56 protein-coding genes and 1 pseudogene (1 of these 57 running past the window's edge) are annotated in these 57185 nt (G+C 48.7%); 31 read left to right on the forward strand and 26 right to left on the reverse strand.

Going from position 1 to position 57185, the window contains the following annotated elements; genetic code table 11:
* Positions 1-231, reverse strand: a pseudogene (locus AC14M5_RS22085) (hypothetical protein); the annotation flags it as partial.
* 219 nt (positions 232-450) lie between these two features.
* Positions 451-1461 (reverse strand): LacI family DNA-binding transcriptional regulator, encoded by a 1011-nt coding sequence (locus tag AC14M5_RS22090; RefSeq protein WP_484031884.1) that lies wholly within the window; start codon positions 1459-1461, stop codon positions 451-453.
* Positions 1462-1700: 239 nt separating this feature from the next.
* Here AC14M5_RS22090 and AC14M5_RS22095 point away from each other — a divergent pair, with 239 nt between their 5' ends.
* The 4 genes from AC14M5_RS22095 to AC14M5_RS22110 all read left to right on the forward strand — a co-directional run bounded on the left by AC14M5_RS22095 (position 1701) and on the right by AC14M5_RS22110 (position 7308).
* Positions 1701-2786, forward strand: coding sequence for an imelysin family protein (locus AC14M5_RS22095; protein ID WP_484031885.1), 1086 nt, complete (start codon positions 1701-1703; stop codon positions 2784-2786).
* Positions 2787-2856: 70 nt separating this feature from the next.
* Complete coding sequence (locus tag AC14M5_RS22100; protein ID WP_484031886.1) at positions 2857-5202, forward strand: FTR1 family iron permease; 2346 nt, start codon at positions 2857-2859, stop codon at positions 5200-5202.
* Between the two features lie 182 nt (positions 5203-5384).
* Complete coding sequence (locus AC14M5_RS22105) at positions 5385-6689, forward strand: BCD family MFS transporter (protein ID WP_484031887.1); 1305 nt, start codon at positions 5385-5387, stop codon at positions 6687-6689.
* Position 6690: 1 nt separating this feature from the next.
* Positions 6691-7308: a MerR family transcriptional regulator gene (locus AC14M5_RS22110; RefSeq protein WP_484031888.1), complete on the forward strand. Its 618-nt coding sequence runs from the start codon at positions 6691-6693 to the stop codon at positions 7306-7308.
* Between the two features lie 192 nt (positions 7309-7500).
* Here the strand turns inward: AC14M5_RS22110 and AC14M5_RS22115 are convergent, their stop codons facing one another.
* Both AC14M5_RS22115 and AC14M5_RS22120 read right to left on the reverse strand, forming a co-directional pair.
* Positions 7501-8322 (reverse strand): hypothetical protein, encoded by an 822-nt coding sequence (locus AC14M5_RS22115; protein ID WP_484031889.1) that lies wholly within the window; start codon positions 8320-8322, stop codon positions 7501-7503.
* Positions 8323-8342: 20 nt separating this feature from the next.
* Positions 8343-8501, reverse strand: a complete 159-nt coding sequence (locus tag AC14M5_RS22120) for a hypothetical protein (RefSeq protein ID WP_484031890.1) — start codon at positions 8499-8501, stop codon at positions 8343-8345.
* Positions 8502-8938: 437 nt separating this feature from the next.
* Between AC14M5_RS22120 and AC14M5_RS22125 the strand changes: the two genes are divergently transcribed.
* The 5 genes from AC14M5_RS22125 to AC14M5_RS22145 all read left to right on the forward strand — a co-directional run bounded on the left by AC14M5_RS22125 (position 8939) and on the right by AC14M5_RS22145 (position 15633).
* Positions 8939-10369, forward strand: coding sequence for a serine/threonine protein kinase (locus tag AC14M5_RS22125; RefSeq protein WP_484031891.1), 1431 nt, complete (start codon positions 8939-8941; stop codon positions 10367-10369).
* 151 nt (positions 10370-10520) lie between these two features.
* Entirely contained in the window at positions 10521-11345 is an 825-nt protein-coding gene (rsmI, locus tag AC14M5_RS22130; protein WP_484031892.1) for a 16S rRNA (cytidine(1402)-2'-O)-methyltransferase, read from the forward strand.
* Positions 11346-11352: 7 nt separating this feature from the next.
* Complete coding sequence (locus AC14M5_RS22135; protein WP_484031893.1) at positions 11353-12966, forward strand: DUF4365 domain-containing protein; 1614 nt, start codon at positions 11353-11355, stop codon at positions 12964-12966.
* Between the two features lie 15 nt (positions 12967-12981).
* Positions 12982-14475: a S10 family peptidase gene (locus AC14M5_RS22140; RefSeq protein ID WP_484031894.1), complete on the forward strand. Its 1494-nt coding sequence runs from the start codon at positions 12982-12984 to the stop codon at positions 14473-14475.
* A gap of 93 nt (positions 14476-14568) precedes the next feature.
* A complete protein-coding gene (locus tag AC14M5_RS22145; protein WP_484031895.1) occupies positions 14569-15633 on the forward strand; it encodes a bifunctional phosphoglucose/phosphomannose isomerase in 1065 nt (354 codons plus the stop codon).
* Positions 15634-15956: 323 nt separating this feature from the next.
* Here the strand turns inward: AC14M5_RS22145 and AC14M5_RS22150 are convergent, their stop codons facing one another.
* Positions 15957-16649 (reverse strand): metal-dependent transcriptional regulator, encoded by a 693-nt coding sequence (locus AC14M5_RS22150; protein ID WP_484031896.1) that lies wholly within the window; start codon positions 16647-16649, stop codon positions 15957-15959.
* Positions 16650-16828: 179 nt separating this feature from the next.
* Here AC14M5_RS22150 and AC14M5_RS22155 point away from each other — a divergent pair, with 179 nt between their 5' ends.
* The 3 genes from AC14M5_RS22155 (at position 16829) to AC14M5_RS22165 (ending at position 20855) form a co-directional block, all read left to right on the forward strand.
* On the forward strand, positions 16829-17926 hold the full coding sequence (locus AC14M5_RS22155) for an extracellular solute-binding protein (RefSeq protein WP_484031897.1): 1098 nt from the start codon (positions 16829-16831) through the stop codon (positions 17924-17926).
* 236 nt (positions 17927-18162) lie between these two features.
* The gene (locus AC14M5_RS22160; RefSeq protein ID WP_484031898.1) at positions 18163-19797 is read left to right on the forward strand and encodes an ABC transporter permease; all 1635 of its coding nucleotides are present in this window, start codon (positions 18163-18165) and stop codon (positions 19795-19797) included.
* Entirely contained in the window at positions 19794-20855 is a 1062-nt protein-coding gene (locus AC14M5_RS22165) for an ABC transporter ATP-binding protein (protein WP_484031899.1), read from the forward strand. Before AC14M5_RS22160 ends, AC14M5_RS22165 begins: the two co-directional genes overlap by 4 nt.
* 34 nt (positions 20856-20889) lie before the next feature.
* Here AC14M5_RS22165 and AC14M5_RS22170 read toward each other — a convergent pair whose 3' ends face one another.
* A complete protein-coding gene (locus AC14M5_RS22170; protein ID WP_484031900.1) occupies positions 20890-21426 on the reverse strand; it encodes a hypothetical protein in 537 nt (178 codons plus the stop codon).
* Between the two features lie 99 nt (positions 21427-21525).
* Positions 21526-22098, reverse strand: a complete 573-nt coding sequence (locus AC14M5_RS22175) for a TetR family transcriptional regulator (protein WP_484031901.1) — start codon at positions 22096-22098, stop codon at positions 21526-21528.
* Positions 22099-22232: 134 nt separating this feature from the next.
* On the opposite strand from AC14M5_RS22175, the gene AC14M5_RS22180 reads away from it, so the two are divergent.
* Together AC14M5_RS22180 and AC14M5_RS22185 are read left to right on the forward strand one after the other, a co-directional pair.
* Positions 22233-22604: a DoxX family protein gene (locus AC14M5_RS22180; RefSeq protein ID WP_484031902.1), complete on the forward strand. Its 372-nt coding sequence runs from the start codon at positions 22233-22235 to the stop codon at positions 22602-22604.
* Between the two features lie 154 nt (positions 22605-22758).
* Positions 22759-23673, forward strand: coding sequence for a VOC family protein (locus AC14M5_RS22185; protein WP_484031903.1), 915 nt, complete (start codon positions 22759-22761; stop codon positions 23671-23673).
* A gap of 85 nt (positions 23674-23758) precedes the next feature.
* On the opposite strand, the gene AC14M5_RS22190 is transcribed toward AC14M5_RS22185, so the two are convergent.
* The 3 genes from AC14M5_RS22190 to AC14M5_RS22200 form a co-directional block, all read right to left on the reverse strand.
* Positions 23759-24181: a CoA-binding protein gene (locus AC14M5_RS22190; protein WP_484031904.1), complete on the reverse strand. Its 423-nt coding sequence runs from the start codon at positions 24179-24181 to the stop codon at positions 23759-23761.
* Positions 24182-24340: 159 nt separating this feature from the next.
* Positions 24341-25726, reverse strand: a complete 1386-nt coding sequence (locus tag AC14M5_RS22195; RefSeq protein ID WP_484031905.1) for an ATP-binding protein — start codon at positions 25724-25726, stop codon at positions 24341-24343.
* Positions 25727-25882: 156 nt separating this feature from the next.
* A complete protein-coding gene (locus AC14M5_RS22200; RefSeq protein WP_484031906.1) occupies positions 25883-27541 on the reverse strand; it encodes an FAD-dependent oxidoreductase in 1659 nt (552 codons plus the stop codon).
* 283 nt (positions 27542-27824) lie between these two features.
* Between AC14M5_RS22200 and surE the strand changes: the two genes are divergently transcribed.
* The 8 genes from surE (at position 27825) to AC14M5_RS22240 (ending at position 34983) form a co-directional block, all read left to right on the forward strand.
* Positions 27825-28589, forward strand: a complete 765-nt coding sequence (surE, locus tag AC14M5_RS22205) for a 5'/3'-nucleotidase SurE (protein ID WP_484031907.1) — start codon at positions 27825-27827, stop codon at positions 28587-28589.
* 187 nt (positions 28590-28776) lie between these two features.
* The gene (locus AC14M5_RS22210) at positions 28777-29061 is read left to right on the forward strand and encodes a hypothetical protein (protein ID WP_484031908.1); all 285 of its coding nucleotides are present in this window, start codon (positions 28777-28779) and stop codon (positions 29059-29061) included.
* 56 nt (positions 29062-29117) lie between these two features.
* Positions 29118-30155: a formylglycine-generating enzyme family protein gene (locus tag AC14M5_RS22215; RefSeq protein ID WP_484031909.1), complete on the forward strand. Its 1038-nt coding sequence runs from the start codon at positions 29118-29120 to the stop codon at positions 30153-30155.
* 39 nt (positions 30156-30194) lie between these two features.
* Complete coding sequence (locus AC14M5_RS22220; protein ID WP_484031910.1) at positions 30195-30890, forward strand: hypothetical protein; 696 nt, start codon at positions 30195-30197, stop codon at positions 30888-30890.
* A gap of 6 nt (positions 30891-30896) precedes the next feature.
* On the forward strand, positions 30897-32408 hold the full coding sequence (locus AC14M5_RS22225) for a hypothetical protein (RefSeq protein ID WP_484031911.1): 1512 nt from the start codon (positions 30897-30899) through the stop codon (positions 32406-32408).
* Between the two features lie 43 nt (positions 32409-32451).
* Positions 32452-34035, forward strand: a complete 1584-nt coding sequence (locus AC14M5_RS22230) for a hypothetical protein (RefSeq protein WP_484031912.1) — start codon at positions 32452-32454, stop codon at positions 34033-34035.
* 83 nt (positions 34036-34118) lie between these two features.
* Positions 34119-34511 (forward strand): MGMT family protein, encoded by a 393-nt coding sequence (locus AC14M5_RS22235; RefSeq protein ID WP_484031913.1) that lies wholly within the window; start codon positions 34119-34121, stop codon positions 34509-34511.
* A gap of 151 nt (positions 34512-34662) precedes the next feature.
* The gene (locus AC14M5_RS22240) at positions 34663-34983 is read left to right on the forward strand and encodes a putative quinol monooxygenase (RefSeq protein WP_484031914.1); all 321 of its coding nucleotides are present in this window, start codon (positions 34663-34665) and stop codon (positions 34981-34983) included.
* On the opposite strand, the gene holA is transcribed toward AC14M5_RS22240, so the two are convergent.
* Genes holA through AC14M5_RS22255 form a run of 3 tightly spaced genes read right to left on the reverse strand, consistent with a single transcriptional unit; the run spans position 34980 to position 37499 of the window.
* The gene (gene holA / locus AC14M5_RS22245; RefSeq protein WP_484031915.1) at positions 34980-35948 is read right to left on the reverse strand and encodes a DNA polymerase III subunit delta; all 969 of its coding nucleotides are present in this window, start codon (positions 35946-35948) and stop codon (positions 34980-34982) included. The two genes, AC14M5_RS22240 and holA, sit on opposite strands and share 4 nt — an antisense overlap.
* Before the next feature lie 59 nt (positions 35949-36007).
* Positions 36008-36496, reverse strand: coding sequence for a DUF6391 domain-containing protein (locus AC14M5_RS22250; RefSeq protein ID WP_484031916.1), 489 nt, complete (start codon positions 36494-36496; stop codon positions 36008-36010).
* A gap of 7 nt (positions 36497-36503) precedes the next feature.
* Positions 36504-37499 (reverse strand): tRNA dihydrouridine synthase, encoded by a 996-nt coding sequence (locus AC14M5_RS22255; RefSeq protein ID WP_484031917.1) that lies wholly within the window; start codon positions 37497-37499, stop codon positions 36504-36506.
* 216 nt (positions 37500-37715) lie between these two features.
* Between AC14M5_RS22255 and AC14M5_RS22260 the strand changes: the two genes are divergently transcribed.
* The gene (locus AC14M5_RS22260; protein WP_484031918.1) at positions 37716-38699 is read left to right on the forward strand and encodes a DUF7017 domain-containing protein; all 984 of its coding nucleotides are present in this window, start codon (positions 37716-37718) and stop codon (positions 38697-38699) included.
* A 35-nt stretch (positions 38700-38734) separates the two neighbouring features.
* On the opposite strand, the gene msrA is transcribed toward AC14M5_RS22260, so the two are convergent.
* The 13 genes from msrA to AC14M5_RS22325 form a co-directional block, all read right to left on the reverse strand.
* A complete protein-coding gene (gene msrA / locus AC14M5_RS22265) occupies positions 38735-39286 on the reverse strand; it encodes a peptide-methionine (S)-S-oxide reductase MsrA (protein ID WP_484031919.1) in 552 nt (183 codons plus the stop codon).
* A 265-nt stretch (positions 39287-39551) separates the two neighbouring features.
* Positions 39552-40604: a tetratricopeptide repeat protein gene (locus AC14M5_RS22270; protein ID WP_484031920.1), complete on the reverse strand. Its 1053-nt coding sequence runs from the start codon at positions 40602-40604 to the stop codon at positions 39552-39554.
* A 48-nt stretch (positions 40605-40652) separates the two neighbouring features.
* Positions 40653-41660: a tetratricopeptide repeat protein gene (locus AC14M5_RS22275; RefSeq protein WP_484031921.1), complete on the reverse strand. Its 1008-nt coding sequence runs from the start codon at positions 41658-41660 to the stop codon at positions 40653-40655.
* A gap of 65 nt (positions 41661-41725) precedes the next feature.
* Positions 41726-44224, reverse strand: coding sequence for an ATP-dependent Clp protease ATP-binding subunit (locus tag AC14M5_RS22280; RefSeq protein ID WP_484031922.1), 2499 nt, complete (start codon positions 44222-44224; stop codon positions 41726-41728).
* Between the two features lie 161 nt (positions 44225-44385).
* Positions 44386-44715, reverse strand: a complete 330-nt coding sequence (locus AC14M5_RS22285) for a nucleoside triphosphate pyrophosphohydrolase family protein (RefSeq protein WP_484031923.1) — start codon at positions 44713-44715, stop codon at positions 44386-44388.
* A gap of 13 nt (positions 44716-44728) precedes the next feature.
* Positions 44729-45439, reverse strand: a complete 711-nt coding sequence (locus tag AC14M5_RS22290; RefSeq protein WP_484031924.1) for a hypothetical protein — start codon at positions 45437-45439, stop codon at positions 44729-44731.
* A gap of 89 nt (positions 45440-45528) precedes the next feature.
* A complete protein-coding gene (locus AC14M5_RS22295) occupies positions 45529-45927 on the reverse strand; it encodes a helix-turn-helix domain-containing protein (RefSeq protein WP_484031925.1) in 399 nt (132 codons plus the stop codon).
* Positions 45911-46210, reverse strand: coding sequence for a type II toxin-antitoxin system HigB family toxin (locus tag AC14M5_RS22300; RefSeq protein WP_484031926.1), 300 nt, complete (start codon positions 46208-46210; stop codon positions 45911-45913). The genes AC14M5_RS22295 and AC14M5_RS22300 overlap by 17 nt, the downstream gene beginning before the upstream one ends.
* Before the next feature lie 61 nt (positions 46211-46271).
* Entirely contained in the window at positions 46272-47297 is a 1026-nt protein-coding gene (locus AC14M5_RS22305) for a TIGR03617 family F420-dependent LLM class oxidoreductase (RefSeq protein WP_484031927.1), read from the reverse strand.
* An 81-nt stretch (positions 47298-47378) separates the two neighbouring features.
* The gene (locus AC14M5_RS22310) at positions 47379-48425 is read right to left on the reverse strand and encodes a M42 family metallopeptidase (protein ID WP_484031928.1); all 1047 of its coding nucleotides are present in this window, start codon (positions 48423-48425) and stop codon (positions 47379-47381) included.
* Positions 48426-48583: 158 nt separating this feature from the next.
* A complete protein-coding gene (locus AC14M5_RS22315) occupies positions 48584-49003 on the reverse strand; it encodes an acyl-CoA thioesterase (RefSeq protein ID WP_484031929.1) in 420 nt (139 codons plus the stop codon).
* 81 nt (positions 49004-49084) lie between these two features.
* Positions 49085-49792 (reverse strand): Crp/Fnr family transcriptional regulator, encoded by a 708-nt coding sequence (locus AC14M5_RS22320; protein ID WP_484031930.1) that lies wholly within the window; start codon positions 49790-49792, stop codon positions 49085-49087.
* Complete coding sequence (locus tag AC14M5_RS22325) at positions 49776-50777, reverse strand: MBL fold metallo-hydrolase (RefSeq protein WP_484031931.1); 1002 nt, start codon at positions 50775-50777, stop codon at positions 49776-49778. Before AC14M5_RS22325 ends, AC14M5_RS22320 begins: the two co-directional genes overlap by 17 nt.
* Positions 50778-51027: 250 nt before the next feature.
* Between AC14M5_RS22325 and AC14M5_RS22330 the strand changes: the two genes are divergently transcribed.
* From AC14M5_RS22330 to AC14M5_RS22365, 8 genes are all read left to right on the forward strand, one after another.
* A complete protein-coding gene (locus AC14M5_RS22330) occupies positions 51028-51255 on the forward strand; it encodes a DUF951 domain-containing protein (RefSeq protein ID WP_484031932.1) in 228 nt (75 codons plus the stop codon).
* A 20-nt stretch (positions 51256-51275) separates the two neighbouring features.
* A complete protein-coding gene (locus AC14M5_RS22335) occupies positions 51276-52490 on the forward strand; it encodes a glycosyltransferase (RefSeq protein ID WP_484031933.1) in 1215 nt (404 codons plus the stop codon).
* A 150-nt stretch (positions 52491-52640) separates the two neighbouring features.
* The gene (gene tsaE / locus AC14M5_RS22340; RefSeq protein WP_484031934.1) at positions 52641-53138 is read left to right on the forward strand and encodes a tRNA (adenosine(37)-N6)-threonylcarbamoyltransferase complex ATPase subunit type 1 TsaE; all 498 of its coding nucleotides are present in this window, start codon (positions 52641-52643) and stop codon (positions 53136-53138) included.
* Positions 53138-53803 carry a tRNA (adenosine(37)-N6)-threonylcarbamoyltransferase complex dimerization subunit type 1 TsaB gene (gene tsaB, locus AC14M5_RS22345; RefSeq protein ID WP_484031935.1) on the forward strand — a complete coding sequence of 222 codons (666 nt, stop codon included), beginning with the start codon at positions 53138-53140 and terminating at the stop codon, positions 53801-53803. Before tsaE ends, tsaB begins: the two co-directional genes overlap by 1 nt.
* A gap of 50 nt (positions 53804-53853) precedes the next feature.
* Entirely contained in the window at positions 53854-54345 is a 492-nt protein-coding gene (gene rimI, locus AC14M5_RS22350) for a ribosomal protein S18-alanine N-acetyltransferase (protein WP_484031936.1), read from the forward strand.
* A gap of 22 nt (positions 54346-54367) precedes the next feature.
* Entirely contained in the window at positions 54368-55015 is a 648-nt protein-coding gene (locus AC14M5_RS22355; RefSeq protein ID WP_484031937.1) for a uracil-DNA glycosylase, read from the forward strand.
* A gap of 174 nt (positions 55016-55189) precedes the next feature.
* Complete coding sequence (locus AC14M5_RS22360) at positions 55190-56512, forward strand: nucleotide sugar dehydrogenase (protein ID WP_484031938.1); 1323 nt, start codon at positions 55190-55192, stop codon at positions 56510-56512.
* Positions 56513-56570: 58 nt separating this feature from the next.
* Positions 56571-57185 carry the 5' portion of an SDR family NAD(P)-dependent oxidoreductase gene (locus tag AC14M5_RS22365; protein ID WP_484031939.1) on the forward strand. The gene runs 357 nt beyond the window's last position, so only the first 615 of its 972 coding nucleotides appear in the window; the start codon lies at positions 56571-56573; its stop codon lies beyond the right edge, outside the window.

A 57185-nucleotide genomic window follows, 5' to 3' on the forward strand; every position in this document is an offset into this window, starting at 1 on the left:
GGTTCCTGAATATTCACCTTTGATGGCGGCTTCCAAAGCTCCACCGGGCGGGTAATCGAAACCAACTTCCGGCATGGCCGGAGCTTCGGTTGCAGCGGGGGCTTCAGTGGCGGCTGGCGCTTCGGTGACAACAGCCGGTGCTTCAGTGGCGGTGGCGGGCGCCCCACAGGCTGTTAATATCATAGCCGTAACAACGAATATGGCAATAGTTTGCCAGATAGTTTTTTTCATGCTTCTCTCCTTGGAAAAGTTAAATGATTTTATACAGATGGAAGATAGGGGGATTTGGTAATTTGTCGCGCACCTCCTCAATACGTAAGCGTAATTTGGATATAGATGGGACGAATTTGAAAGGGCTTTTCATGAAAGCACTTTCATTTCAGTATAGCATATCTCAGATGAAAGTCAATAATTAAATATTAGCGTTTTTTGGAGGCGAGGGTGTGTTGTTTAGGTAGTCAAACGTTCGATCAATTTTAAGGGGAGGTTGATGTGCTGAAGAGGACGGCTTGACTCACCGATGCGCGAAAGCAGGATTTCAGCCGCCAGCCTGCCAGATTCATCCAAATGCTGGCGAACAGTTGTCAGGTCCACGGCTTCTGCGACATCGATATCATCAAAGCCGACAATGGCAAGGTCATCCGGGATCTTAATATTTAATTGCCGCGCGACTTTCATCAGGCTCAAGGCTTGAACATCTGATGCAGCAAATACGGCAGTAGGCAGCTTTGGCATGCTGAGCAACTCAAGAGCAGCCTGCCTGCATTCCTTTTGCGTATACGGACATGAATAAATGTAGCTCTGAGATAATGACAACCCCGCATCTTCTATTGCCGCTTTGAAGCCGGCCAGGCGCGATTTAACAGGATGGATTGCAAACTTTTCGGGCGGTTCAATATCACCCATAAACCCAAAAGTTTTATGTCCCTTGCCAATAAGATGCTCCGCAACCAAGCGCCCACCCTGATGGTCGTCTATCACGATGTTGTTCAAATGCGGGTGTGAATATTCGATCAGGACGGTTTCCATACCATTCCGGGATAATCGCTCTGCATCCTGATCTCCAAGAGACAGTGACATGATGATCAGTCCGTCAATATTCCTCATTAATGGAATGGAAGAAATATATCCCTGCAAGTGATCCATTGAATCAACAGGGTAGATCAGCAATTCATAATTTGCTTTGGATAAAGCCGAAGCAACGCCTCTCAGCCTTTGCACAAAGGAGGGGGCAGTGAAAAATGGAGTCAAGACGCCGATGCGATCTGTGTTCTGTAATGCGCGGGCACGCGCATCTGCCCGTGGAATGAAGCCAAGCTTATCAATGGCATTCATCACACGCTTGTGAGTTTCTGAATTTACCTTGTCGGGGGCATTCAGCACGCGCGAAATCGTCGAAATGCTTACGCCAGATACTTTGGCTACATCATAAATGGTGGGGGACTTTTTCTGGGATGTCATAATTTTTCTGAAAGCACTTTCAGTTTAACATATCAAGTTGTAAAGCGTCAAACTGAAAAGAGTCTGCATAATTTATCAACCTGGTTGAAAACCGGTAACAACAGGGTATATCGCAGGTTTATGCCAGACATCTGGATTATTGCCACTGTTGAAGCTATAGTACGCGCCATTCGAGGCAGATAAATATCATCTTATTTATCTGCTTTGATAAATTACATCTTTTCTAAAAGGAAAAACAAATGGTTCGTAAGTCAAACTTTTTTATCTTTAGCCTCGTGTTGATATTGCTCATCAGTGCCTGCGCACCCGCCGCCTCCACCTCCACAGCAGAGGCAATTGAATCTCAGGCCGACCTGGGCGCTATCAAAACTTACTTGTTGAACAAGATCGGTGAGTTAAAGTCCAGCAGTGCCAATTTAAAATCAGCCAGTGACAAATACTATGAACTAGCCAAAGCCAGCGGATTTGATTACACCGCCCTATGGGCAACTAATTCTGCCGAAGCCTCACAAGCCTTGCTGGATGCAAAGTCCGCGTGGATGGCAGCCAGCCCGTTATATGAACAAGTGGAAGGCATTGTTGCAGGCGTGCCCAGCCTCGCGGAATATGATGTGATCCTCGATGCAGGCGGCTCAGGCGCAGATGACCCCGAAAGCGCGGTCCCCTTCGATATCAATCTGCCCGATGGACGTATGCTGCCCAAGCCCGGCAATTTGTTTGGCGTGCTGGAAACCACACTCTGGGGAACCAATGCTGATTACATGATCGCAGATGTAGATGCCGATCTTGATTCAAATGGCACTCTGGACTTTGGCGAAGTTCTGCCCGATGCCAATGTACTCAAAGGCGCGGCGGATTTACTTGATAGTTACGTCACCGAATTGGATACCGCGGCACAAACCTGGGAGCCAACTGAATCCGATGCGTTCACTGCTTTGGTCGTGATGGTGCCAACCATGAGCGAATACTTTGAATCGTGGAAGAACTCACGTTTCGTGGCCGGTGAAGCCTCCACTCAAAGTGACTTCGTTGCGATCTCCCGCCTCTCCGATATTCAAGATATTCTTTCCAGCTTGCAGGTGGTGTACACGGGTATCAGGCCGTTAATCGTTTCCTTAAATGCCAATCAAGCGGCACAAATTGAAAGTGACCTCGGCAGTTTAAAAGACTTTGTCGCCGATGTTTATGGACAGGAACAGGACGGCAAACAGTTCACTGCTGAAGAAGCCGATCAGCTTGGCGCAGAAGCACAAAACCGCGCCACTGCCATCGCAGGCCAAATCTCACAAGTGGCCGCATCCCTGGGAATTGCAATCGAAGAATAAAGATCGTTGATTTGATATTTTGAGGGCGGCGTTGCGCTGCCCTCCCATGCTATTAAAAAGAGAACACCAAATGAAAAATGTTTTGAGAAGCCTTTTCGTGTTGGCGCTGTTTATTTCGCTGACCAGTTATCAGGTCAGGGCTGAGGCGCTGCCGCCTTCACAGGTGGCGGAAAAGATTCGCACATCCCTGTTTGCGGCGCAGATGAAAGTTTCCTCCAATCCATCCACTGCACAGGAGGAATTGGGCCGCGCAGAATCCGCGTACTCTGGCGAATTCCAGCAAACGATCCTCAACACGAACGCCAAAACCGATAGATTGATTCGCGCAGGTTTCAAGCAAATGCAGGCTGCCATCACAAATAATTCCGCGCCTGATTTTGCGCTTGCGCGCGCGCAGACCTGGACGGCGATCCTGAATGGAAGTTATGTCATCGTTGAAAAGGCAATTCAAAACAATCAAACGGAGCTTGCGCAAAGTTGGCTGATGGTGCGCGAATATCGCACAGCCACGCGTTTTTCGCGCCCGAACGCCGATGCAACATTGGCGGTCAAAAATCTTTCAACGCAAAGCATCACAGCCGAAGAGGCAATTCAATTTCTTCACGCCGATCTTTTCGATACCTATCAGGCGCGTTTGAATGAAGCCCTGCGCGACCTAAGCGCCGCCGATCAAAATGATTTTTCGATTCGCCGCGCCGAGTTGGCCGGGCTGGCTTCTGGATATTTTCAAATCCTTGCGCCCGCCTATCTTGAACAGCGCGGAGAACAATCATTGGATGAAGTGCAGCGCCTCTTTCTTAATCTTCAAGCTGCCGCCGTTTCAGGGACATCGATTCAGCCCCTGCTTGATTCTGTCCACGCTTCGCTTGATGGATTCCGCGCCGCGCCGCTCAGCCCTGCGGAACAAAGCCGCCGCGCGGGCCAGGCACTGCGTTTCCTTTCGCTTGTGCCCGTGGAGTATGCCCGTGGCGTTGTGGATGGGCGCGTGACCAAAGACTTGGAGATTCAGGAAGCAACAATTTTCCACGAAGGCGCATACACAGCATTTTCCGACTTGAAGGATTTGCTGGCTGTACAAAATCACGATCAAACAGTTCAGGCAGAAGCGCTGTTCAAATCCATAGGCGAACAGCTTGCGGATGCTGGCATAGGCAAAACCGTTGCGAGCCCGGATGCCATTCAATCTCAAACCGATGAACTGACTGGCTTATTGAAAACATTGATTCCCGCAGAGTGGCTCAAGCAAAGTTCACAGGGCGACTTTGATGTAATTTCTTCCATGCTCGATCAAATGCAAGTAGCGGTGCGAAACGGCGAATATGAGCTTGCCGAATCCGCGCGCCTCGAAGCCTACGCCATGCTGGAAGTAGGCCCCGAAGCCAAGCTGATCGTCTTTGCGCCCGAATTGAAATTACAAATCGAAGAACTATTCTGGAATGGGCAAGGCGAACATGATGGCCTTGCATATCTCATCAAAGACGGCGCGCCATATTCCGAGATCAAATCCTCACGCCTTGAATTGGATGCGTCGTTGAAAGAAGCACAGACCATCCTCGGCAAGAATACCGCGCCCGCCGCGATTGCCACCAATGCAGGCATCATCGTCTTCCGTGAAGGGTTGGAAGCAGTGGTCATTCTGGCTTCGTTGATGAGCAGTTTGAAATCCGCAGAGGAACGTAAATACCGTCAACCTATGTGGGTCGGGACAATTCTCGCCATCCTTGTCACAGCGCTCACATGGTTACTGGCGCATGGAATTCTTCAGTCGCTGGCGCGTTATGGTGAAAAACTTGAGGCCGTGGTTTCTGTCATTGCCATCGGTGTTCTATTACTCATCATGAATTGGTTCTTCCACAAAACCTATTGGACGAGCTGGCTCACAAAATTCCATTCACGGAAACGCAGGTTGTTGAATCAGGAAACAGGTCTCTGGCTGGGGCTTGTCACACTTGGCTTTACCAGCGTCTACCGCGAAGGCTTTGAGATCGTTCTCTTTCTGCAGGCCCTCGTGCTGGAAGGCGGTGTGGGCGTAGTACTGCTAGGTGTATTGATCGCGCTCGCCGCGGTTGTCCTTGTCGGTGCCATCGTGTTCCGATTGCAGAAGAACCTTCCTTATATGAAGATACTTATCATCACAGGCATCATGATCGGCGCAGTCTTGTTGCAAATGGTCGGCAGCACGGTGCACATCATGCAAGTTGTCGGCTGGGTTCCCATCCACCCGATCTCGGGTGCTGCCTTTTCCTATTGGTTGGGCACGTGGTTTGGCGTGTTTGCCACATGGGAAGGAATCGCATTTCAACTCGCAGCACTGTTTTTTGTAGTTGGCAGTTACTACCTCGCCGAAGGATTGAGAAAGCAAAGAATCTTTTCACCCAAAAAGCAAGCAGTCCAATTGGAGTCCAAAGTCTCCTGACTTTGGACTGTGCAACGACTGGAGTCGTTGCACTCCGTGGGGCTGACCTGCTCATAAATTTCTAGTAAAATTCTACATAAATCTACATTGACCATTACGCCCTTAAAAGTAAAATTTGAATTACAGAGGCGAGGGCGTGAAAAACGCCCTTGCATTATTTAACAACCCAGCCAAAGGTAGCCATGTTCCTAAAACGTTTTCAACTCGGTCTCATTCATGTCGCAGTCGCAATGACCCTCGTTCCGATCAATAGCGCGCTTAACCGCGTGATGATCTTTGACCTCGGTATTTCCAAGACCCTGGTCTCGATCCTTGCGGTTCTTCCTTATCTGATCTCACCTATTCAAGTGGCTATCGGCGCATTTTCAGATCGCCATCCGATCATGGGTTATCGACGCACCCCCTACATTCTGACCGGCCTCATACTTTGTGTCGTGGGACTGGTCATTTCCCCTTATGTCGCATATCTGATCCACGATAATTTCGCGCTTGGCATTCTGGCCGGCTTACTTGCCTTTGGCGCATGGGGCATGGGCTACAACCTTTCCGCAGTCTGCTATCTATCATTAGCATCCGAACTCTCCGGCGAAAAAGAGCGTGGCAAGACCATCGCGACCATGTTCTTCATGATGGTGATCGGTTTAATTGCGACAGGGGTCGGACTCAGCCGCATGTTGACCACGTATTCACCAGAGACTCTTTCGAGTGCCTTTAACTTCGTCGGCGCTTCAGCCCTAACCTTGGGCCTGCTCGGCCTCATCAAGCTTGAGCCACGCTTTGGGCTCCCCGCCTCAACTGCCGCATCTGAATCCCATACTTTGAAACAGATGGCTTCTGCCATCACAGCCAACCCCATAGCAAAGATATTCTTTGTTTATCTGCTTCTGTTACTTGCCGCCATCCTGGGACAGGATGTTCTGCTTGAACCATTTGGCGCGCAAGCCTTTGGCATGTCAGTTGAAGCCACCACCCGTATCGTATCCATTAGTGGTACTTTCACATTGATCGCTTTTATACTGGCAGGTGCATTGGAAGGACGTGTGCCGAAGAAGACCGTTGCCCAGGCAGGTAACATCGGTGCGCTCGTCGGTTTCCTTCTAATCATCTTAAGCGGCTTGATGGGCAGCCTGAATGTTTTCTACATTGGCATTATGCTGCTTGGTTTCGGCACAGGCATATCAACTATTGCGAATCTATCCCTGATGTTTGACCTGACTGTCGCTGGAAAAGTCGGCTTATACATTGGAGCGTGGGGCTTCTCGAATGGCTTGTCCCGTTTGGTGGGCCTGCTGCTCGCCGGAGTCGTGGCCGATGTAGCGACGCAGGTTACAGGCGTTGCCCTGAGCGGATATATCCTCGTGTTCGGCATCGAAGCGTTAATGTTATTCGTCGCCGCGATCATGCTCACACGCATTGATGTCGCCGCTTTCAAGAAACAGGTCAACGAGCCAGCCTTCACCGAAAAAGTAGCAATGGCTTCCGATTAATATGACAGACGAATGGCTTTCCCTAAGTGACGCAGCCGAGGTGTTGGGTGTACATCCCAGCACCGTCAGGCTTTGGTCTGATAAAGGCGTATTGCCCGTGCATAAGACGCAGGGCGGACATCGACGTTATAAGCGTAGCGAAATTTCTCTTTGGGCAGAGACCAGTAAAAAGTCCCGCGAGATCGAACCTGAGAATATGATGCAGGAAGTCATCCGAAATGTGCGCATGCAAATTTCGGAAGGGAATCTGCAGGCTGAGTCCTGGTATCAAAAACTGGATGCGGATGCGCGCGCGCAGTATCGCCTGAGTGCCCGCTCGTTGTTTCACGGTTTGATGAATTATGTCTCCGCAAACGATGAAGAAGCCGCCTCTGAGGCCTATGCGATTGGCTATGAATACGCGTCTCGCGCGCATCGTTATAGTTTGAATTATGTGGATGCCACCAAAGCATTTCTGTTTTTCAGGGGCACAATGATCGAATCCGTAGTAAAGGTTTACAGCGAAGCGAATGTGCCCTCGGGGCAAACTGCGGAGATGTTCCAAAAAATACATACTTTTACAGATGAAATTTTGATCAGCCTCCTGAAGACATATCAGTCATTGAATGGCAATCGCTGACCCACTGGTAACAAAAAATGAGTCGTATTTTTCACGGCTCATTTTTTGTTTGCATTATTCAGTCATCTTGTGTAGTGTCATTCTGAGCGACAGCGAAGAATCTCTGAGATTATCGTAGAGACCCTTCGCTGTTCGCTCACATTGTCCCGATGTCCTTCGGGAGGGAATCACGATTTGCTGCATAAAAATTATTCAGTCCGCAGAAGCGGGAATTGATTCTTGTACAGCCACTTCATCCGGCTGCGGCTTTGCTGCGTAGAGGAAGCCAATGAACATCAGGATCGCAGCGGTCAGTTCTCCCAAATATAAATACTGACCATAACCCAGGCGGGTTAATGTGCTGGCAAACCCAATCGAAAGTGCGCCAGCCGCGATCAAAACATTGGCGATTACACGATTTGGCATGACGCGCTTGCGCCAGAAAAGATAGGCAGACCATATCGCTCCGCCCACAAGCGTGAACAGACCGTAGATGTTGAAGAAGGGGGTCGCCAGGCGGACAGAGGTTCCCAGTGGCAAAAGACCCCGAACCGCTGTTACTTCCCTCCCGCGATAAGTAGCAGTGATTGTTTGTGAATCAGCCGGGGCGGTTTCTCCTTCATCCAATGCCTTGGTTCCATATTGCTCGCTGATCGGCTTATCGGTTGTAAAAATAGCTGTGTCTAATTTTGGCATGGCTTGTAACATCAGGTAGGTTGCGAATAAACTTCCGACGATCAAGGCCAGGGTTACAACATGTACCCATTTCTTTTTTACCAACAGACTCAATGTGCCATGCCCAAGCCAGGCGGCATTCAATGCCGCGCCAAAAAGATACCAGGTGAAAAATACCCACTTGTTCCATGCCAGGGCCAGGTATGCTTCTGCAAAACTGCCCGCGCCGAACATTGCCAGCCCAATGCCCCAATACAGGAAGGCAAAGTTGCGGCGGACAAAGTAGCGTTGGAATACATAAACTGTAAACCCGAGCATGACCGCGGTTGAAATGAAAGGAAGGATTAGATTGATCGACATGATTTATTTCTCCTGTGAGATTAGAAATGCACGAACCCAAGCAGCACGCCTGCGGCAAACACGATCAACCCAAGCGTGATGATCCCCATCAGGATCAACAGTGCGGGAATGATCTTTTCGAATAAAAGAGAATTCGGCGGGATATGGGATTTATTATTTGTGCGGGTTTGTTTAGTCATGGAAACCTTTTTATCGCTTGTCTCATAATAAAGTAAACTTTTTGTTGGATATTGCGAGTAAGAAATGAACTTCCTGTTTACTAAATTATGCGATACTCTGTAATTCTTTCCGTATTTTTCCTGTGCATATTGTCCACTTTTTGATTGAAAGAACAATATGAGTTTACGTAGGTTTTGATTAAAACTTTTGTAGAACCATCGGAATCGGCATGATATACGTCATGCATTCGCAGGTACGATAATCATATAGTCATGGTACAAAACCCGCGGCGACATGAAGTTTAACCACGGCGGATCATCGGCCATCCCAAAAACAGGGTGTGATTATTCGCGGTCTTAACCATGTCTTCCTGTTGGTACAAAAGGGTGCGTTGGAAATCAGACAATGCCCCGCTTTTACTTGCGCCATGACATTAACCTGGTTTATACTTGCGCCCATGCCAATCCCTGAAAAAATCGGACGTTACATTATTAAATCTGAGCTTGGGCGCGGTGGTATGGCCACGGTTTATCGCGCCTTCGACCCCAGTTTTGATCGTGAGGTTGCGATCAAGGTCCTGCCGCGCGAGATGCTGCACGACCCGCAGTTCCGCTCCCGCTTTGAACGCGAGATCAAGATGGTCGCCGCGTTGGAGCATCCAGCCATTGTGCCGGTCTATGATGTGGGCGATGATGACGGCCAGCCATATTTTGTCATGCGTTACATGACCGGCGGCTCCCTCTCAGAATTGATTGAAAACGAAAAGTTCTCGATTCAGGACGTGGCGCGCATTATCGAGAAAATCGCAAAAGGACTTGCTTATTCCCACAGAAAAGGCATCATCCACCGCGATCTCAAACCAGATAATATCCTGTTCGATGACAATGGCGACCCCTTTATTTCAGATTTCGGTGTAGCCAAATTGACAGAAGCAAGCGGCGGGCTGACCGGAAGCGGTGTGATCGGCACGCCGGCTTACATGAGTCCCGAACAGGCACAAGGCAATGAAATCGATGCCCGCAGTGACGTCTACGGGTTGGGTGTGATCGTCTATCAAATGTTGAGCGGCCAGCAGCCTTACAGCGCAGATACACCGATGGGTGTAGTCGTAAAACATATCACCGAGCCTGTGCCGGAGATCCTGAAATTCGCACCCAGCCTGCCTGCTGAAGTGGATGGCGTTATCAAAACCGCCATGGCCAAGGATAAAACCAAGCGTTATTCCACCACCATCGACCTGGCCAAAGCCTTAAATCTGATTGCCTTTGGTGAGGAAGGCAATATCACATTTAATACAAACCCTGGCACGGGCACCAGTTTGAGGAACTCGACCATGCAATCTTCCCGCGGGCGCACTGGGTTGGTTGTGGTTGGCGCAGTCCTGGTTGTGGCCGTAATCGGGTTCTTCCTTTTACGAAATCAATTATTAGTACCGGAGCCGCCCGCTGCTACCGCCACCACCGTTCTTCCTACGTTGACTACTGTCCCGACTGATGCTTTGGTAACAGTCCCTGCATTTGCACCAGTCTGTTCTGCCGATGTTAACTTCCCTGTTCCTGATGGCAAGGTAACCGATAGCATTTGTGCTCAGAAAATTCCTTATTCATATGCTTCCATTCCTGAACCTGCCACATTTGAAGTTCTTAACCCTCAAGGCTCATGCAGGGTTGAAGCCGTAACCGGCGGGAGAAAAGTATTGTCCTGCACCGGGCCGGGTTTCCTTGTCATCGACTTAAAAATTTGCGCACCCCCCGTTCTCACCAATGTGGAGCTAAACAAATGCCCACGCGATGCAACCTTCGATACGCCACATCAATGTTGTGTGGCGGTGCCACCGCCAGAAGCAGGTTGTACTGTGATTCAGGTCAAATTAAAGGGTTGTCAATAATCAATCGGGCGCAAACAGCGCCCGATTTTCTTTATGAAGTTGTGTCACCCTGAGCAGAGCGACACATGCACCGCGTTGCGGATGCAGTGCGGTGAGGGTCCCTACCTTTAAAAACGAAGAATGACACTGTGTAGGGTGATAAAATAACCAAATGGGCACACTATATCTCGTAGCAACGCCGATTGGCAATCTGGAGGATATGAGTCCACGTGGCGTACGGATATTGCGTGAGTCCATTCTCATCGCCGCCGAAGATACACGCCACACCGGCACATTGCTCAAGCATTTCGATATCAAAACCCCGCTCACCAGTTACTTCGAACATAATAAACTTAATAAGCTGGATTACATCCTTGAGAAACTTTCACAAGGTGACGTGGCATTGGTCTCCGATGCAGGGACTCCTGCCATTAATGATCCCGGCTACGAACTGGTCCAAGCCGCCCTCGCCTCCAGTTTCGACGTTATACCTGTTCCCGGTCCCTCGGCCTCCATCGCCGCGTTGACCGTCTCCGGCCTGCCCACGGATTCATTTTTATACCTCGGCTATCTCCCCAACAAATCCAGTGAACGCCGCAAAACCGTAATGCAAATTGCCAATTTGCACTACACTTTGATCTTCCTTGAATCCCCTCATCGCATTGTGGACTCGCTCGAAAATATCCTCTCCGTTCTAGGTGACCGTCGCATCTGCGTCGCCCGTGAGATGACCAAACTGTACGAAGAATACTGGCGTGGACATGTCAGCGGCGCGATCGAACATTTCAAGTCGAAAGAACCGCGCGGCGAGTTTACATTGGTGATCGAAGGAAAGACGAAAGAAGAAAGAATTGTTTGGTCGGAAGGTGAATTGCTGAAAGCCATCAAGAAGGGATTGAAGGCAGGCAAATCTGCAAAGGAAATTTCCGCTGAATTGGCGGAAAAAAGCGGTTGGAATAAAAAAGAAGTGTATGCTTTAGTTAATGAACTGAAATAGAGGGAAAATGAAAAAACTGCCTCAAAGACCACGTTCTCACGTTTTAGAAACAGAGTCTCGAAGATTTGTCGAACAAATCCTACCAAATGAATGGTTAGTTAAAGAAGTGAAAAGTGATTATGGCATTGATTTAGAGGTAGAAATTGTTGACAACAGCAATGTTACAGGCGCACATTTCTCGATCCAATTAAAGTCAGCAGAAGATATAACTGTAAACAAAAAAGGTTATATCTCTCATTCATGCAAAACAAGTTCTCTTCAGTATTATCTTGAAAGATCAGAATTAGTAATTTATTTAGTTTACGACGCAAAATCTAAGGTTGGTTACTGGATTTGGATACAAGAGTTTCTAAACAACCAAACTTCACAAGGCTGGAAAAAACAGAAAGAGTTCACAGTTAAGATACCTAGCAGAAGTCTTTTTAACAAAGAAGCCATCGAAAAAATAAAAAAACGTGTTTTACGTTCACACAGACAAGGAAAAATAGTTAACACGATCCAAACTTTGAAACACCCTGGTATTGACTATGGGTTTGAAATTATAGGAAACACCACAACAGTAAGTGCTTCCTATAAATATCCAAATGCGGAAAAAGATTACCCTCTTACTTTTGGACTCACATTAAACTTCGACAATACTGAGGATGGAAAGAAGGCGCGAGAGGCATGGGAAAATGCCTTTAAAAAGGGAACCCATGCAAAAATAAATACACGATTCATTAAAGAATTTAAAACTCCTGCCGAGCTGGCAGTTTTAGATAGTTTATTAGTTGAAGAATTTAAACCTGATGAACTCATAATAATGCCATTAAGAAGGGATAAAGAGTTTGCTGCCAAAATTGAAGTTTTCAACCTTTCTAATGAACTCATTGCACAGATTTCTTACATTGACTTCAAAGAAATTCGTTACGGTACTGAAGAGTCTCTTTTCTCCAATAGTGAGCAGAGGTCTCCAACAGAATTCAATCTCTTAATTGGCTTTGAGAAGAGAGAGGCAACTCTCTCGTTCAAACTAAACTATGCCAACTTTAACGCTGCACAAGTAAAAGAAGTCTTAAGTCTTCAAAAGGCATTTGCCGCTGGGGGTAGAATCAAAATGTTTCACTTAGATACGGGTATCAAAATACTAGAACAAGATTTTCATGAAAATTTAACTGAAAAGCCATTAGATATTCACATTGAACTCGCCAATGGATTAACATTAATTCAACAGAAGACAAATACGATATTTTTATGGCCAGAAAAGATAGCCATGGAAGATTATCATGCTGTATTAAAAGCCGTCAATATACTTACAAAAGGCGAGACTTTTGAAGGCAGAAAGGTAAAATTTACCATTGATAAATCATCCGCAACAGATTTATATAAAAGATTTTCTACTACACCTAAAATGGCATTTATCTTTGATGGTATGGATCACATCATAAAGATTTTTGGACAAGAAATAAATTTTGGCAAAACCAGAGTGTTAACAGGCCCAGCCAGCCTGTCAAGAAAAACTATAAGAAGCTTTTCTTCTCTTGAAGAATTATCAGATGATGCAAAGGTTCGCATAGAACTAGAAGTTGATGAGTCAGGCATTACTGTTCAGTACTACAGCTGGCTTCCTGATAAAAAATAAAACTAGGAGAGTACCATGCCCGAAAAGATCGTAACCAAAACTGAAGAAACGAAAGAAGAAAAGAAGGAAGAGAAACCAACCCCAAAGGATAATCTAGTCGAGAGCAAGCACTCGGTCAGGATTGGTGGCAAGACCATCAAGTACACCGTCACCACCGGGACGATGGTGCTCAAGGAAGAGGTCAACGACAAGGAAAAAGATACCGAAATCGAAAAGCCTCGCGCACAGATATTCTTCATTGCCTACACCAAAGACGGTGTGAAAGATAAAGGTAAGCGTCCCATCACTTTTTCATTCAACGGCGGGCCAGGTTCCTCCTCGGTGTGGCTGCATTTGGGTGTGCTCGGCCCTCGCCGCGTAATCCTCACCGATAAAGGTGAGTTGCCTCCGCCTCCCTTTAAGTTAACCGATAATCAATATTCCATTCTTGATGAAACCGACCTTGTGTTTATCGACCCGATGAGCACAGGTTATAGCCGCCCGGTGGAAGGTGAAAAATCCAAGGAATGGCATACCTTCACCAAGGACATTGCTTCTGTCGGTGATTTCATCCGCTTGTACACTACCCGTTACAATCGCTGGCTTTCGCCAAAATTCCTGGCAGGTGAATCTTATGGAACCACACGTTCGGCGGGACTCTCAGGTTATTTGCAGGATCGTCACGGCATGTTGCTGAACGGACTCATGCTCATCTCTGCCGTGCTTGATTTCACCACCATTGATTTCAATCTCAACAACGACCTGCCTTACATCCTCTTCCTGCCTGCATATACAGCAACCGCCTGGTATCACGGCAAGTTGAGTTTCAAAGGTTCTTTGCAAACCATACTAAAAGCAGCAGAGCAGTTCGCAAAGGGTGAATATGCAGCAGCATTGCTCAAGGGTGCATCCATTACACCCGAAGAGCGCGCCAACATCGTTGAAAAACTTTCGCGCTATACCGGCATCTCACAGGAATTCATCCAACGTAGTGATTTGCGAATCCTTGACCGACATTATTTCAAGGAACTCCTGCGCGAGCGTGGAAAAACTGTCGGCCGTTTGGACAGCCGCTTCACGGGCATTGATCGAATCGGGGTCACCGAGACCTATGAATATGATCCGCTCTTCGCTCAGGTCTCTGGCCCATACACTGCGGCCTTCAATGATTACATCCGCACCGAACTGAAATTTGAAACTGACCTGCCCTATGAAATCCTCAGTGAAAAGGTGTGGATGAACTGGTCGTATAGTTATTTCCAGAATCAATATCTCAACGTCGCTGAAACTTTGCGCCAGGCCATGCACTTTAATAAATATCTCAAGGTCTTCGTTGCCAACGGATATTTCGATCTCGGCACGCCGTACTTCGCCACCGAATACACCTTCGATCATCTTGGCCTGGATGCCTCCCTGCGCAAGAACATCAGCATGGCCTATTATGACGCGGGCCACATGATGTACATCCACATGCCTTCGCTTAAATCGATGAAGAAAGATCTGACGAAATTTATTAAGAGCGCGAGCTAGCCAACTAGTGTCATCCTGAGCGTAGCGAAGGATCTCTACGATAATCTAAGAGACCCTTCGCTGTCGCTCAGGGATTCACATCAATAGGACACCATGAACCTAGACGACCTCGACTTCTTTAAAAAAACAGATAAACAAAATATGCTTGCCCAAATCGATGCCTTGCCCGATCAATTGGCGCAGGCATGGGACTTGGGACAGACTCAAACGCTGCCTGATTTCAAAGACATCCAAAACATTGTGATCCCTGCCATGGGAAACTCGGCGGTCTCTGCCGAACTGGTAGCTGCTTCCGTTTTCTCGAACATTCGCATCCCTGTCACAGTTCACCGCAACTATGGCCTGCCTCCGTTTGCAAACGCCAAGCAGACTTTGGTCATCTGCGTTTCACATTCAGGTAATTCCGAAGAGACGTTGGATGCTTTTGAAACTGCACTCGAGAATGATTGCAGCACGCTCGTCATTTCCACCGGCGGAGAATTGACCAAGCGCGCTTCCGAAAAAAATGTCCCCGTCTGGAAGTTCGATCATAAGGGCAAAGCCAATGCTGGCATCGCCTTTCCTTATGCTTTGCTACTCGCATTATTTACCCGCCTGGACTTAATCCCTGACCCTGCAAGCGATGTAGCTGAGGCCGTCGCCAGGATGAAAAGATCACAGCAGCATATCGTCGCGGATGTGATCGCCGCGAAGAATCCTGCCAAACGATACGCGGGTCAATTGGTAGGGCGCTGGGTCACTTTTGTGGGTACTGAAAATCTCGAGCCGATTGCCAGAAGATGGAAGACGCAGATCAACCAACTCGCGAAGGCCGGCGCGAATATTGAAGTCATCCCCGAAGCGAACCATAACACTCTGCTTGCCACCCTCAACCCGAACCAAACCCTCAACGCTCATACCATGACCCTGTTCATGCGCTCACCGAACGATCATCCGCGTAACCGATTGCGTTCAGATTTGATGCGCCAGGCATTCATGCTCGAAGCCTTGAACACAGATGTGATCGATGCGCGCGGTGAATCGCTCATCGCCCAATTGTGGAGCTTGATCATCTTCGGTGATTACATGGCTTATTACCTCGCCATGGCTTACGGTGTTGACCCATCCGAAGAGAACGCGATATCAAGCTTCAAGGATGCATTGAAAGGAAATCCGTAAGCCACACTTAAACATCACTCGCCCCGAAAGTAATCCTTCGTGGGCGAGTGCTAATATCGATACGGATACTACTGAATTTTGAATTAATAACTTCCGTCAATTACATGTCGTTGCGAGCGCACTTTGCGAAGCAATCTCCTGTTTACGAGAAATTTTACAGCTAGCTCAAACCTTGAGATTGCTTCGTCGGGACGAACGCCCTCCTTGCAACGACATAGAAAATGGAAATTAATTTTTCAAAGATCAATATGTAAACGCAGATACAAAAGAATCCGCGTTTTCTGCGTCTATCAGCGTCCCATATTTTTTGGACAACTATATTTTTATTTCTTCGGGGGAAGTTTGTTTCCGTCACCTTTTTTGACCATTTCCACCCACAGAGAAGAGGCGAGTTCGTAGCCGATCACATAGTCTTGCGGTTTTGCCTGCAAGCGCAGAGGCCCCTTAAACGGCGCACAGCTCAGCAAATGAAATGAGGTACCTGGCACCAGCCCGAGCTCACCGATATAGGTTAGTTCCTCGAGATCATGAGTGCGGACGCGGCTGATCACACAATCTGAGCCGGAGGGGACGTCAATCAGAGGCATGTCGTTCACAGGGGGCATGACCCCATCTTTGGAAGGGATCGGTTCACCATGCGGGCAGCGGGATGGATGACCTGCAAGCTCATCCATGCGGTCTTCGATCTTGTCGTTCACGCCGCGCTCGAAGGTATCAGCCAGTTCATGGGCGGTTGCCCAATCGTATTTCATCACCTTGACCAGAAAGACTTCCGTCAGACGGTGGCGGCGCAGGGAGGGCATGGCGATTCGTTCACCTGCGGGGGTAAGCGCCACACCACGATAGGGTTCATGTGCAAGGTAACCGTGTTTTTGCAGGCGTTTGACCATACTGGCGGTTGCCTGTGCCGATGCCTCGACAAAGGAACTTAATAGCGAAAGGGGGACCTGTTTATGATCCTGTTGCAGACGATAAATTTCAGCAGCGTATCGCTGCATTGTAGAACTGACATTCATTTGAAGGAAATACTCCGAAAATCTTCAACCAGGTTGAAAACTGTTCACTATTTGATATAGATAAAATTTAATACAAATATCTAGATTATTGAGGCAGCGGTGATTATACTACGCCCCTTCATAACAGACATATATACCCTTATTTGTCTGTTCAAATCAATTTCAAGGAGTTTTGTTCGATGCAAACCATTAAGAAGAATCTATTCACCCTGCTGATCGTCGCGTTGGTGCTGTCAGCTTGTGGCGCACCCTCGGCAACTGAACCAGCTTCCCCCGTAGTGACTGAAGCGCCTGTTGTCACCGAAGAAGCCACTGCCACAGAAGCCCCAGCCGCGGTTGTGGAAGGCGATCTGGTCATCTATTCGGGTCGTTCCGAAGCGCTCATCCAGCCGGTGTTGGATGCGTTCCAGGCAGAATATCCGAACGTGAATATTTTGCTCAAGTCCGGTAATAACAGTGAGCTTGCCAACGCGTTGATCGAAGAGCAGGCAAACCCGCAAGCGGATGTGTTTGTCACCACGGAAATTTTCACCGTGCAGAATATGTATCAACAGGGTATCTTTCAAGCGTATCATCCTGCCGCGGCAGATGAATTGCCGGCAGAGTTTGTTGGCCCTGATGATAGCTGGGTCGGCATCACCCGCCGCGCGCGCGTTATCATGTACAATACAGAACTTGTCAGCGCGGAGGAAGCGCCCACTTCTATTTTTGATCTGACCGACCCCAAATGGAAGGGACAGATCGCCGCAGCAGGTTCCACCAATGGTGGTATGCAGGCACAGATCGCCGCGATGATGCAGTTACTTGGCGAGCAAGCCACACAGGAATGGCTCACCGGAATGATCGCAAATGAAGTGACTTTCTTTGGCGGCCACACGGATGTTCGTAAGGCAGTTGGCGCAGGTGAGTTCAAGATCGGTTTGGTCAATCACTACTATTATTATTTGCAGGTTGCAGAGGGAAGCCCGGTTGGAGTCGTGTTCCCAGATCAGGGTGATGGTGAGATCGGTTTGATCACTAATGCTACTGCTGCTGGCATCGTTGAAGGCGCAAAGAACGTTACCGCTGCGCAGGCCTTCATTGACTTTTTGCTCTCGCCCGAGGGTCAGAAAATATTTGCGGAGTTGAATTATGAATATCCGCTTATCCCCGGTGTTGCCCTGCATTCTGAAGTGCAGCCTTTGGATGATTACCGCCTCGCGGATGTGAACGTGGCTGAAGCCGCTCTCAACCTCGATGCAACACTCAACCTGATAGAAACAGTAGGATTGCCCTAAATCAAGAGAAAGACTCTAAAGGTTTCCGTTGATAATAAATATGCAGTTAATCAGGAGATTTCCGTAAACCTTGTTGCTGATTTGCTGTAAAAAACCTTTAGAAATTGTCTGAAAAGTAGGGACACAGCGAGTCAATTCAAGATTTTGGCCGTAAATCGTTTCGCTGTGTCCCTACAAATCCATATCTAAAGTTGAGATTTCAGACAGTCTCTTAGGGTCTATGTGATAGATTTTCAATGATGCAGCGCTGGAAGAATTTCCTGCACATCCCCAAACACATTAACATCAGCCCCCGGCTTTTACTGGCCGCGGGGCTGGTGGCTTTGTTTGTGGCAATTCCGCTGGTTTATATTTTTTTCCGCGCCTTCACTGGCGGCCCGGAAGTGTGGATGCGCCTCCTGCAAACCCGCATTTGGAAGCTGCTCGCAAACACATTGCTGCTGACAGTTGCCGTCACAAGCGGAGCTGCGCTGGTGGGTGTGAGCATGGCATTCTTCACCGAACGAACCGACTTGCCCGGCCGACAGGTTTTTCGCTGGATGCTGGCTCTGCCGCTGACCATCCCAGCTTATATTGGCGGGATCGTTCATCTCACTTTGCTTCGCCCGCGTGGAGGGGTGATTCCGCAATTGTTGGAAGAGTGGTTCGGGCGGCCTGTGCCAACGCCAAGTCCGCTGGGGTTTTGGGGTGCGGCCTTCATTCTCACTTTGTTTACCTATCCTTATGTTTATTTATTAAGCGCTGCCGCTTTCCGTTCTTTGAATGCATCCATCGAAGAAGCCTCGCGTACTTTCGGGCGTAATAGTTGGCGCACATTTTGGGAAGTAACCCTGCCTGCCTTGCGCCCGGGCCTTACTGCGGGAGCATTGCTGGTCGCATTAGATATTCTGGCAGAATACGGTACAGTAGCATTACTGCGTTACGAAACATTTTCATCCGCCATCTTTGTGCAATTATCAGGCAGATATGATCGCTCCGCCGCTTCGATCCTAAGCGGAATCTTGATCACCATTGCCATTATTATTTTGTGGGGCGAATTGCGTTTGCAGGGAAGGGCACGCTACACACAAATGGATAGTCATTGGCGCCCGGCAGTCCTCCTCCCGTTACACCGTTGGAAGATTCCAGCCTTACTACTTGTGATGCTTGTTGTTTCATCCAGCCTGCTTGTGCCTGTATTCGTATTAAGTTTCTGGAGCGTCACAGCCTTGCTTGACCCTGAATCATTTTCCGCAATTATGCGTTCTGGCTCGCAGGGCTTTGGCGATTATGTTTGGAACAGTTTATGGAGTTCCGGTCTGGCCGCGTTTCTGGCAGTTGTACTTTCCCTGCCTGTAGCTTTACTGGCAGTGCGCTATCCCAGCCGGCTATCGCAGGCGATCTCGCGTTTTTCACAGATCGGATACGCCATTCCTGGCGTAGTGGTTGCCCTCAGTTTGGTATTGCTTGTCAACCAGTTTTTGCCTTTCCTTTATGCAACCCCGTTGATCGTGGTGATGGCATATGTGTTGCGTCACATGCCGCAGGCCATTCGCGCGAGCGAGGCTGCCTTGAATCAACTTTCCCCATCCATGGAGGAAGCCTCACGCACGCTTGGGCGAACCTCCATGCAGACGATTTTTCAAGTCATATTGCCGCTTATCCTGCCTGGTCTCATGGCAGGCGCGGCTTTGGTATTCCTCACTTCATTGAAAGAATTGCCTGCCACTTTATTGCTTCGCCCCGCTGGTTTTGATACACTCGCGGTACGCGTATGGATCTGGGCTGAAGAAGGTTTTTATACACAGGCTGCGCCAGCCGCTTTGCTGCTCGTGCTTGCATCCGCCTGGCCGCTTTATTTTCTGTTACGCCGGGAAAAAATATTCAAATGAATGCTCTCGAACTAAGCCATGTGACCAAAAAATTCACATCAGCCGGCACCCCGGCAGTGAATGATATTTCGCTCACGCTCCGCACTGGTGAGATTCTTGCGCTTGTCGGCCCCAGCGGATGCGGCAAGACGACCACCCTGAGGCTCATTGCCGGGTTGGAGAGACCTGATATGGGTTCGATCACCATTAAGGGACAGTTGGTTGCCAGCGATGGGAATTTTGTTCCGCCTGAAAAGCGCGGCGTGGGCATGATATTTCAGGATCATGCCTTGTTCCCCCATCTCACCGTATTTGAAAATGTAAAGTTCGGGTTGAAAGGTCAGCCTGCCGCAAAAGCACGTGAGACCACAACCAGCATGTTGAAGTTGGTCGGCCTTGAGAATTTTGGTGAACGTTACCCGCACCAACTCTCCGGTGGAGAACGTCAGCGGGTGGCATTGGCACGGGCGCTCGCTCCTCATCCCGTATTGGTGTTGATGGATGAACCGTTCAGCAGCCTCGATGCAGACTTGCGTCATGAAGTCCGCGAGCAGGTACGAGGCATTCTGAAAGCCATGAATGCCACCGCGGTATTCGTCACGCATGACCAGGAGGAAGCGCTTTACATGGGAGATCGGCTGGCTGTTTTTCAAAGCGGCCACCTTGAGCAAGTCGGTCTGCCAGAAGAAATCTTTCACGCCTCTACTACGCGCTTTGTGGCTGAGTTTATGGGTGACAGTGACTTCTTACCGGGAACTGTGCAAAAAGACGGAGTTCATACTGAGCTTGGCCTGATTCCCCAAAAGTTAAATCTCCCTGTTGATTCATCTGTTGAAGTTGCCTTGCGCGCCGATGATGTGGATTTTGATCAAAGCAATCATCCCAACGCACTGGTGCTGGCGCGTTTTTTCCGCGGCGCGTATTATCAGTATCGCCTGCGCCTTCCATCTGGCAAGTTGATCCATGCCTTCAAGCCGCATACCCAGTTAATTCACCCCGGCGCGTCGGTTCATGCCTTCATCAATGTAGAACATCACGTTACGATATTTCAAAATGGGATTGCAGTGGGGGATGAGTAGATTGGCAAGACTTGTGGGTATTTCTATAATGAAACTAGAAAATTTTCGTCTTTCGTAATTCACCAGTTTTTTCGTTTCTTTCAAAGTGCATTGATACAATCTCGTCTGTAATGACATCTTCAATAATTTCAATTGCTAAGCTGATTGGAAGTTGTATCAGGCTGTCCTTTTTCTCCCGATCAGAACTCAACAAAACTCCAGTAACTTTGCCATCATCCGAGAAATCCGAAAAGATTACGTAGGCATGAACAAATTGATGAGTGAGCATTTTTAATGTCAGTTTTTTCTCTACTCTCAAATCTAGATCAAATAATTCATCAATAAAATATTTTGTGTAGTCGTCTACAACTTTTCCTTTATTTGGGTAAGTTAGGAATTTGTACTCTTTGTGACTGATTCGATTAGTGAGTTTTCCCGCCTCTATCAATGCTCGAACACTAAAAAATGTCATCATTAGTTCTCGTTCAAATAAGACTATTGACCGATATGACCAGCGACGTTGATTTCGCCTTTTTCTCAAAGTGTTGAGACCTTGTTGTAATTTTTCTTTCCAAATCACAGAATCAATCATAGTTAATTATCCACAGCCTAGCGTGACTCATTCCCGAAAATGCTTGATGCGGGATTGAATTTCCGCAAGTGTAGCATAAAGTTTTGGTTAGCTACACCCCTATGCAAACTGTTCTAAATTGACTGCCACCAATGGAAGCGCTTCGTCCACGAATTTATCGAGGGCGGGGCGTTTTTTCATGTGGCTGTAATGAGCTGCCAACCCATAAATTGCCCAACTGGCAACTGTTGCGGGAATCTCAGTTGAGATTTTTATATTGGATTGTTTCAACCAATAGGATAATAGTTCAAATAGTTGTTTTTTGATTTGTCCTTCCACCAGCGACTCGAATTGTTGATGTGGTTGGGCGCATTCGCTGTGTACATTGGAAAGAAATTCACACACTGCGAGAATCAAGCTCCTCAAATTATCGGGGGTGTAATGACAGGCGTTCAACATGCGCTTTTCGATCTCCTGCATAAACATCTGGCTGATCGAGTAATCGAGCAGGGCGTATTTATCCTGAAAGTGCGCGTAAAAGGTGGCGCGGTTGATTTGCGCTTTATCCGTCACATCCTGCACGGAGATGCTCTCGAAGTTTTTTTCAGCGAGGAGACCCTCAAAGGATCGCAGGATCAGGCCGCGGGTCCGTTTGACGCGGGGGTCGAGTTTTTCGTCGGGGTTAGGCAACATTTTGTCTCCAGTGTTGCTTAGTCAACAGATCACAGGTTTTGTTGGTTGACTTGAAAAGGTTGTCTTGGTAAATTAACAACACTCGTTGTTTAAGCAACGGTTGTATATTATCAAACAAACCAAGGAGAGTCAAGATGAATATTGCTTTATGGATCGCACAGGTACTGCTGGCTGGCATGTACGGCATGGCTGGCTCGATGAAAACAATGCAAGTTGCGAAGGTGCGCGAAATGATGCCGTGGTCGAAAGGCCGCAGTGATGGCTTTGTGCGTTTCGTTGGAACCTCTGAATTGCTGGGCGCATTGGGAATGATACTCCCCATTCTGACCGGTATTTTGGCATGGCTTACGCCTGTTGCGGCGATTGGCCTTTCCATCATTCAATTGCTGGCGATCTTCCAGGAACATTTGCCAAAGAAGGAATACAACGTGATTCCGATGAACATCGTTTTGCTTGCGCTTTCGATCTTCGTGGCCATTGGCCGTTGGGCATTGATCGCTAATTAATCACTCATCATGACACCATATGTTCTCACCGCCATCCTGAGCGGTGAGAACATATTATCGGGCAACGAAATTAAAACGAGATCGGTGTAGTCTAAAGAAGAAAGACGGTGATGTTCCAAGTCTTTTGATTTCTCATCGTCGAGTAAGGAGAATAATGAATCAAACACAAACTTCAGATAAAACCGAATTTTCGATTCATCCCGCCACGCTGATTGGTCACGTCTCGTTGACCGTTGCCAGTCTGGAGAATCAGATCGCGTTCTATCAGCAGGTGCTGGGATTCCAATTGCACTGGCGCGAAGGCAACAAGGCAGGGCTTGGTGCAGGCGGCGCAGACTTGTTGCGCCTCACCGAAGAACCCAACCTGAAAAAATATCGCGGTGTAACAGGGCTGTATCACTTCGCAGTTTTATTCCCAAATCGCCGTGAATTGGCGCGCGCCGTGGGACGATTGTTTGCCTTGAAATATCGCAATGCCCCCACTGACCACATCATGACCAAGACCACCTACCTTGATGACCCAGAAGGTAATGGCATTGAACTGTATTGTGAGTCACCCGAAGACGGCTCGTGGACGATAAAAGATGGCAAATATGAAACCCGCCGCGCCGATGGTTCATGGAGCGACGGGCGTGAGGCATTGGATGTGGATGCGTTGCTAAAGCACTTGAAGGAAGATGATAAATTGGATGAACCCATCCCGCCTGAAACCCGCATGGGACATATCCATTTGCATGTGCGGAATATTCAAGAAGCTGTCGACTTTTATCACGGCATCCTTGGCTTTGACTTGATGGGCAGCGCCACCCAATTTCAAATGGCGTTCGTCTCTGCCGGCGGCTATCATCATCATATCGGGTTGAACACCTGGCAGGGCGTGGGCGCGCCACCACCTCCTGCTGATGCAGTGGGCCTACGCTACTTCACGGTTGACTTGCCAAATCAAAAGGCATTGGATGATATAATTTCAAGAGTCAATGCTGCGGGCATCGCCTCAAATCAAACTGACGATGGCTTGCTCCTCCATGACCCATCGCAAAATGGCATACTGCTAACTCTTGCAAAATAGGTCCCCCGCGCAAGCACTTGTGGAAAAATTAAACAGCCAAAGCAACTTATTTGCTTTGGCTGTTTTTTAATTCACTTTTATGATCTTATACTCTCATCGGCTTTGGCCCGATCAAGGTTCGATGTGTCACGCGCATACAGGCATCCATCACAACCTGTAGACCCGCATCCCGCGCAGATTGGGCGGCTTCTTCATTAACAATACCCACCTGCATCCATACAACTTTCGCGCCGATCTTGATAGCCTCCTCCACGATGGGCGGAACATCTTCTGACTTCCGAAAGAGTTGCACCACATCCACTTTATCGGGAATCGAAGATAGATCGGGATATGACTTTTCACCCATTATTTCTGGTGTAGTTGGGTTCACAGGGATGATCCGATAGCCCTGTTCCTTCAGGTAAGCGGCAATCGAATAACTATCTTTTTCCAGGTTTGAAGACAAGCCAACAGCGGCTATGGTCTTTGTGGATAATAGTATTTCCTTTAATACTTTGGGGTCATTCATGTTGTTTTCTCCTTGAGGTTACACTACGTATTAAAATTCATAAAAATATAATTTCCATCAGTTCGTCATTGCGAGCTGTACTTTCGCGAAGCAATCTCCCTCACAGTACAAGAGATTGCTTCATCGGGAAGTACACCCTCCTCGCAATGACGAAAGTTATTAAGATGGAGCCATCTTGAGCGGCAGGCTGGCTTTGAATGTCGTCTCGCCAGGTTTTGACTCAACCAATAACTGTCCATGATGGCGGTTGACAATGATGTTATGTGAAATATGCAGCCCTAGCCCGGTCCCAGACCCTGGAGGCTTCGTAGTAAAGAATGGCTCGAAAACACGCTCACGAATTTCTTGAGGAATGCCGGGCCCGTTATCCGTGATCTCAACCACCACGCAATCATTCTTTACGTATGTCCGCAAAGTTATTTCACCTCTGCCATTCATCGCATCCACGGCGTTATCGATGATATTCGTCCACACCTGATTCAATTCACTGGCATAAGCTTCGATGCGCGGCAGGTTGGGAGAGTATTCGCGTTTGATGGTGACACCCTGTTTCAGCTTGTGCTGCATGATGATCAGCGTATTTTCCAGCCCCTCATGGACATCCACTTCAAGCAACGGCGCCTGGTCGAGATAAGTATATGATTTCATCGCGCGCACGATCTGCGCGATCCGCTCGGTTGCATGTAAAACTTCCGAAAGCAAATCCATCGTCAGGCAGGCTACGCCCAGCCATTGGATCGACAAGCCAAACAAAGCGCTGCCCTTCAGCTTTTCAAGCGAGCCCACGTCCCATCCGAAATTGACCATGGCGGGTGCAAGCTCCCATGCGGAGTCGACTCCGTTCGCCTCCAACCAAGCCTGAAGCTGATCTACCAAGTCGATCTTTTCCAACGCCTCAAGTTTGAGCGGCGATTCAAAGCGACTCGCGGCTTCCTGCATAAAATCATGCAGCCACTCTACCTGGCCTTCTTTAACCGCCAGCGCTTCGATTTCCTGCGTCAACTTGATGTATTTCGGTTGAGATTCTTTCAACAGCGATCCGCTTCTTTGCACAGCTGCGGCGGGGTTATTCAACTCATGCGCCAGCCCCGCGCTCATGGTTCCCAATGCGGCCATCTTCTCTTGTTGGTGCAGCAGGGCATCGTTCTGGTTCAAGCGCGCCATCACCCAGTGCAATACAGCTAACGCCGCGGTTGAACTGGATGACAGGAGTTTTACGAATGCTTCCTGTGGAATACGTAAGGCCTCGCTGTCGGTCTTGGATATGATCGTGGCAGAACGCGGCGTGCGCGAGAGCAAAGCCATCTCACCAACAACATCCCCCACATTGCGGATATCAATTTTTATCAATGATTGCCCGGATTGTTTCTGTACTTCAAATTCTCCGCCCAGTATCACGTAGGCTGCATCGCCCAGATCGCCTTGTTTGATCAACGTCTCGTCTGCGTGCAATGAGACAGGCTCGCCCATATCCACGAGTTGCTGTAACTCCTCGTCAGACAGGCCTTGAAATAGCGGAGATTTGCGCAGGTTTTGGAGGTTCATTTTATTCATACATCGGTGGTTGAGTAGCCCTGCATGCTCTTTGCAGGGCGTATCGAAACCACCAAGTTTTCAAATTATCTTTCATTTGCTTGTAACTCGTTGGTCTCGATATACTCCTCGCTAGCGCTCGGAGTTACTCGACCAACAGTATAGCGCTCACAACATCTTCAAATATTCCTTCATCAACGCAAAAGCAACGGCGCCTTCACCGGCTGCGGAGGCAACGCGATGATTGGTTCCAAAGCGCACATCACCTGCCGCGAAAATGCCGGGGACGCTGGTCTCTAACGGAAACGGGACCCGCTCCAGGGTCCAGCCCTGAGGCAGTTTTTTATCCAGCATTAGGTCGAGGCCTGTAAAAATATATCCCTTGTCACTGTGCATCACGAGATCCGAAACAAGCTGGCTTTGCGGGCGAACACCGATGAACACGAACAAGGCGGAGGCATCAAGAGTTTGGACTTCTCCGCTTTTTGTATCTTTAACGATGATCTGTTCCAGCGTGTTCGTGCCTTTGACCTCGATCAGATCGGTGTTTAATAGCAACTCAATTTTTTCGTTATCGTTCAGCGCATCCACCAGATATTTCGATGCGGTCGGTTCAGGCCCGCGTATCAAAACCGTAACCTTGCGTGCGAAGCGGCTCAGATACATTGCGCCCTGCGCCGCGGAGTTTGCACCGCCGACGACGAACACATCCTTATCTTTGTAGTTCATGGCTTCGGTATATGCCGCGCCGTAATAAATTCCCGCACCCGTCAATGTATCTGCGCCTGGGCATTTCAATACGTGGAACGACGCGCCGGTTGCGATCAATACGGCGTGGCAGGATATTTCTGTGTCGTCGGATAATTTGACAATGCGATACGCATCTTTGACGAAGACCTGAGTTGCCTCCTGTGCTGACAATATTTCCACGCCGAATCTTTTTGCCTGCGAAACCGCGCGGCGGGCAAGGTCGTCACCGGATATGCCCGCAGGGAAGCCAAGATAATTTTCTATCTTCGGGCTGCTGCCTGCCTGGCCACCTGGCGCGGCCTTCTCGATCACGAGACAGCGATAACCTTCCGAGCCTCCATAGACAGCGGCTGCCAGCCCGGCAGGGCCGCTGCCAATAATTACGATGTCATAAAAGGGAAGCGCGGCGTTGGTTTGCAGGCCGACTTTATCAGCCAGTTCCTTCAGACCCGGTTCGATCAATGTATTTCCATCTGGGAAAAACACAACAGGGAGTTTGGTTGGGGAATCTGGTGATGCACTGTCAACTAATTCGCGCGTGCTTGAATCTTTTTCAATATCCAGCCATTGATAAGGGATTTGATATCTTGTGAGAAAATCTTTCACTTGATGGCTCGATAAAGACCACTGCGTTCCCGCGACTCGAATCCCATCATAAGGCAAACGGACGCGAATCTTCCAGTCTTCTAAAAGTTCATCCAGTATCGGGTACAGCCGTTCCTCGGGCGGATGCCAGGGCTTCATCAGGTAATAATCCAAGCCGACTGCATTGATAGAGTCGATGGCGGCTTGTGAATCTGCATAGGCGGTCAACAAAACCCTCTTTGCCTGTGGATAAGTCTTTATGGCTTCTGCGAGGAATTCCGTTCCGCTCATGGCGGGCATGCGTTGGTCAACTAAAAACAACGCGACAGTCTCATTGCGTTGTTGCAATTTGACTAAATAATCCAACGCGGCTCTGCCTGAGTTGATCGGCAGGATGCGATAGTCTTGTCCATAACGACCGCGCAAGTCGCGGTCTACGGAGTTTAAGACGGCAGGGTCATCATCGATTGTAAAGATAATAGGTTTTGGCATGGGTCTTATCCCTAATCTGGATGGAAGATGTCGTTATTCTAACATCATGTGAATGATGAGTGAGAGTTTTCGTTCCAACGTGAAAAAAGCCTGGTTGGACTGGGGCAGGTTCAAGTGCGGTGAGAAGCGTGAGATTGTCCAGAGGGTTATAATCAATCGAAAACTTGTGTTGAGCTTGTCGAAACATCCAAAACCGTGGTCTCGGTATGTGCCTCGAAAAACACTCGGCACTACTCGGCCACCATACAAATCGTCAATCAAAAATCGTAAATCGGAAATCACTATGCATATATTGGTAACAAATGATGATGGCGTGCAAGCGCCCGGCCTTCTGGCTCTCGCGCAGGAAATGCGCAAACTTGGCAAAGTGACTGTCTTTGCGCCCGATAAGAATTGGTCTGCATCGGGACATGTCAAGACTTTGGATCGTCCGCTGCGGGTGCGTGAAACACTGCTTGCGGATGGGACACCTGCATTCAGTTCGGATGGCGCGCCTTCGGATTGTGTGGCTTTGCCTTTGCTGGGATTGCTCGAAGATCAAATTGATCTGGTCGTTTCAGGGATCAACCCCAATGCGAATTTTGGACATGACGTCACGTATTCGGGCACCGTTACTGCTGCGATGGAAGCTGTCATCACCGGTGTGAAAGGGATCGCGATCTCGCTTGATTCACCTGAAGGACATGGGGGCGCTTTGGATTATTCATGTGCAGCCTCGATTGCGCGCCGCATTGTTGAAAAAGTAATCGCGGATGGATTGCCCGAAGGTGTAGTAATTAATGTCAACGTGCCGTATTTGAAAGAGAGTGAACTCAAGGGCTTCATGGTCACACGTCAGGGATTGCGTGTCTATCGTGATGCGCTGGATGTCCGCGCAGACCCGCGCGGCAAAGCCTATTACTGGATCGGCGGCGAAACGCCCACAGGTGTGATCGAAGAGGGCACGGATTATGGCGCATTCGCACAGGGCTATGTATCCATTACTCCGCTACAATTGGACTTGACCCATTACAAGGCAATGGATGTGTTGAAGAAGTGGAAGTTTTAGGGAAAATCCGTTGGTCGAGTAAGACGAGCGTTTTTCTCGTCTATATCGAGACCAACAGGTTATAGAAATACTTTCATTTATTTGTGGTCTCGATATGCTCTCACCCGCACTGCACCAAACGCAGTGCGGTGCAAGTGTCGCGATGAACACTCAGAGCTACTCGACCACCGGATAAGGGAATAAAACCATGAACTTCCTCCAAAAACTCTTCGGCGGTTCCTCCGCCAAACCTGAAAAACGCTATTACAGCTTCACGGTCAAATGCCTGCGCTGCGGCGAGTTGATCGAAGGCCGCGTGGACTTGGATAACGATCCCAGCGTGGAATATGAAGAGGGCGGCGATGTGTACTTTGCCCGCAAAGTATTAATGGGAGATGGCCTGTGCTTTCAACGTGTGGAGACCACTTTCAAATTCACCCCAGCCCGCACCCTGATTGAGCGACAGATTATGGGCGGGGAGTTCGTTGCATAAAGGATTTGTACCTGGCGCGGTCATAAAAAATATTTATTATTTCAGGATGACATCATATGACAAAAGGCAACCACCCTGCTTCAAAAAATAAGCGTACAGTCAGGAAGCATAAAGAAGGAGAAGATAAAGAAGATAATAAACTTAGCCCTCAGATCGCGGTTGCGATTATTGGTGGTATCGTAACAATTGTTATCACCCTTTTCTCATTTCCTCCCTTTCTTCGTTTATTTGAATCAAAGGAAACACCGTCAGTTGCCACCCCTCCAACATTGGATGTGCCTGTGTCCCAGTCTTCAACTCCTGCAAATTTTGAAACCCCCACTTATACAACGCTGCCTCTTGTCGTAAATAACGATAATAACCAGGAAATGATCTTGATTCCTGCTGGTGAATTTATCATGGGTAGTGATAATGGAGACCCTAATGAAAGCCCCAGCCATGTCGTTTACCTGGATTCGTATTATATAGATAAGACAGAAGTTACAAATGTGGAATATAAACTCTGTGTGCGGGATGGGATTTGTCAGCAACCCATAGAAATAACATCCAGGACTCGTACTCAATATTATGGTGACAGTCAATTTGATAATTATCCCGTAGTGTATGTAGACTGGGGAATGGCGAAAGCATTTTGTGAATGGCGGGATGCACGCCTGCCGACCGAGGCGGAATGGGAGAAAGCGGCGCGTGGCGGAAGCGGATTTATCTATCCCTGGGGCGATACTTTTTCCTGTCATAAAGGCAATTTCGACGACGAAGAACAAATAGATAGTTATTTCGTTCCCGGAGGCCCAAACTGCGATGGACATGTGGATACTGCACCGGTAGGTTCGTATCCAGCTGGAGCTAGTGGCTACGGAGTTATGGATATGGCAGGTAATGTTTGGGAATGGGTCAGTAGTTTGTCCAGCCCTTATCCTTACAACAAAGATGACGGGCGTGAGAGCCCAAATTCATCAGGTATGCGTGCCATTAAAGGCGGGGCATTCACCGCAAATAATTATTATTCCCGTTCCTCAAATCGCAGCGAGGACACCCCAGTGATCAGCGATGATACAACTGGATTTCGTTGCGCCAGTTCTGTAGCGCCATAAATATTTCTCGCCTCAGTATATCTGCCAGAAAGGAATCCTATGAAACGTATCACACCATTCATTGTTATCCTCAGTATCACACTTGTAGTCACAGCCTGCATTCCAGATATCGTTGGTGGAAGTCCATCAGTAAGTTCAGAGCCCGCTCTAACCCCTCAGCCTGTGGAAAAGATACTTTCCTCATTCAATGCCGTTCAAGGTACGAATATTATGATGGCTGGGGTAGTCGCTGCGCCTGTTGCGCGTGATAGCAGCTTTAATCCGCTGGAGTGGATCAACAACAGTAGCAGTTACTCCTCTTATTCATCAGGTACATATAACTATGTCTTCTTCAACCTGGTCACGGAAAACCATAAACGCCTTCTGCCTACCAATGAATACACCATCTACCAGACTGCGGGTTTCCCAACCTTGCAATATGATCCCGCTAACCCAGACCAGCCCACTCCGCCCATAAAATGGTGGGTCTATGGCATTATTAAAAATGACACAAACAAGGATGGTTATTTCAGCTACGAAGATAAAATGACCATCAGCCTCTCCGATGTGGGCGGCAACGGTTATACAGAACTGATCGAAAACGTGGATGCAGTCCTCGGCCAGATTTACAAGTCTGATTACGCAATGTTCATCTTGTACAACACCGATGACAAGAATTACATCGCGAAGATAAATCCATCCGCGCGTGAAGTCCTAAGCACCACTGAAATGGATCTTGGCGAAGACGTAAAATAAAACATCATGCGGCGTCTCACCATCGTCATCCTCATTCTGCTCGCCGCGTTTCTCATCGCACAAGCCGTGTTCTCTTTGCAATGGCCCATCGCGCACGACGAAGCGCCGCTCTTCTATGAAGCCTTCCTCATGCAAAGCGAAGGCCGCGTCCCCTATCGTGACATCTTCGACTTTCAAATGCCAGGCAGTTATATTGCCTATTATGCTCTTGGCAGCCTTGCTAGTTTCAACGCCTTCCGCATCCGCATTCTCGACATCCTTCTGCTCGCTGCGCTGATCTTCATCACATGGCAATTCATGCAGCGCTTTGGCAAGACCTCTGCAATCGTGGCGGGCCTTCTCTTTGGTCTCAAATATCTTGAAGGCGGCCCATCCCTTTCACTTCAACGCGAATATCTATTATTGATCTTCATCGCATCATCTCTCTTAATAGGAATGCGTGACTCTCTGACTCTCAAGCATAGACTCAGCCTCGGCCTTCTCTTCGGTCTATCGGCAGTCATCAAACCCCACGCCGCGCTCGGACTCCTCCCCTTCCTGCTCTTTGACATGATTGACCTGATCAAACGCCTCAAGTTGACTCCGCTCAATGCCGCCGCAACAAGCATCCTCCCAATGGCAATTGGCTTCCTGATTCCCGTTTCACTCGTCACTGTCTGGCTTGCGTTGACAGGTGCATTGACTCCCTTCCTCAATATTGCCACAAACTATTGGCCGTTATATGCGCAGATCAACGGTCAAATGGAGATCACACCTTCAGCGGAGCGAATCTCCTTTTTGCTGAATCAAATTTGGCGTCTCGGCGGAAGCGGACTATGGTTAATTCCCGCCGCATTTGGAATTTATCTCGATCAAAATAAACAAACATATTTGCTCGTAGCCCTCGCCTTATGTTATGCAATTTACCCCGCCCTCTCAGGTCAATTCTTTCCGTATCACTACATCCCCTTTGTTTACATCATCATCCTTTTAGCATCTCTATCCATCCCAACCATCAACCATCAACCATCAACCATCAACCGTTCACCATTTACCATTCACCATCTTTCCTCTTTCATCTTTCTTGCAATCATCCTAATTAACATCCGCCCCTCACAAACATTTATCCGCCAACTCAAAAGCAGGCAAATTGCAACATCATCTGACCGCGCCGTGGAGATCAGGGACTTCCTTGAAAAAAATCTTGAAGAAGGCGACACCGTTCAACCATTGGATTGGACGGGCGGCACCCTGCTAGCCATGCTTGAAGCCCGCACACACCTTGCTACATCCTATGTCTTCGACTTTTATTTCTACCATCATGTTTCAAACCCATACATCCAATCTCTGCGCGCGGATTTTATAAATGAATTGCAAGAATCATCCCCACGTTTTATTATCGAAGTCACCGCAATAGATAAGCCCTGGATCTCAGGCGAAGATACCTCCCGCGAATTCCCCGAACTGCGCGCGTACTTGGAAACCAATTATTCCATTACAATCCAAAAAGATGATTACGTTATCTACGAGCGACGATAGACCATGGACCGCCGACTATCGTCCATCGTCCATGGTCAATTTCATGAAACATCTCCATCGCATCTCCTTCCTCTACCTCATCATTCCCTTCATTATCTTCCTCTTCGGTTGGCTGCGATTAACCGTTGCCCTTCCTGTTGTTGTTATTATTATTTGGGCAATTTGGCAGTTGCTTAAGCAAGCCCCATTCAACCAATTCCCAATTCCCAATTCCCGTACCACTTTTTACTTATTGCTCATCTCTGGCCTCTGGGTCTTCCTCTCCGGTGTCGGCGGGTACGCCTTCCAAAACTGGGACCATCATTGGCGTAACGCAGTTTTCCATGATCTCATTAATTATGATTGGCCCGTTTTTTATTCCACGCCTGAAACTGGCCCTATCAAAATGCTGGTCTATTACGTGGGCTATTGGCTTCCCGTTGCGCTGGCAGGCAAACTCCTCGGCTGGAAATTTGCAAACTTCATCCTCTTCCTATGGACATGGCTTGGCGTTTATCTCGTCACATTGCATCTCAGCCTCAAACTAAAAATATCACCTCTCAAGACGATTCTTCTCATTATCTTCTTCAGCGGCCTGGATGCTCTCGGCACGCTGATCCTCTCGCCAGAGTATCCAACGCTTTTCCCACCCATTCAACATTTGGAAATCTGGCCAAGCGATATCCAATATTCGTCCTTCACCACTCAATTGTTTTGGGTCTTCAATCAGGCTATCCCTGCATGGTTGTGTCTGGCATTGTTTGTCATTCTGAGTGACCCGTTCGTTGGGGACCGAAGAATCTCACACATCGACAACGAGACTCTTCGGTCGCAAGATACGCTCCCTCACATCGTCCCGATGCCTGTCTGGGAGAGCGACACACGTGGAAAGCTCATTTTCATCTGGTCCCTCTGTTTCTTCTTCGCCCCCCTCGCTGCCATTGGACTTCTCCCTTACCTGCTGATCGAAATCTTCAAGCAGACAGATTTCAAATCCCCGTTCAAGAATATAGACCTTGGCCTGCTCCTCGCCGCTGGAGTTATCTTTCTTGTTTCCTCTTTCTTTTTTTCCTCCAACACCGCCGCTCAGGAACGCGGATTTCAATTCATCGCACTCAAAGATATCTTTTTATTCTTTTTGCTCGAAGGTGGAATTCTCTGGCTTTTGCTTGCGCCCCTCAAATGGCGTGATCCCCGTTGGGCTATTACAGGCCCGCTCCTCTTCCTGATCCCCTTCATCCAACTCGGCAGCGGACGTGATTTCGTCATGCGCGCATCCATTGCTCCATTGTTTTATTTGATGATCATGGTTGGAGAAACCCTTTTTCAGAAAACAGCACCTCATGTTTTACGCATTACGCTTTACGCATTACTCCTCCTCGGCGCAATAACTCCCCTCTACGAAATCAACCGCTCGATCTATAGAACTTATGAATATTATTTTGTTTTAGATGAAGATCAGCGTCTCACGACTCCGCCCGTGCCTGCTACTCATCTTGAACAGGCAGGTGCGCTCGAATATGAACATCCCAACTCACTGGTTGCGGATGAGATCCTCACCCTGCAATTCATGGATGACAAACTCTCGAAAAACTTTATTGCCAATGTCAGGCAGTCGTTGTATTATCGGTATCTATCGCCTCGTTAAGACCCTAAAGGTCTTTCCCCAAAACAATCAATCCAACAAGTAAGACCTTTAGGGTCTCTTCACTACAAGACAAGGAAAATCTTATGCCTCGATTTACATCTCCTCCAAATCCACAAGCTTTTAACGCCCAAGTCTGGGAAATCGTCCGCCAAATTCCGCGTGGAAAAGTCGCCTCGTATGGGCAGATCGCAAAGATGCTCCCGCCGCCTCCCGGTGTGGAAATTGAAACCTACGTTGCCTTTGGTCCGCTTTGGGTGGGCGGTGCGATGGCAGCCTGCCCGGATGGCGTCCCCTGGCAGCGTGTGATCAACTCAAAGGGTGAGATCAGCGAGCGGGACGGAGCAGGTGCGCGCAGGCAGCGTCTCCTGCTGGAAGAGGAGGGAGTATTTTTCAATCCCCGGGGTCGAATTGATTTCAAAAAATACGGTTGGAGCGGCAAGAAAGACGAAGGCACGCAGCAACAGTCGCTTTTTTAAGGAATAAACACCCCCACCTGATGACCTAAAGAAGTAGCACCGGTGGGGGGTGCTTGGTCATCCTGTCAATATTTGCAATGGAATTGCTTTATTGTCTTTTTACAGCTGGCACTATACTAAAAATCACCAGCTTAAGACAAAGGAGCTTTCCGTGTATATTTTTCAAGTCCATCATTATATAAGACCCGATTTAATAGAGGTATATAAAGCGGCTACGTTGGAGAATGCACGCAAGACTATCCTAGAGCCGGGTGTCGTCCGTTTTGACGTTTTCCAGGATGCCACCAACCCCGCACACTTCAGTGTGTTTGAAGTGTATCGTGATATGGCGGCGCGCGATGCACATTTGGAAACCGAGCATTTCAAAATGTGGCGCGATGTTTATTTGCATACCCAGGATTACAAAGGTGTTGGAGATGAATTCTATGCCCTTTTCCCCGATGAAAACTCATGGGTAAGAGAATCGGTCTAATTGGTTAATTCAACGATCAGAGTATCCAGAGCCAGGTCCAAAGTGATCTGGCTCGTTTTGACTCTTTCATCGATGTTCAATAGCTGATGGTAAATATCTTCAAGTGCCCCAATCGAAAAACGATTTGCCTGTCCTGTTGTTTTTTCGGCCACAAAGGGATGCACGCCCAACGCGCGCGCAACATCATCCTTATTTCCGCGGCCATCCAGAATTTCACGCGTCTGGATCAATAACCTGAATTGCCTCACGACCATGCCCCACAAAGAAAATGGATCTTCACTTTCAAGAAGGCGGTGCAAAAGTTTCTGTGCGGTTTTTCCATTGCCCTGCGATAGAGCATCAACGAAGTCAAACACGCTTTGCTGGGATGTGACAATACAAACCGCTTCCACATCCGACCCGCGAACTGGTCGCTCCCAATTGACATAGGCCAGCAACTTGGCAATTTCCATCCCTGCCTGACGGGTATCCACACCCACCATTTCAGCTAGTTTGGCAGCAGCGGCGGGGTCGATCTTGCCGTTTTGATTCTTTGCTTCATTGATGATCCAGCCTGGCATATCCCTCAGTTTGGGCAGCAGGAATGCCTGCGTTTTTATCAGCGACGAATTCTTCCCCGCCCATTTCACCAGCCAGTGTTTTTCAATTTCTCTCGGCTCGATCAATTCATGGATGATAAGCCTGGCCGTATCGGGCGTGGCGCTGATGAATTCCTCAAATTTTTTGCGAGTGGCAGGATTGTTATATTTTGCGGATGGATTTGAAAGAACGACGAGTCTCTTCGGCGCGAGGAAGGGCATGGCATTGACCGCATTGTTCAAGTCATTCTCTGTCATCGTACGCGCTTCGAGACGGGCGGTGTTCATGCCTGCCGTGGTCGGGTCGCTGAAATCAGACTCGAAATCTTTGATCTTGCGATTGATCGCAAATTCGTCGTTGCCGTGCAGGAAGATGATGTTGGGCATGATTCTTGGTAGGGGCGAGGTCTTCTCGCCCAGGGCGGGATAACCCCGCCCCTACGGATTTATTTCGTGATGACCCTGTGAACACTCTTGTTGACGGGGACGATATCCACAATTCGCAAGTTGCCAAGATCGGCTTCGGTGGTGACGTATTTTTGAAGCCAGGGGCCGAGCGGACGGCTGAGGCTGTATCCCATGAATGCAAATAACAATGCTAGCGGAATCAGCAGGAGTCGCCACAGAGTGGACTTGGTCCCTCGAAGCGGGAGCCAGGCAAAGGTCCCGGAAAGAAGCGCGGTGGTTGCGAAGTTGGTTCCGCATCCAGGGTGGACTGCGAGTCCGCTTTCACCGGAGTTTAATCGCGTATGTGCTTCTGTTGCGGCTGTACAGATATCCTGTGTTTGTAGATCGCCAAATACATAAAAGCCGGTCGGGTTGGAATGCCCCGCCAGGCGTTGGCCGGGAAGTTTGCGTGAGAGCAGGTGAATAGTGGCATGCTCGAGCGCGTGATTGCGCCGTGTTTCGAGAATGAGGGGAAGGTCGAGGATCATGGTTTGATTATCCGTATGTCGTTACCGCGTACACTTGTTCGAGCATATGCAGGAATTCACCTGATGGACGCGGTTTGAGAATTTCCTTGCGGGTATCGCGGGTGAGGGTTTGCATGAGCAGGTATTGCACAGCGTATTTGCGGAAGAGGCGCGAGCCGTCTTCGTCGCCGTAGAATTCAACACTGCGCGCAAGGTGCTTGCGGACAGTTTCCTGCACCTGTTGCGGCGTGACTTGTTCACGATCAAGGCGTGAAAATATCCAGGGGTTGGCAAGCGCGCCGCGCCCGATCATGACCGCATCGCAATTTGTATACTGTTTCATGCGTTCAATATCTGCAACCATTTTTACGTCACCGCTGCCGATAACGGGAATCTTGACTGTGGATTTTACTTCGGCAATCGCATCCCAATCAGCTTCGCCGGCGTAACGCTGTTCTTTGGTGCGTCCGTGAATGGCGATGAGGGAGCCGCCGTTTTCTTCAACGATGCGCGCGATGAGTTTGTAGTTTTTGTTCTTATCCCAGCCCAGGCGAATTTTGCCTGTGACTGGAACTCTAAGCGCGGAGGTTAACTTCTTAAATGTTCGCGCGATCTTCAACGGTGAAGGCATCATACCAACGCCAGCGCCGCGGTCTGCAATGGTCTTAGCAGGGCAGCCCATGTTGAGGTCGATGACGTCAGGGTTTAATTCCTGCACTTTCAAGGCAGCTTTCAAAATGAGATCGGGGTCATCGCCGTAGATTTGAAATGTGATGGGGCGTTCCTCTGCTTTGAAGAAGAGTCTCTTGGCAGGTTCTTTCGAGCGGCTAAGAATTTTTTCTACTTTGACGAATTCGGTGTAGCTCATGGCTGAGCCCAACTCACGGCAAAGCGAGCGGAAGGGCCAGTCGGAATAGCCGTCCATGGGGGCGAGGATAGCGTCACCATAGATGGGCACGTCGTGGATATGGAAAGCGATGCCCTGAGGCTCTCGAAGGGTAGGGGATTTGGTTTCGTTCGTCATAATAAGCTGATATGAGTATAACAAAGATTCTTTTTCTAATAGCGCTTACGCAAAACCCTAAAAATCTGCTAATCTTTCCTGTCTCTAAGCTGTAGGTCGGATTGCCAATCCGACCTACATTTGCGAGAGTATCACGGCGATTCCTAATGCGCCAAAGTTCGCCCTGCCTAAGTCCTGTTTGATTAAAGTATAATCACCTCAAATTAGGAGGAACTCATGATAGACAACCGACTGGAAAATGCGAATCGATTGTTGAAAGCAGGGAAAATCAATGAAGCTCGCGAGATACTGGAAGGCTTCCTCAAAGAGGATCGTAATCAAATTTATGCGTGGTCGTTATATGCAGAAACATATCGAAAAGTTGAAGATAAGAAACGGGTGTGGGAATATTGCCTGCGCTTCAACCCTGAAAACTTTGAGGTAAGGCGGGCCTTATCCGCACTTATGGATAAGGCTGATACGCGGTCACGTGGCAACGATAAACATACCTGGAAAAGAAAGACCAGCCCTGTATTTATAGCATTTGCAGGATTCGCAGGACTATTGATCCTTGCTGTCATTGTGGGGACGGTTATGTTTCTTGCGGCCCAGCCAGATGACCCAGCCTCATATCGTCATGCACAACCTGTTGAATATTATCTATATGTGCCTGAGGATTATTCGGCTGATGATACGTGGCCGTTATTTGTGGGTCTTCACGGCTCAGGCGGCTCTGGTTTGGATTGCTGGAACATGTGGCAAGGCTATGCTGAAAAAGAGGGCTTTATTCTCTTGTGCCCAAGCATTCCTGGTGATGGCGGTGGATATTATCAGGATGTGGGGGAAAATACAGTTTGGAGTGCCGTTAATGATGTTCAGAAGAGCTATCGCGTCAATTCACGAATGTTCCTGGCAGGCTTCTCGGCAGGGGCATATTTCATTCAAGGCTTTGCCTATCATTATCCCAACGCGGTGAGTGCGCTTGCAATCCTTTCAAGCGGATACTACGTGCCAGGGTTTCAAACTCGTGTACCGATTCTCATGGTGATTGGCGGCTTGGATAATTCAGATTCCATTAAGGCCAACGACCAGTTGTTTAGCTATTTGAGTCAGAATAATTTCGACGTTCAATACTATATTCTGCCCGGGGTCGGTCATTGGCCCGCGAGCAAAGCCAAACAGTTGACTATTGAACTTTTTAGGAAGTCGATTGGGAAATAAAACAAGAGCGCAGAGGCTACCTCTGCGCTCTTGTTTTATGCAGGTTGTCTCTTCAACAACTCCAGATAGTGCTTTCTGAACTTGGCAACCTTCGGGGCGACCACGGCCTGACAATAGGGCTGGTTTTGATTGCGCGCAAAATATTCCTGATGATAATCTTCGGCGATGAAGAAATTCTTAACCGCCTCCACTTCTGTGACGATGGGGCTGTTCCAGATTTTCTGGGCATTCAACTCGCTGATGAGTTTCTCGGCGGTTTCCTTTTGCTCGGGTGTGTGATAGTAGATACCGGAACGATACTGAGATCCGACATCCGCACCCTGACGGTTGAGGGTCGTGGGATCGTGGATCGCGAAGAAGACATTGAGAATGTCGCGAAAAGCGATGACACCTGGATCAAAGGTGATGCGCACCACTTCCGCGTGGCCCGTATTCCCATTACACACATCACGATAGGACGGGTTGGCTACATGTCCGTTGGAATAACCTGAGTCAACGGAAATCACACCTTTCATTTCATCATAAACGGCCTCCAGACACCAGAAGCACCCCCCGGCCAGTGTGACGGTTTCATAATTTGTGTTCATAAGAAAGCTCCTTTTTCTAAAATCGTGAATAAAGTATTGACGGGCCTGTCTGCTCCATAAGACGCAGCGTGAAAGGGAAATATTCTTAAGAAAAGATTACAGTTTTATGTTTGTGTAGGAATGGCGGTTCGCCGTTATCAATCAGAAATTTGAAGGGTAAAAATTAGCCACAGATTTCACGAATGGTCACGGATTTTTTAGTCATCCGTGAAATCTGTGTAATCTGTGGCAGACTTTAATTTGAGATTGTTTGGGCTTAAGTTCTCTATCTCATTCCTGATACCGTGATCAGTCCATTTGTTACATTGATATTCATCAACTCCAACCCGGGGACTTGTGAGTTGATCTGCTCCACAATCATTTGGTTTAACCAGGATTCCACTTGGGAGAGCAGCAAGTCGGGGATTGTCTGCTGCCCGATCTGCAGCGATTCTATTTCAAAATAAGGCTGTTTATTGTTGTCGATTTTTATCATGCCAACGACCAGCGCCGAGGTGGAATTTTCATTTCCATTCACCATGCCCCACACTTGGATCTTTCCGTCACGCAAATAGACTTGAACCTCGCTTAGAGGCAGGTCGGGGCTGTCCTTCATTTCCATGGCGAGCCACGAGGTGATCTGCTGTTCGGTGATGGTTGCTGATGATAACGAACCGGGCTGAGGGAGCGCCTTTTCCAGTTCTGTCTTCGCTTCCAGCCCCGCCTTATCAGAGACGATGATCTCAGCGCCTGGTCGTTCGGCTGCACCTTCCATGCCGCTTTCAACATTTTGAATGGCAAAGTTAATCAACGCATCCACCAGTGGAGCATACTGTGGATAGGTCGCGCTGACTTGTGCGCGGGTTTGCGGCGCAATATCGTCTGCAAGGAATGTGTCGCCGTACAATGTGGGCGTGGCAACCGCCAGAATTTTCGCAAGTTTTGATTCGGGATAGGTGCGCGCCACAACAAGTGTGGTTGTGCCGAATAAAAATGTCACGATCACAACCGCTAGTATTGCGCGCAGGGTGTTTTTATATGGTGTGGGAGATTGCCAGACGTTGACGTTGTTTTGCCCCCGCCTGGGTAATGTGGGGCTGGTGGTACTTAGGCGGGCAAGCCCAATCCTAGCTTCCTTATTGTTACTGTTGATCTTCAGAACGCGCTCGTAACATTTTATTTTGTTCTCTTTTGCATCCTCGATGCGCGCCATCAACATCCACCCGGCTTCATCGTTGGGGTAGGCTGAGAGAAAATCAGACAAATATTTTTTTGCCAGTTTGCCGTTCCCGCGTTGAAAGGTGTAATCGGCTTGCTTGAGAAGTTCCTGCTTATTCATGTTTAATTTGTATCCTGAGTTTTTCTAACGAGGTCATTTTTTCAAAACTTAGCGTGTAACAGTAGCGGTTACAAAACCGCCATTGACACTGATACTGGTGACCCTCAACCCCGGGGCTTGCGCATTGATCTCGTGAATTATTGTTTGATCGACCATGGCCTGTGTCTGGGCTAGTAAAACACCCGACAGGTTTTCCTGGCCTGCTTGTGCCGAGTCGATTTTGAACGACGGCGTACCGTTTGCGTCAACTTGAATACGCCCGGTAAGCAGCGCAGAAGTGTAGTTGTTTTCTCCATCTACGATGCACCATATTAGGATTTGCCCATTGCGAAAATAAACCTGCACATTACGCGCTGGCAATTCGGGCATCTCTTGTAACATCAGCGCAGCCATGGAAGTGGCTTGATACTCGGTCACCGTGACAGATGAAGAAGTACCCGACTGGGGTATGGCATTCTCCAACATTGTGAAGGTTTCGCTTCCCACGCTCATCGAAGGGGATATGCCGAAGCCGGGCTGTGCGGGCGCGCCATCCATGCCATTTTTTGCGGCATCTTTCGCAAATTGGATCAGCGCATCTTCGGGAGAATCATATTGCAAGGGATTGAACTTTGCGAGGTTGATCGGAGCAATGGAAGGCAGCATCTGCGCCAACTGTGACTCGGGGTTATTTTTTGCGTACACAAAGCTAACGCTGACAAGAGCCAGAAGGACGCTTATGAATGCCAGTAACGAGCGTGTGAATAAATTGAAGCGCCTCGCAAGTCCTTTGGGCGTCTCGGACACAATGCCGCGCTGCAGGTCGAATGTATGGCCGGGGAATTCCAGTCGCACCAATTCCTTTTTTGCTTCCAGGTTTTTTGGGTTTATTTTTATGGCGCGTTCATAACAATCCATCTTTTGCTTTTTTGTTTCCACCACTTGCGCCATTAGCATCCATGCCGCTTCGCTTTCAGGATGCTGCATTAAAAACTCAGCCAGTTGTTTTTTAGCAAGAGCACGCTCGCCTCGTTGAAGAGACTCCCGCGCAGGTTGAAGCAGACTATTATCGGTCATTTTGCTTTTCTGAGTTGCATAAATCAGGCAGGCTACGTGTCAACGTAGCCTGCCTGATCATACTATTACAGACTCGGCTCAGGCAATATCTCTTCGGTTTTTTCTCTTTCGGCTTTGGTCAGCAACATTTCGCCATCCTCGCCGATCTCTACTTTGATCGAATCGCCGTCTACAAATTCACCGGCCAGCACGCGGTCTGATAGCGGGTCTTCCACTTTTTGCTGAATGACGCGGCGTAATGGACGTGCTCCAAACTCGGCATCGAAGCCCTGATCTGCCAGCGAGGCTAATGCCTCAGGTGTGGCAGTCAGCACAAGGTTATGGTCCTTGAGGCGTTCTGTAACTTTATCCAATTCCAAAGAAACGATCTGTTGAATATCTTCCTTGTTGAGCGAACGGAAGATGACAACGGAATCCAGACGGTTGATGAACTCGGGGCGAAAAGCGCGCTTGAGGGATTCGCTCAACTTCTTGCGCATGTCTTCGTAGGAGAGTCTTTCCTCGGTCACTTCATCGCGCTTCAAGGCAAAGCCGAGAGAGGTTTGCCTCTTGATCACATCTGCACCGATATTGGAGGTCATCACCAGAATGGCGTTGCGGAAATCGACCTTGCGGCCTTTCGCATCGCTCAAGTGACCTTCTTCCATAATTTGCAACAACATGTTGTGAACTTCAGGATGAGCCTTTTCGATCTCATCAAAGACGACGATTGAATACGGTCTGCGGCGCAGGGCTTCGGTGAGTTGGCCGGCATCTTCATAGCCGACATATCCAGGAGGCGCACCCACCAAACGGGCAGCGGTGTGACGTTCCATGAATTCAGACATGTCAAGTTGGATGGCGGCTTCTTCACTGCCAAACATAAACTTGGCAAGTGCCTTGGTCAATTGAGTCTTGCCTACGCCTGTGGGGCCGAGGAACATGAAGGAACCGATTGGGCGTTTGGGGTCTTTCAGGCCGGCACGTGCGCGGCGGACTGCGCGGGAGATGGCGACAATCGCATCATCCTGCCCGATAATGCCTTTGCGCAGTTCATCTTCCATCTTGAGCAGGCGTTGTGATTCGGCTTCAGCCAGTTGCATAAGTGGCACACCGGTCCACATCGAAACGACTTCGGCAATATCTTCCGCTGAAACAACGGGGCTGGTGGTACGGTCCCAGCCGGTGCGCAAACGTTCAATTTGCTGGCCGAGATCCATTTCGCGTTCTTCCCATTCCTTGATGTCTTCGTTGTTGCCCTCTTCCAATGCGAGGGTGCGGTTTTGGCGTGCCTGCCGTAATTGACCGAATAGATCCTTGGCGTGTTTCGCGGCGGAACTCTTATACATACGCACACGTGAAGATGATTCGTCGATCAGGTCTATGGCCTTGTCCGGTAAAAATCTTTCAGTAACATAACGTGAGGATAAATGTGCGGCGGCTTCGAGCGCTTCATCCGAAATGACCAGGTGATGGTGTTCCTCGTAAGCCGAGCGGATGCCTTTGAGTATCTCAATGGTTTCCTCTTCGGATGGTTCATCCACCTGCACGGGTTGGAAGCGGCGTTCAAGCGCGGCATCGGATTCGATGTGCTTGCGGTATTCATCCAATGTTGTGGCACCGATGACTTGTAACTCACCACGCGATAGGGCGGGCTTGAGGATATTTGCTGCATCAACGGAGGAACCTGCGGCCCCTGCCCCGACCAGCATGTGGACCTCGTCAATAAACAGGATCGCCCCTGCTTGTTTTAACTCATCAATGATGCGTTTGAGTCTTTCCTCGAACTGACCACGATACATGGTGCCAGCCACGAGGGAGCCCACATCCAGTTGAAGCACGCGCTTGTTCATGAGCGGCGCAGGCACGTCACCTTCGACGATGCGTTGGGCGAGCCCTTCCACGATGGCAGTCTTGCCGACGCCAGGTTCGCCGATAAGGGCGGGGTTGTTCTTTGTGCGGCGCGCAAGAATTTGAATGACGCGTTCGATTTCCATTTGACGCCCGATGACGGGGTCAAGCTTCTTTTCCTCAGCCTTGGAGGTGAGGTCGGATGCGAGTTGATCGACCAGGGGGGTTTTGGGGTTGGCTGCCGAAGCGCCTCGTCCGGTTGGTTGAGGGCTGGCAGGTGAGGGTGAGGATGAAGCGGATTCGTTCAACACGCGCCGAGTCTGGCGGCGGATCTGATCCGGTGTGACGCCGAGTCTGCGCAGTACTTCCAACGCGGTGGATTCAGAGCGCACGAGTCCGAGCAAAATATGTTCAGTACCGATATAGTGATGCCCAAGACGTCGCGCTTCATCCACAGCAAATTCGAGCACTTGCTGAGTTTCCGTGGCGAGTTCGATCTTGCTGGGGTCAAAGTTGGTCGGGGATGCCGAAACGCGTTGTGCCACTTCGCGGACGCGGTCAGAGGTCATGCCGAGATCGCGCAAAACCCGGCCTGCAACTCCTCCTTCTTCGTCCATTAATCCAAGCAATAAGTGCTCGGTTCCAATATTGTTTTGGCGAGCGCGTTCAGCCTCCTGATGCGCAAGACTGAGAACGCGCCTTGCTCGCTGTGTAAATCTTTCCATACCAGCCATTGTTTATCTCCTAAATTCCTGCTGGGGATTCTACCAAAAAGCAGGGTGACTCAGCGTAGGAAAAAGGTTAGAATTTCCTTACGTTTCAGGTATTCAAGTGCAAGGTTTCACGCATCAGATATGACATATATTTGATTCCAATGATTGCAATTGCCTGACACTTATCTAGTGTCCCCATCTCCTTGTATCTTACCACGAGCCTGCCTATCCAAAAGTTTAGTTAAGTTGGCTTCGGCCACTTCGTCGAGAGAAATATCCAATTCGGTGCAGGTCTGGGCCAGATACCAGAGCACATCCCCCAACTCGGCTTTGAGGGCTTCACGAGTTTCGGCGCTGATCTCTCCGTTTTTATCACGAAAGACTTTTTTGATCTTGCCCGCCACTTCGCCCGCCTCGTTGACGAGACCAAGAGTGGGATAAATAACGGCGTGCCCAATGGCGGGATATTTTGCGGTTGCGCGGGATTTGGTTTGGTAGTCCGTGAAGTTCATGAAATTGGGCCTCTTAAGTTTTATCTATTTTTTTATATTCTTCATCAAAATATATTCTTTTGGTATGAAACAAAAGGTTCTTGCAATCTGATTTTTCAAAAAATTCGTCTGCTACTCTGACAGCAAAAAGAGATAGTGCTGCTATTTCTCCTAAAACAAGATTTGTTTTTTGGTTTGAAATGGAAACCCCAATTTTGACATGGTCTTTCTCATTGATTTTATAATGACTTAGACCAAGCCTGCCCGGGGTAGAGTGGGCACCAATAGCAGACATTTGCCCCCGCAAACGTTCTCTCCGATCTGAAACGCCCAATTTCTTTATAGCATTTTCATAAGAAAGTTTGTCGCTAAAATTTTTTCCTCTAGTGCCTCTCTGGCTTAACTCTGAGTAAGCCAGCTTGAAAAAATCCTCGCGGTTTATATATTCAAAGATAGTAAGGCTTTCTAATACTATTCGCATTAACGCGAGTGCGTCTGTTTCGCAGCCATGCAGACACAAACGTATACTGCTTATTAGTGTAGATATTGAGTCGCCATAAAAATAATTAAAAATTGTTCTCTTGATTGGATCTATCGACTCCCAAATATCTTCAGGTATTCCCGGAGAGAATAAAAGATCTATACAATCCGAAATAAAATTATATCTATCAGGAAACTCTGATAAATGTTTTTGTAAAACCCCTTCTTGAAGTCTAAAAACCCGATCTAGCAATTTTTCAGCCATGTACTTATACCATCCTCTTACTAAGGCTTTTCAAATGCCTTCGCCAACCCTCGCCGCCACTCATCTCTTCCCCCGACACAAATGGTGCGTTATACAAATACCGCGGCTGAGACATGAAATCTCTCAGCTAGCACCCGAATCTGACGCACATTTAACTCGCGCTTGCCGTTCAGAATTTCCGACACTACGCCCTGAGAACCAACTTCTGGCAAGTCCGATTGGGCTAATTCATGCTCATCCATCAGAAAGCGTAAAACCTCCGCTCCGCTGACATCGGGAATTGGATAATGTTTTTCCTCGTATACATAAATCAATGAGCCAAGTGTATCGAGCAAAGTGTAAAGAGGATGCTTTTCATCTGCGCCGATCTCATCCAACAATTCATTTACGTGCTTTACAGCCGCTTCATATTCTTTTTCATTGTGAATGGTTAGCAATGGGCTGATATTTGCCCAGTAGGTTTGAAGTTTGTCAGTTACGAATGTCATTCTTCCAATCTCCTTTGTCATAATCTGCATGAGTCAGGACGTGGCGGATAAAAACTTTTCCACGATTAAAGTGGATCGAAACAATAAGCCTGTATTTGTTACCGCCAATATTAAAGATGATCCAATGATCCAGCTTGTCCGCTGATGGAAAGGCTTTTCTTAGCTCTTGGAAACTACTGAATTCGGTGTTGTGGACGATTTTATACCAGCGTTGTAAAGCTGTTCGACTGTCAGGATGTTTTTCCCAAAATTGGGCAAGGGTCCTGCGTGTGATGATGTGCACGGCTATATTTTATCTCATTCTGAGATAAAAAACAAGGAGGCTATATCCTGGTTCTCGAAAATCATGAATTGAACGCCTTCGCCAGTCCTCGCCACCACTCATCCTTCTCGCCAGGGACAAATGGTGTGTACAACGTCAACCTGTCGGCAATGCCTTCATAGCGTTTCTTCAAATCCTCGGCCAGTTTTTCCTGCGTGGTCATCAAGCAAAATTCATTCAACATCTCATCCGTAATAAGCATGGGCATCTCAGCCCACTCGCCTTTGGATGCAAAGCCTGACAATTTTTCAGCGGTCTCGCCCCAGCCGTGCAAGTCCATCACGGATTTATAGGATGGTGTGCTGGCATAAAACGCGACCTGCATCCGCGCGAAGCCTTCCTCTTCGGGCGTGGTCGCTACGAAGGGAGTCATTGAAACGGTGATGTCTTTGCGTTTTCTACCTGCCTTTTGCAGACCTTCTTCGATCCCAGGCAATATCACTTCATTCATATAGCGCGGACTATTAAACGGATGCGCATGAAATCCCTCACATAATTCGCCTGCCAGTTTTGCCAGACCTGTGTTGACTCCCGCAATGTAGATCGGAATACCCCCACCCAACCCTCCCCCAAAATCGGGGGAGGGTAAGCGAGGGGGCTGAAAAAACGGAGACATCAAAGTAATTTTGTAATACTCGCCGCGGAAATTTAACTTCGTGCCGTTTTGCCATGTATCCCAAAATGCGCGGATGACTTGAATCTGCTCGCGCAGTTTCCCTGTTACTGACTCAGGCCACGGGATTCCAAAACGCCTCTCGATGTGCGCCTTCACCTGCGTGCCCAATCCCAAAATGAATCTACCCCCGGACTGTGCCGCCAAGTCCCATGCGGTATAGGCCAGGTTGGCAGGCGAACGTGAAAATGAAACAGCAATAGCCGTTCCAAAATCCAAACGTGATGAATGCTCCGCGATCAACGTACATGGCAGGAATGGATCATGCTGGGTTTCCTGAGTCCACAACGCGGCAAAGCCGATCTCTTCGGCAGCCTTCGCAATCGCAGGTACATCTTTTAGTTGAACTGGTGGAAGTGCGGCATCTAGTTTCATAATTCCTTTTCTAAACACGAAGGGCGCAAAGTGCACGAAGGTTTTTGGTTTTAAACTTTGTGTCCTTCGTGTCCTTTGTGTTTAATCACTTAAGAGATAAGCTATGATCCAATTCGTGGTGGCATTCAAACCATCCATGTGGGCGCGCTCGTAATTATGCGAGGCGTCAATGCCGGGGCCGATCAATGATAACGCCACGTCACCGCCTGCACGCCAGAACGACTCACCATCCGAGCCATAAAATGGATATACATCTGTCTTATATGGAATATTATGCTTTTCCGCAATCGCTCGCATTTTTTTGTTCAGCCCTTCGTGATACGGCCCGCTGCTATCTTTGATACACAGGGTCGCATGAAATTCATCTGACTCCTGCCCATCGCCAACCACCGCCATATCCACCGTGACCAACTCGGTAACATCCGATGGGATTCCCGCCGCCGCACCGTGACCTACCTCTTCATAATTGGAGATGTGAAAATACACGCTTCGCACCGGACCCTGGCCTGATTCTGCCATCGACTTGATCGCCGCTACAAGATTTGCCACGCAAGCCTTGTCATCCAGGAAGCGCGAGCGGATGAATCTATTGGTCACTTCCACACGCGGATCAAACGCCACACAATCACCAACGTTGATTCCCAACGCACGCGTTTCCTTTTCAGAAGTTGTGCGTGCATCGAGTCTCACTTCCATGTGGGCATCGTTGCGCGGAGTTTCACTTCCCGATGAATAAATGTGACCAGAAGCCGTATCGATCAAAACCGAGCCACGAATCCTTTCACCGTTGGCTGTGAACACGAACACACCTTCTGTTTCCACAGTCGGCCATTGAATGCCGCCAATGCGGCTCAACTTCAACCGCCCATTGGATTTGATCTCCTTCACCACCGCGCCGAGTGTGTCCACATGAGCAGTTAATGCAACAGGAGGCAGGTCAGACTTCACTTCCCATTTTGCAATCAGCGCACCTTTGCGGGTGCGAGAAAGTTGGAGTTGTTTGTATTTGGAAAGTTCCTTTTCCACAAAATCAATGGCCGGGCTTGCAAAGCCTGTCGGAGATGGGATGTTGAGCAGGTCAACGAGGAAATCTGTGAAATATTTTTCGTCAATGGTCGGGAGGGGCATGGGGGATTCCTTATTCTGTATTCCAAATGGTGGTCGAGTAGGCTGAGTGTTCTTCGAAGCCGTATTGAGACCACAACTTTAAGTTTCTCATAAACCTGGTAGTTTCGATACGTTCCTCGCCAAGAGCGGCTCGGAACTACTCAACCACCAGGTTGTTTTTACAAACCTTCAAACTCTGAAATCTTCTTCTTCCACTCATCAGGCACAAGGATCGTTTTCAACCCCTCATAATCGAATGTGACCAGAACCACAGTCCCGCTTGCCATCATCTTTCCTGTGTTCGCATCCATTACACATTGTTCCACCGTCATGGATTTGTTGCCGATCTTCGCAGTTCGCACGCCGACTTTGATGTTGTCGCCATAATGCGCAGTCGAGTGATAGGTAATGTGGATGTCTGCCACGATAACTCCCACTTCCATGAACGACTGGTCTTTGCTGAATAACCCTAGTTGAATGAGATAGTAGATACGCGCCTGCTCAAAGTACGTCAGGTATTTTGCGTTGTTCACATGTCCCTGCGGGTCCAAATCCCCGTAGCGGACTTCGGTTGGATGAAAGAATTTGTAATCAGTCATGGCGGGATTATAGTCAAATAGTGTTTATATAAGAAGACCTCCGAGTTTTTTAAAAAACTCGGAGGTCTATAACTTAATCTCTCAATTGCAGAACCGTGCCAGCCCCACTTTATCATGGATGACAAAACGACCCTCCGCATCTGTGTTGACCAACCCCTGTTCCTTGAAGAAGACCATTGCTTGATTCACGCGCTTGCGGGAGGCTCCCACCAGATCGGCAATGTCACTCTGAGTCAGTGTAATTCGAATTTTCAACACGCCATCTCCATCCTGACCATATCTTTCCGCAAACGCAAGCAATTGACGAGCTACTCTTCCATTCACATCCAGGGATGCCAGGGATTGGATCATTTGGTCTGAAAGCCTGACCCGTGCCGAAAGGATTCTCACCAAGTTCCGTGCAATCGGCGGATAGTTATCCAACATATAGTTGAAACTTGTTCTATCCATCCACAACATCAGTGAATCTTCCAAAGTTAATGCGTTGGCCGAACGTCCCACACTGTCGATCAGGCTCATTTCGCCAAGAAGGTCGCCGCTCCCTAAAATGGATAGGATGACATCCCGTTCACCTTGTTCAACATGGATCTTCACAGTCCCATGCAGGATGATATAGACTGCCTCGCCGGGTTGTTCGATGGTCATCACATTTGTGCCTTCAGGAAACACCCGGCGATGTGCACGCTGAGCCACCCAGTCCAATTGCGAGGGAGTTAATCCCTCGAACAACTTGATGTCTGAAAGCAGATTGCGGGTATCGTCTTTCTTTAACTCAACCATTCTTGACATATTTTACTTCCCTTTCCCTCATCCCCAACCCTTCCCCCGCAGAGGAAGGGAGTCCACTCTCCCTTTGGGAGAGGGTTAGGGTGAGGGTAATTTCCATGCCTTCATACGCCGCGCGCGAATCAGGGAAAATATTTTTCGCGTGCGCTTCCTGCGTAGCGACCCAATCGTCAGAGTAGGCTGGGTCGTGATGGAACAGGATCAGCTCACCTGTCTCGGCTGAAGCGGCCACTTCGGCAGCCATTGCCGCAGTCGAATGTCCATATCCCTGCGTGGAAGGAAATCCAGTCAGGCTTCCATAATAGTGTTCATCACTATACTGCGCATCGTGGATCAGCACATCTGCATCGCGTGAAAAATTCACCAGTCTGCGATCTGTGCCGATGTAACCTTCTGTATCTGTTGCGTAAACGACAGACTTACCACGATAGGTAATGCGATAGACATACACTCCGCCGGGATGTGCGTATGACTTATGAATGCGAATGACCACCGCCTCCTCACTTAATCTCGAGCCTGTTTCAGCGACGTGGACTCCCGACTCATCCCAAAGGATCACCTGGGTCTCGCGCACCGATTGAATGTTCTTGGTTGAAGACATATCCCGCAGGCTAATCGGAAAAGTTTCGGAGGATTGATTGTGTTCCAGCACATGCTTCATGGTTTCAGGCGTGCCGCCAGGGCCAAAGATATGCAGCTTTGCATTTGGAATATAAGCAGGCACAAAGAAAGGAAAGCCTTGCGTGTGATCGTGATGCAAGTGACTGAAAAGCAAAAGTAATTCCAGCGGACTTTTATCTTGAGATGCGCGTTTCACCAACTGACGTCCCAGCGGAATGATGCCCGTTCCTGCATCGAGGATGATGGTGCGCTCGCCAACACTGATCTCTACAGAAGACGTGTTGCCTCCATATTTGACAGTCCCCGCGCCGGGTGAAGGGTAACTTCCACGCACGCCCCAGAATTTGATTTTCAGTTCATTGTCCATTGCATGTCTCCATTCAGGTTACATGCTTATTATCTTTGATCTGCGTTATTCTTCAAGGAAAGTTTTCGCATAAGAGCTGGGAAATATTTCTCACCGAATAATTAAGAAGACCTGACAGGTTTTCGAAAATATTTGATTAATGAAGCGGTTTCTGATTCGCGAGCGATGTAATTGGATTTGGTCACGATGAAACCTGTCAGGTCTGCAACGGCACAGCGGTATAATCCTGCACATGCTTCCAGATTTGCAGATGAATGATCATTTACGCTTGCGGAAACCGCATCCATGCGGTTCATATGAATGGACGGTGATTCGTCTCGGCGCGGATATTGGTTTGGAATGTAAGGGTTGTGGTCATCGTGTAATGTTGACAAGGCGTGAACTGGCAAAACGATTGAAAATGAATTTGACACGGCACGAAGAAAATAAAACAGCCTCTAAAGGCCTCGCATCGTCCCCGAAGGGGGAAGACCTTTAGGGTTTATAGGAGAGCATTTCATGCCAGAGTCGGTAACGGAATCAAGCCCGAGGTTGAATGTAGGTTCGTTGCGCATTGGGCTTTTTACAGATACATATGCGCCGCAGGTTAACGGCGTTTCCATTTCTTTGCAGTTGGTTTCAGAGGGACTTACCCGCCGGGGTCATCAAGTGACTGTCTTTGCGCCAAGGTTCCCAGGTTACAAGGATAATGAACCAGGCGTGTTCCGCATCCCTTCTTTGAAATATCTGAACAAACCTCCGATCTATGTGGCTGTGCTTGGCACGCCGCGCACGACCTGGTCTCTAACGCGTAAACATTTTGATGTGTTGCACGCACACAGCCCATTGACGGTGGGCTTTCTTGCTTATGTCATGGCCTCCACCGGCAACCTGCCATTGATCTACACCTATCACACATCCATTACGGATTACACCCATTATCTAAAAGTCATCGGTGGTACAAGCATCATTCGCCGTGGGGCACGCTGGTTCAGTACTACCACCACCAATCTTGGTGATCAGGTGGTTGTGCCTTCGCCGAAATTCAAGAGGTTGCTGCTGGAGCAGAAGGTCCGCAAACCGATTCATACCATTCCCAACGGCATTGATCTGAGCAATTTCAAAGCGGCGAAGAAGCCCGGTAGTCTCAGAAACAGGCTTGGGATTAAGCCTGAAGCGCCGATCTTACTCTTTGTCGGTCGGCTGGATCCTGAAAAACGTCTTGATTTCTTAGTGGATGCTTTTGCAGGTGTGGCAGAACAACATCCCGATGCGCATCTGGTTTTTGCCGGGGATGGAGGCGCGCGCAAGGATGTGGAAGAAAAGGTGGCGGGCGTCAAAGCCAAAGACCGCATCCACTTTTTGGGCATGGTCAACCGCGCGGATTTGCCCGATGTGCTGCATGATGCCACGGTGTTTCTCTCCGCTTCCACAACCGAGGTGCATCCGATTTCAGTGATCGAAGCGATTGCTTCGGGCCTGCCAATTGTGGCGGCACAGGATGAAGCCTTTGAAGGCATGATCGAAAATGATCAGAATGGTTACCTGGTTCCGCTGGATGTAAACAAGTTTTCAAATACAGTCTCTGCACTGCTGGCAGACCGCGAGAAGCTCGCGAAGTTTGGCAAACATTCCATGCAACTGAGCGAGAAGTTTTCCATTGAAGGTCAAGTGAAGGCTTTGGAAAATCTATATTTTGAAGCCATCCTGCAAAACTATCGTGGGAAGAATTAACTTGCTGATGAAGCAGCTTGAGTAATGTAGGTCGGATTGGCAATCCGACCTACGCCGTACTCCATACGTGGTGGTTTATCACGGCGACTCCAAACGAGCCCAAGCGGTGAAAGCAGATTGATAATACGGGCGGTGTATAATTCTTCCGCTATGCCCATTTTAGATGCTCATATGCTGGAGTTCTTCAGCAGAAGCCCCGAACAAACCCGACGCATTGGTATGCGCCTTGGCGGTTCATTAAAAACAGGAGATGTGATCTGCTTGCAAGGCAACCTCGGAGCGGGAAAGACCACCTTTGTGCAAGGACTTGCGCAAGGTTGGGGTTCGCTCGATTCAGTTTCAAGCCCCACATTCATTCTTGTTAATCAATATCGCCGCGCAGATGGCGGTCAGCTTTTTCACCTGGATGGGTATCGTCTTGATTCTGTACCGGAAGCAGAGGAACTTGATCTTGATTCCATGCTGGCAGAGGGCGCGCTTATTATTGAATGGCCTGAACGATTAGGAAATTTAATTCCAGATCAAAACTTATGGATTAACCTCGATCACATTGCCGATGAACATCGTCAGATGAATTTCAAGGCACACGGCAAACGCTACGACGAATTATTGGACGGCATTCGTCAATCCATGTTTGGAGGGGCGTAATGCTGCTGGCTATTGATACATCCACCGCACAGGTTGGGCTGGCTTTATATGATGGGACTCAAGTACTGGGCGAGATGACCTGGACGACTCGTCAGCATCACACCACTGAATTAGCCCCCGCTCTTTCTGGACTTTTGAATCGCTGCAGCGTTTCTATGGACATGGTCCACGCTTTGGCAGTTGCGATAGGGCCTGGGTCATTCACGAGTTTGAGAGTCGGGTTGTCTTTGGTAAAAGGCATTGCCTTTGCGCGACACCTGCCTGTGATGGGAATCCCCACATTGGATATCGTCGCGGCGGCACAGCCTATGGCGAAACAACCGTTGATCGCGTTGTTGCAAGCCGGGCGGACGCGAATCGCTTTCAGTGTGTATAAAAGCCAGAAGAAAGAGTGGCAGGTTGAGGGCGGAGTACGAAGCGGGACGATGGATGAGTTGATCCATGAGATCGAGAGTCCAACCATTGTGGCGGGTGAGTTAACATCCGAAGATCGAAAGAAATTATCGAAGAAGAAAAATGTTTTATTGGCGTCACCTGTGCATTGTGTGCGCCGTCCATCTGTGCTGGCGGAACTGGCTTGGGCGCGCTGGCAGAATGACCAAGTAGACGATGCGGCCTCGCTTGCGCCGATCTATTTGCATGTGGCAGGGACGCCGATCCAATAGACCTGACATGTCTCAAGCACTATTGGATTAACAGAAGGAATTTGCAAATCATGAATGATCATTTGTCGCAAAACTCTGAAGACATGTCAGGTCTGATCAAGATTCGTAAAATGACTTTGGATGATCTGGAGCAGGTTGTTGCAATTGACCAGGTTTCATTTAGTTTGCCGTGGCCTGCGCGTTCCTTTCGTTTTGAGTTGACGGATAACGAAGCCTCGCGCTGCTGGGTGGCAGACCTGGATGGACGTATAATCGCGATGCTGGTTGGGTGGTTCATTGTGGATGAATTGCATATCGCTACGATTGCAACGCATCCCGAGTTTCGTGGTCAGGGCATTGGCAGGAATCTTCTTTTGCACGCATTGCGCTCGGCGAGGGAAGAAGGCGCCATAAGATCGTTTTTGGAAGTGCGCGAGAGTAATAAGATTGCGCAGAAGATGTATTCCAGTTTTGGTTTTGTGGAAGATGGACGCCGCAAGGAATATTATAAGGATAACGGCGAGGATGCAATCTTAATGTCACTCAATAACCTGGATCTGTGAATCATTTGCACGGAGGAATCGAATGACTGCCGAAGAGATACTTGCTCAAATTGCGAAAGATGTATCGGTTTGTACAAATTGTGCCCTGCATGAAGGCCGCAAGAAATCTGTGCCGGGCGATGGCCCTGCAAATGCGGAGATCATGTTCATTGGCGAGGGCCCGGGCTTTCATGAAAACGAGCAGGGACATCCGTTCGTGGGTGCGGCTGGCAAGTTTTTGGATCAATTGCTGGCTCAAGCCGATGTCACTCGCGCGGATGTATTCATTGCCAATGTAGTCAAATGCCGCCCACCCGGCAACCGTGATCCGTTACCGGATGAGCTGGCCGCATGTGACATTCATCTTGAAGCACAGATCAGAGCCATCAATCCGAGTATTATTGTGACGCTTGGCCGCTTTTCGATGAATAAGTTCATCCCCGGCGCAAAGATCAGCGCCATCCACGGGCAGATGCGAAAAGTTGGAGATCGATTTGTCATCCCCATGTTCCATCCAGCGGCCGCATTGCATCAGGCTGCGTTGAAACCAGCTATTCTGGGAGATTTTGCGAAACTGCCCGAGCAATTAAAGGAAGCGCGCGCTGCATTGGGAAGAAGCACAAAGGTTGAAAAGAAGAAGGAAGCCGCTCTTCAGCAGGATGAAACGCCGCAGCAATTGAGTTTGTTTTAAATAAAAATCCTCCGTCCTGAGCGGAGCCGCACGCTCCTGCTTTTAGTGCGGCGAAGTCGAAGGACATGGTTGAATAAAGAATTTTGATTATCACATCACCTGCCCTTCGACTTCGTTCCTCGAAGAGCACTCGTCACTCCGCTCAGGGCGAAGGGTATACGAAAAAAGGAAAATATGACCACAAAAGAAACTCTCATCAAGAAATTAAAAGACAAAAATGCAAAGATTGCGATCCTGGGCTTGGGATATGTTGGGCTTCCGCTGGCTGTTGTATTTGGCGAGGCGGGTTTTCACGTCACTGGTGTAGACCCTGATAAGCGCAAGATCGATGCGCTGGCTGAAGGCAAGTCCTATATTCCAGATGTGAAAACAGAAACGGTTGCGAAGCTTGTCAAAGATGGCATGTTCACGGCAACCACTGATTTTTCTGTTTTGAAGGATATGGACGCCGTCAGTATTTGTGTGCCAACTCCGCTGCGCCAGACCGGTGACCCGGATATGTCCTTCATCATTTCGGCGACGGAAGAACTGGCGAAGTACATGCACAAGGGCATGGTGATCGTTTTGGAATCAACCACGTATCCAGGTACAACCCGTGAACTGCTCCTCCCAAAATTGGGCACTGATCATAACTTGACGATTGGTGAAGATTGGTTCCTTGCCTTCTCCCCGGAACGTGTTGACCCCGGGCGCGAGGATTACACAACCATTAACACTCCTAAAGTAATGGGCGGTATCACCGAGACTTGTGGTGAAGTAGCAACTGTCTGGTATGAAGGCGCGATCAAGACTGTGCATCACGTCTCCACCGCAGAAACAGCGGAGATGGCGAAACTGTTGGAGAACACCTTCCGCATGATCAACATTGGTCTGGTCAATGAACTGGCGATCATGTGCGAACGCCTCGGCGTGGATGTGTGGGAGGTGATCGATGCCGCTGCCACCAAGCCATTTGGTTTCATGAAGTTCACACCCGGGCCTGGCTTGGGTGGTCACTGCATTCCAATTGATCCGCTATATCTTTCATGGAAGATGAAGTCCTTTCATTACAATGCGCGTTTCATCGAGCTGGCTTCTGAGATCAATACCAACATGCCGCGTTACGTGGTCAGCCGTATATTGGAAGGAATGAATGACCGCGGCAAACATCTCAAGGGTTCGAAGGTGCTTGTATTGGGTGTGGCTTACAAACCTGATATTGACGATGTACGCGAATCACCTGCGATGGATGTGATTGGCCTTCTGCAAAATAAAGGTGCGGTTGTTGAATATCACGATCCATTCATCCCGCATATCCATCATGAATATGATGGCTGGAAAATGGATAGCGTGAAGGATATGATGAAATCCGTGAAGGAAGCGGATGCAGTGGTGATCGTCACCAATCACAGTCAATATGATTACAAGGCGATCATTGAAGCATCTAAATTTGTCTTTGACTCGCGTAATGCAACTGGCAAGTTCGGGAAGACACACGAGAAGGTTGAGAGACTTTAATTTACGGATCACGCATTACGAATTCGTAATGCGTGATCCGTAATGTGTAAGAGGAAAAATGGCTCATTATTTAGTAACAGGCGCAGCAGGCTTTATCGGCGCGCGGACTTCGGAAATGCTGATTCAGGATGGGCACACCGTTGTTGGCGTGGATATCCTGAATGAAGCGTATGATCTGCGTATGAAGGAATATCGCCTGAATAGATTACAGGCAATGCCTGGGTTCACTTTCCGCAAACTGGATATTTCCGATAAGTCGATCATCGATCAGCTGAAAGATGAGAAACTTGATGGCGTGATTAATCTCGCTGCCTGGGCGGGAGTACGTGTTAGCGTGAAAGACCCGTGGATCTACGTAGAAACCAACATGACCGGAACTTTGAACATGCTGGAGTTATGCCGCCAGACCGGTACGAAGAAGTTCGTGGTTGCATCCACTTCCAGTATTTATGGCGAAAATCCACCCTACCCCACGCCGGAATCCGCATCGAGTAGTGAGCCTCTTCAACCGTATGCCGCCAGCAAAAAAGGGGCAGAGGCAATGGCACATGCCTATCATCATTTGTATGGTATCGATGTAACAGTCGTTCGATTTTTCACTGTGTATGGCCCTGCTGGCCGGCCAGACCTGTCCATATTCCGCTTTGTGCAATGGATTAGCGAGAGGCGTCCT

Source organism: Candidatus Villigracilis sp. (genome assembly GCF_057083605.1).

Excerpts from the sequence above, each read along its gene's own strand:
- AC14M5_RS22105 (WP_484031887.1), top strand. The coding sequence starts at position 5,385 with ATGTTCCTAAAACGTTTTCAACTCGGTCTCATTCATGTCGCAGTCGCA.
- AC14M5_RS22260 (WP_484031918.1), top strand. The coding sequence starts at position 37,716 with ATGATAGACAACCGACTGGAAAATGCGAATCGATTGTTGAAAGCAGGG.
- AC14M5_RS22320 (WP_484031930.1), bottom strand. The coding sequence starts at position 49,792 with ATGTCAAGAATGGTTGAGTTAAAGAAAGACGATACCCGCAATCTGCTT.
- tsaB (WP_484031935.1), top strand. The coding sequence starts at position 53,138 with ATGCTGCTGGCTATTGATACATCCACCGCACAGGTTGGGCTGGCTTTA.
- AC14M5_RS22295 (WP_484031925.1), bottom strand. The coding sequence starts at position 45,927 with ATGACATTCGTAACTGACAAACTTCAAACCTACTGGGCAAATATCAGC.
- AC14M5_RS22195 (WP_484031905.1), bottom strand. The coding sequence starts at position 25,726 with ATGAACCTCCAAAACCTGCGCAAATCTCCGCTATTTCAAGGCCTGTCT.
- AC14M5_RS22235 (WP_484031913.1), top strand. The coding sequence starts at position 34,119 with ATGCCTCGATTTACATCTCCTCCAAATCCACAAGCTTTTAACGCCCAA.
- AC14M5_RS22275 (WP_484031921.1), bottom strand. The coding sequence starts at position 41,660 with ATGACCGATAATAGTCTGCTTCAACCTGCGCGGGAGTCTCTTCAACGA.
- AC14M5_RS22115 (WP_484031889.1), bottom strand. The coding sequence starts at position 8,322 with ATGTCGATCAATCTAATCCTTCCTTTCATTTCAACCGCGGTCATGCTC.
- AC14M5_RS22280 (WP_484031922.1), bottom strand. The coding sequence starts at position 44,224 with ATGGCTGGTATGGAAAGATTTACACAGCGAGCAAGGCGCGTTCTCAGT.
- AC14M5_RS22330 (WP_484031932.1), top strand. The coding sequence starts at position 51,028 with ATGAATGATCATTTACGCTTGCGGAAACCGCATCCATGCGGTTCATAT.
- AC14M5_RS22335 (WP_484031933.1), top strand. The coding sequence starts at position 51,276 with ATGCCAGAGTCGGTAACGGAATCAAGCCCGAGGTTGAATGTAGGTTCG.
- AC14M5_RS22190 (WP_484031904.1), bottom strand. The coding sequence starts at position 24,181 with ATGAATGACCCCAAAGTATTAAAGGAAATACTATTATCCACAAAGACC.
- rimI (WP_484031936.1), top strand. The coding sequence starts at position 53,854 with ATGAATGATCATTTGTCGCAAAACTCTGAAGACATGTCAGGTCTGATC.
- AC14M5_RS22250 (WP_484031916.1), bottom strand. The coding sequence starts at position 36,496 with ATGATCCTCGACCTTCCCCTCATTCTCGAAACACGGCGCAATCACGCG.
- AC14M5_RS22355 (WP_484031937.1), top strand. The coding sequence starts at position 54,368 with ATGACTGCCGAAGAGATACTTGCTCAAATTGCGAAAGATGTATCGGTT.
- tsaE (WP_484031934.1), top strand. The coding sequence starts at position 52,641 with ATGCCCATTTTAGATGCTCATATGCTGGAGTTCTTCAGCAGAAGCCCC.
- AC14M5_RS22175 (WP_484031901.1), bottom strand. The coding sequence starts at position 22,098 with ATGTTGCCTAACCCCGACGAAAAACTCGACCCCCGCGTCAAACGGACC.
- AC14M5_RS22310 (WP_484031928.1), bottom strand. The coding sequence starts at position 48,425 with ATGCCCCTCCCGACCATTGACGAAAAATATTTCACAGATTTCCTCGTT.
- AC14M5_RS22210 (WP_484031908.1), top strand. The coding sequence starts at position 28,777 with ATGAACTTCCTCCAAAAACTCTTCGGCGGTTCCTCCGCCAAACCTGAA.
- AC14M5_RS22290 (WP_484031924.1), bottom strand. The coding sequence starts at position 45,439 with ATGGCTGAAAAATTGCTAGATCGGGTTTTTAGACTTCAAGAAGGGGTT.
- AC14M5_RS22305 (WP_484031927.1), bottom strand. The coding sequence starts at position 47,297 with ATGAAACTAGATGCCGCACTTCCACCAGTTCAACTAAAAGATGTACCT.
- AC14M5_RS22180 (WP_484031902.1), top strand. The coding sequence starts at position 22,233 with ATGAATATTGCTTTATGGATCGCACAGGTACTGCTGGCTGGCATGTAC.
- msrA (WP_484031919.1), bottom strand. The coding sequence starts at position 39,286 with ATGAACACAAATTATGAAACCGTCACACTGGCCGGGGGGTGCTTCTGG.
- AC14M5_RS22170 (WP_484031900.1), bottom strand. The coding sequence starts at position 21,426 with ATGATTGATTCTGTGATTTGGAAAGAAAAATTACAACAAGGTCTCAAC.
- AC14M5_RS22125 (WP_484031891.1), top strand. The coding sequence starts at position 8,939 with ATGCCAATCCCTGAAAAAATCGGACGTTACATTATTAAATCTGAGCTT.
- AC14M5_RS22325 (WP_484031931.1), bottom strand. The coding sequence starts at position 50,777 with ATGGACAATGAACTGAAAATCAAATTCTGGGGCGTGCGTGGAAGTTAC.
- AC14M5_RS22160 (WP_484031898.1), top strand. The coding sequence starts at position 18,163 with ATGATGCAGCGCTGGAAGAATTTCCTGCACATCCCCAAACACATTAAC.
- AC14M5_RS22120 (WP_484031890.1), bottom strand. The coding sequence starts at position 8,501 with ATGACTAAACAAACCCGCACAAATAATAAATCCCATATCCCGCCGAAT.
- surE (WP_484031907.1), top strand. The coding sequence starts at position 27,825 with ATGCATATATTGGTAACAAATGATGATGGCGTGCAAGCGCCCGGCCTT.
- AC14M5_RS22150 (WP_484031896.1), bottom strand. The coding sequence starts at position 16,649 with ATGAATGTCAGTTCTACAATGCAGCGATACGCTGCTGAAATTTATCGT.
- AC14M5_RS22155 (WP_484031897.1), top strand. The coding sequence starts at position 16,829 with ATGCAAACCATTAAGAAGAATCTATTCACCCTGCTGATCGTCGCGTTG.
- AC14M5_RS22360 (WP_484031938.1), top strand. The coding sequence starts at position 55,190 with ATGACCACAAAAGAAACTCTCATCAAGAAATTAAAAGACAAAAATGCA.
- AC14M5_RS22185 (WP_484031903.1), top strand. The coding sequence starts at position 22,759 with ATGAATCAAACACAAACTTCAGATAAAACCGAATTTTCGATTCATCCC.
- AC14M5_RS22135 (WP_484031893.1), top strand. The coding sequence starts at position 11,353 with ATGAAAAAACTGCCTCAAAGACCACGTTCTCACGTTTTAGAAACAGAG.
- rsmI (WP_484031892.1), top strand. The coding sequence starts at position 10,521 with ATGGGCACACTATATCTCGTAGCAACGCCGATTGGCAATCTGGAGGAT.
- AC14M5_RS22090 (WP_484031884.1), bottom strand. The coding sequence starts at position 1,461 with ATGACATCCCAGAAAAAGTCCCCCACCATTTATGATGTAGCCAAAGTA.
- AC14M5_RS22100 (WP_484031886.1), top strand. The coding sequence starts at position 2,857 with ATGAAAAATGTTTTGAGAAGCCTTTTCGTGTTGGCGCTGTTTATTTCG.
- AC14M5_RS22165 (WP_484031899.1), top strand. The coding sequence starts at position 19,794 with ATGAATGCTCTCGAACTAAGCCATGTGACCAAAAAATTCACATCAGCC.
- AC14M5_RS22230 (WP_484031912.1), top strand. The coding sequence starts at position 32,452 with ATGAAACATCTCCATCGCATCTCCTTCCTCTACCTCATCATTCCCTTC.
- holA (WP_484031915.1), bottom strand. The coding sequence starts at position 35,948 with ATGCCCAACATCATCTTCCTGCACGGCAACGACGAATTTGCGATCAAT.
- AC14M5_RS22110 (WP_484031888.1), top strand. The coding sequence starts at position 6,691 with ATGACAGACGAATGGCTTTCCCTAAGTGACGCAGCCGAGGTGTTGGGT.
- AC14M5_RS22225 (WP_484031911.1), top strand. The coding sequence starts at position 30,897 with ATGCGGCGTCTCACCATCGTCATCCTCATTCTGCTCGCCGCGTTTCTC.
- AC14M5_RS22145 (WP_484031895.1), top strand. The coding sequence starts at position 14,569 with ATGAACCTAGACGACCTCGACTTCTTTAAAAAAACAGATAAACAAAAT.
- AC14M5_RS22095 (WP_484031885.1), top strand. The coding sequence starts at position 1,701 with ATGGTTCGTAAGTCAAACTTTTTTATCTTTAGCCTCGTGTTGATATTG.
- AC14M5_RS22255 (WP_484031917.1), bottom strand. The coding sequence starts at position 37,499 with ATGACGAACGAAACCAAATCCCCTACCCTTCGAGAGCCTCAGGGCATC.
- AC14M5_RS22200 (WP_484031906.1), bottom strand. The coding sequence starts at position 27,541 with ATGCCAAAACCTATTATCTTTACAATCGATGATGACCCTGCCGTCTTA.
- AC14M5_RS22315 (WP_484031929.1), bottom strand. The coding sequence starts at position 49,003 with ATGACTGATTACAAATTCTTTCATCCAACCGAAGTCCGCTACGGGGAT.
- AC14M5_RS22270 (WP_484031920.1), bottom strand. The coding sequence starts at position 40,604 with ATGAATAAGCAGGAACTTCTCAAGCAAGCCGATTACACCTTTCAACGC.
- AC14M5_RS22285 (WP_484031923.1), bottom strand. The coding sequence starts at position 44,715 with ATGAACTTCACGGACTACCAAACCAAATCCCGCGCAACCGCAAAATAT.
- AC14M5_RS22215 (WP_484031909.1), top strand. The coding sequence starts at position 29,118 with ATGACAAAAGGCAACCACCCTGCTTCAAAAAATAAGCGTACAGTCAGG.
- AC14M5_RS22220 (WP_484031910.1), top strand. The coding sequence starts at position 30,195 with ATGAAACGTATCACACCATTCATTGTTATCCTCAGTATCACACTTGTA.
- AC14M5_RS22140 (WP_484031894.1), top strand. The coding sequence starts at position 12,982 with ATGCCCGAAAAGATCGTAACCAAAACTGAAGAAACGAAAGAAGAAAAG.